Consider the following 57413-nt stretch of genomic DNA (forward strand, 5'->3'; position numbering starts at 1 on the left):
GGTTACATTCCGAACCCGGAAGCTAAGCCTTACAGCGCCGATGGTACTGCAGGGGGGACCCTGTGGGAGAGTAGGACGCCGCCGAACAATTCTTCTAGAGAAGCCCCCGCCGGGTGAACCGGTCGGGGGCTTCTCTGTTGTAGGGTCAACATGCAATTGTCGTCACACGGGACAGGAGGCCCCCCGGGTGGAGGTCCAGGAGACGCGGGTCCAGACCGATCGCGTCCTCACCATCCCCAATATGCTGAGCATGGGCCGGCTGGTCGGTGTTCCGCTCTTCCTCTGGCTCATCCTGTGGCCGGTCTTCGACGGGCCCAACAATGACGGTTGGGCACTGCTGATCCTGATGTTGAGCGGGATCAGCGACTACCTGGACGGGAAGCTCGCCCGCCGGTGGGGGCAGATCAGCCGGGTGGGGCAGCTGCTCGATCCGCTGGCCGACCGGCTGTACGTGCTGTCCACGCTGGTCGGGTTGACGTGGCGTGGGATTCTGCCGTGGTGGCTCACCGCGATCCTGTTGGCCCGTGAGGCATTCATCGCCGGCCTGCTGCCGATTCTGGCCCGGCGCGGTTACGGACCGCTCCAGACGAGTTTCCTGGGGAAGGCCGCGACCTTCAATCTGATGTACGCGTTTCCGCTTCTGCTGCTCGGCAGTGTCGACAGCTGGATCGCCCGGCCGGCCGAGGTGGTGAGCTGGGCGTTCATCTGGTGGGGGACGACCTTGTACTGGTGGGCCGCGATTCTTTACGCGGTCCAGGCGCGGCAGATCGTCCGGGGGAGCACCGCGGGCCCGGCGTCCACAGTCTGAGACGTGATCTGAGAGAAGCCCCACGCCTCCTCGGTGCGTCGGACGATACCTTCCGGGTAGAGAACCTTCTGGAACGCTTTGATGGACCTGCCGGTCCACCACCGCGAAGGAGGACGCACCCGTAATGAAAGCCGTTGTAATGGCAGGGGGCGAGGGCACCCGACTCCGCCCGATGACCTCCAGCATGCCGAAGCCGCTGCTTCCGGTCGCCAATAGGCCGATCATGGAGCACGTGCTTCGGCTGCTGAAGCGGCACGGCCTCTCCGACACCGTCGTCACCGTGCAGTTCCTGGCGTCGCTGGTCAAGAACTATTTCGGTGACGGCGAAGAGCTGGGCATGCATCTGACCTATGCCCACGAGGAGACGCCACTGGGCACTGCGGGGAGTGTCAAGAACGCCGAGGACGCGCTCAAGGACGATTCCTTTCTGGTGATCTCCGGTGACGCGTTGACCGACTTCAATCTCTCGGAATTGATCGACTTTCACCGCAGTAAGAACGCTCTGGTCACCGTCTGTCTCACGAGGGTGCCGAATCCGCTGGAGTTCGGCATCACGATCACGGACGAGGAGGGGAGGGTCGAGCGGTTCCTGGAGAAGCCGACCTGGGGGCAGGTCTTCTCCGACACGGTGAACACCGGTATCTATGTGATGGAACCCGAGGTCTTCGACTACGTCGCGGCGGGCGAGTCCGTCGACTGGTCGAGTGACGTCTTCCCCCAGCTCCTGAAGGAGGGCAAGCGGGTCTACGGGTACGTCGCCGAGGGCTACTGGGAGGACGTGGGCACCCACGAGAGCTACGGCAAGGCCCAGGCGGACGTCCTGGAGGGCAAGGTCGACGTCGAGCTCGACGGGTTCGAGATCTCCCCGGGGGTCTGGGTCGCCGAGGGCGCCGAGGTGGACCCGGAGGCGGTGCTGCGCGGGCCGCTGTACATCGGGGACTACGCCAAGGTCGAGGCCGGCGTGGAGATCCGCGAGCACACCGTGCTGGGCAGCAACGTGGTCGTCAAGCGCGGCGCGTTCCTGCACAGGGCGGTGGTGCACGACAACGTGTACGTCGGGCCGCAGAGCAACCTGCGGGGCTGCGTGGTCGGCAAGAACACCGACGTGATGCGGGCCGCGCGGATCGAGGACGGCGCGGTGATCGGGGACGAGTGCCTGGTCGGCGAGGAGTCGATCATCGGGGCGAACGTCCGGGTCTACCCGTTCAAGACCATCGAGGCCGGCGCCGTCGTCAACACCTCGGTGATCTGGGAGTCGCGCGGCCAGGAGCACCTGTTCGGGGTCCGCGGCGTCTCGGGCATCCTGAACGTCGAGATCACCCCGGAGCTGGCCGTCCGGCTGGCGGGGGCGTATGCGACGACGCTGAAGAAGGGTGCCACCGTCACCATCGCGCGTGACCACTCGCGTGGTGCGCGTGCGCTCAAACGGGCGATGATCTCGGCGCTCCAGACCTCCGCGATCGACGTCCGCGACCTCGAGAACGTGCCCATGCCGGTGGCCCGGCAGCACACGGCGCGGGGGAGCGCGGGCGGGATCTTCCTGCGGACCACACCGGGTGTGCCGGACTCGCTGGACATCCTCTTCTTCGACGAGCGCGGGGCGGACCTCTCGCAGGCCGGCCAGCGCAAGCTCGACCGCGTCTACGCGCGCCAGGAGTTCCGGCGGGCCTTCCCCGGTGAGATCGGGGACCTGACCTTCCCCTCCAGCGTCTTCGACTCCTACGCGGGAAACCTGCTGCGGACGGTGGACACGACCGGAGTCCGGGAGGCCGGGCTGAAGGTGGTCGTGGACACCGCGCACGGCAGCGCGGGCCTCGTCCTGCCGAGCATCCTGGGCCGACTCGGGGTCGAGGCGCTCACCGTCTCCAGCGGGCTGGACGAGGCGCGGCCGACCGAGGACGCGGAAACGCGGCGGGCCGGCCTGGCCAGGCTCGGTGAGCTGGTCGCCTCCTCGCGGGCGGCCTTCGGGGTGCGGTTCGACCCGGTGGGCGAGCGCGTCGCGTTCGTGGACGAGCTCGGGCGGGTGATCGACGACGACCGGGCCCTGCTGGTGCTGCTGGACCTGGTCGCCGCCGAGCGGCGCAGCGGGCAGGTGGCACTGCCGGTGACCACCACCCGGATCGCCGAGCAGGTCGCCGCGTACCACGGCACCCAGGTCATCTGGACCACGACGACGCCGGACGACCTCGCGAAGGCGGCCTCCGCCGAGGGCACGGTGTTCGGCGGGGACGGGCGCGGCGGCTTCGTGGTGCCCGAGTTCAGCGGGGTGCTGGACGGCGCCGCGGCGTTCGTCCGGCTGGTCGGTCTGGTGGCGCGGACCCAGCTCACGCTGAGCCAGATCGACGCCCGGATCCCGCAGGCGCACATCCGACGCCGGGACATCGCGACGCCGTGGGCCGCCAAGGGCATGGTCATGCGCTCGGTGGTGGAGGCGGCCGGCAGCCGTCGGCTGGACACCACCGACGGCGTCCGGGTGGTCGAGGCGGACGGGCGCTGGACGCTGGTGCTCCCGGACCCGGCCGAGGCGGTCACCCACCTCTGGGCGGAGGGCCCCGATGACGAGGCCACCGAGGCGCTGCTGGACGAGTGGGCGGCCGTGGTCGACGGAGCGGGACGGTGACGAACCGGGACTGAGCAGGATCAGGAGCTGAGCTCGGAACCGCCTCGGACGGCGGGGCGCGCGGTGTGACCCGCGCGCCCCTCTGTCCGTTTTCACATCATTCGGAATATTTCGTCACATTCCGTCATGTGTGCAGCGTGTGTGCAGCTCAGGGGCCGTGCACGGGCCCCCTCGACGACATGGGACGATGGTCTCCATGTCAGCGACGCCGACGCCGAGTGCCCCGAACGGACGGTACAACCGTCCGGACGCCTCGATGTCCTTGCTGACCAACGTGATGGACCACAGCCTGGACGAGGGCTACGCGGAGGCGGCCGCCGCGCGCGGCGGTGCCCGCGACAGCCGGATACCCGGGACCCTGCCGGGGCTGCTGACGCTCGGGGCGGGGCTGGCGCTGGTCGGCGCGGTGGTGACGGTGGGCGCGGTGAACGCGCACAAGGCCGAGCCCTCGCTGGCCAAGGAACGGGACGCGCTGATCCACCGGATCAACGACAGCAACACCTCGGCCGACCGGCTGCAGAAGCAGGTGCAGGAGCTGCGGCTCAAGGTCGACAGCACGCAGCAGCAGGCGCTCGCCTCGGGCGACGCCGATCCCGGCGGGGTGAGCGGGGCCGTGGGCCTGGGCCAGGTCACCGGGCCGGGCGTGAAGCTGGTCCTGGAGGACGCCGCGGGCACGGGCAGCGGCGGCAACGTCGACCCGAGGGCCGGGCAGGGCTTCTCCAACAGCGGCCGGCTGCGGGACCGCGACCTGCAGCTGGTGGTGAACGGCCTCTGGGGATCCGGGGCCGAGGCGATCGCGATCAACGGCCAGCGGCTGACCGCGCTGTCCGCGATCCGGGCCGCGGGCGAGGCGGTGCTGGTGGACAACCGGCCGCTGGTGCCGCCGTACAACATCCAGGCGATCGGGGACGGCTCGAAGCTCCTCACCGCCTTCGAGAAGGACATGGCCGGGCAGTACCTGCGGCTGCTCCAGGAGCAGTACGGCATCAAGTCGACGCTCTCCGTGCAGAAGAACCTGACGCTGCCGGCGGCGGTGGGGGTGACGCTGCGGACCGCGCAGCCGGTGACGCCCGAGGCCTCGCCCCCGGCGACCGCGGGCGCAACGCCGCCGGCCGGAGCCGGAACCCAGGAGAGCCCCGGCGCGTCCGTCTCACCGTCGGCCTCGCCTTCCGCTTCCGCCTCGTCGGCCCCGACCAGCGGTGCTTCCACCGCCAAGCGGCGTCCGCCGACCGGAACCACCAAGACCACGACAGGGACAGGAGCAGCCAGACCGTGATTGCCGTACTGGGTCTTGTGATCGGGGTGGTCGTCGGCCTCTTCGTCCAACCCGAGGTGCCGGACGCCGTCGTGCCCTACCTGCCGATCGCGGTGGTGGCGGCGCTGGACGCCGTGTTCGGCGGCGTCCGGGCGATGCTCGACGGGATCTTCAACGACAAGGTGTTCATCGTCTCGTTCCTGTCGAACGTGGTGGTCGCGGCACTGATCGTCTTCCTCGGTGACCAGCTGGGCGTCGGCTCGCAGCTGTCCACCGGCGTGGTCGTCGTCCTCGGCATCCGCATCTTCTCCAACGCGGCCGCGATCCGGCGCCATGTCTTCCGTGCCTGAGTCGGGCCGCGAGCCCGCGGCGGTGGCCGGGCCGGCCGCCGGGAAGCCGGCTGGAGAGCCGGGCGGGAAAGCGGTCGAGAAGGCGGTTTCGAAGCCCGTCCGGGAGGTCGTGGACGCACCTCGGACGGACGGTGCGGCGGACGCGGACGAGGCTGCCGGGACGGCCGGGGAGACCGCCGAGGCCGTGGAGCCCGTCGTCGCCTCGGCGGAGAAGTCTGACGCTAAGGCTGAGCTTGAGGCCGGTTCGGTGCCCGAGCCGACGCTGCGGCTCACGAAGGTCACCGCGCCGGCCCCCGGGGCCGAGCCGAAGACCGGGGCGAAGCCGGAGTCCGCGCCTGCCGCTGAGCCCGAGCCCACGCCCGAGCCCATGTCTGAGCCCGTGCCGGGCCTGGAGCCCGCGGCGGAAGCGGAGTCCGAGCCGGAACCCGAGCCCGAGCCCGTCGCGGACCGGAGCGCCGGCCGGCGGCGCCTGAAGGCGGCGCTCTGGCCGCCGCGGCTGTCGCGCGGGCAGCTGGTGGTGGCGCTGCTGCTGTTCTCGCTCGGCCTGGGGCTGGCGATCCAGGTGCGGTCGACCAACGACCACCACAGTCAGCTCCGCGGGGCCCGCCAGGAGGACCTGGTGCGGATCCTCGATGAACTGGACAGCCGTCAGCAACGTCTTCAGCAGGAGAAGGCGGAGTTGGAGCAGTCCCTGGCGAAGTTGGAGAACAGCTCCAACCAGGCCAAGGAGGCCCAGGAGCAGACCAGGAAGAAGGCGACGGAGCTCGGCGTGCTCGCCGGTACCGTCAAAGCCACTGGTCCGGGCATCGTACTCACGGTCGATGATCCCCAAGGGCAGGTGAAGGCAGATATGCTGCTGGACACCCTGCAAGAACTTCGAGCGGCGGGGGCGGAGGCGATTCAGATCAACGATGTGCGCGTGGTGGTCAACACCTACTTCACCGACCTGTCGGCCGGTGGGGTGCAGATCGACGGGAAGAAGGTCTCGCAGCCCTACCGCTTCACGGTCGTGGGGAACCCGCAGGATCTGACACCCGCGCTGAACATCCCGGGAGGTGTCGTCCGCACGCTGGAGAGCCACCAGGCGCGGGCGACGATCGCCCAGCAGCAGAAGGTGGTCGTCGACGCCCTCGTGGACCCGAAGTCGCCGCAGTACGCCAAGCCGGCTTCGAAGTGACGGGGCGCCCGGCGAACGGCCCGTCAAGGGCGGGCGGCACCCGCTGCGGGGCGCCGCCGTCACATGGGCGAGACTGGTTCGCACCAGTACGCTCCGGAGCAACAACCGCAGTACCAACCGCCGGAGTACCACTCCAGCGGGCCCGAGCCGCAACGACCGGGCCCGCAGCATGTCCGAGGTTCTCACCCTGCCCCGCGGGCGGGTCTGTCACACGCAAGGGGATTCGCCCGTGAGTTTCTTCTCGAAGTTGTTCGGTCGTAACAAGGGCCGTGACGCCGCCGCCGTCGAGGCGCCCACCGCGCGTCACCGCCGACCGGAGGACGAGCCCGCAGTGCCGGGCATGCGCCCGGCCCCCGAGGCCGCGCCGTACGCAGGTCAGCAGCTGTACCGGGACGGCGGCGCCGCCCAGTACGCGGGGAATCAGGCGGGCTACGGCGCGTCGGTTGACCCCTCCGGCGAGCCGCGCATAGGTTTCCCGTCAGGACCCTCAACCTCTGGTGGAGGGTTTGCCCCGGATCCGTACGCCGGGCACAACCCGTCGGGTGTGCCGCGCCAGGAGGCTGTGAACATGGCTGGCCCCACTCCGTGCCCCAGGTGCGGCAACCGGAACCCGGCCGCGGCCCGGTTCTGTTCCAACTGCGGCACGGCGCTGCGCGGCGGCCTGCTTCCGGAGGGGGCGGCGGAGACCACGTCGACCATCTCCATCTCCGGCCTGGAGTCGTACGACCCCACCACCACGACCGGCACCGGCGCCACGCCGGCCCTGTCGGCCGAGGTGCTGTCGGCGATCGACGCGCTGCCGCCGGGCTCGGCCCTGCTGATCGTGCAGCGCGGTCCGAACTCCGGCAGCCGGTTCCTGCTGGACTCGGACGTCACCACGGCGGGTCGCCACCCGCAGGGTGACATCTTCCTCGACGACGTCACGGTCTCGCGCCGCCACGTGGAGTTCCGCCGCACCCCGGCCGGCTTCAGCGTCGCGGACGTGGGCAGCCTCAACGGCACCTACGTGAACCGGGAGCGGATCGACGAGGTGCCGCTGAACAACGGCGACGAGGTGCAGATCGGGAAGTACCGGCTGGTGTTCTTCGCCGGCCACAACCGGGGGTACTGAAAACGACGTCGGCAGGAGCCCGAGTGAATACGAATACCCCTTCCTCTTCTCTCGGGGCGGCCACCCCAACCCCGTCCGGTCCGCAGGCGGACCGCGGCGGACGCGGGGTGGTCGCGGGCCCGCGGCAGCCGGTCCGGGCCGAGCGGCCCGTCGGCCGCCGGCGCGGCGGTGACGAGCTGCTGAGCATCGGCGCGGTGCTGGCCTTCCTGCGCGACGACTTCCCCGAGGTCACCATCTCCAAGATCCGCTTCCTGGAGGCGGAGGGGTTGGTCGAGCCGCAGCGCACGCCCTCGGGGTACCGCAAGTTCAGCCCGGCCGACGTCGAGCGGCTGGCCTACGTCCTGCGCATGCAGCGGGACCACTACCTGCCGCTGCGGGTGATCCGGGAGCACCTGGACGCCATCGAGCGCGGTGAGAACCCGCCCGCGCTGCCCTCCGCCGCCGACACCCGGCCCGGGCCGCTGGAGGAGGCGGACCGGGAGCTGGTGGCCGGCGGAGAGGTGCCCTCCGGCGTCCGGCTGGGGCGCGCCGAACTGCTCGCGGCGGCCGAGGCCGGGGAGCCGGAACTGGCCGAGTGGGAGTCCTACGGGCTCGTCGCACCGGGACCGGACGGCGGCTACGACGGCGAGGCGCTCCAGGTGGCCCGGCTGGTCGCGGAGCTCGGCCGGTACGGGCTGGAGCCCCGGCACCTGCGCGCCATGAAGGCCGCGGCGGACCGCGAGATCGCGCTGGTGGAACAGGTGGTGGCGCCGTTGCGCCGGCACCGGAACCCGCAGACCAGGGCACACGCGGAGGCCACCGCCCGGGAGCTCGCGACGCTGTCCGTACGGCTGCACGCGGCCATGGTCCAGGCCGGGATGCGGACGCGCGGATAGCGCGTGCCGCCCGCGGCGCGCCCTGGCCGCACCGCGCTGACCAGCGGCGTCGGCCCTGCGCTTTCATATCCGGGAGCGGAGCCATAGGGTTGCCTGTGTGAATGAGCTCGACGTCGTGGGTGTCCGAGTGGAGATGCCTTCCAACCAGCCGATCGTGCTGCTGCGGGAGGTCGGGGGAGATCGCTATCTGCCGATCTGGATCGGCCCCGGCGAGGCGACCGCGATCGCCTTCGCCCAGCAGGGCATGACGCCGGTGCGGCCGCTGACGCACGACCTCTTCAAGGACGTCCTGGAGGCGCTCGGCCAGCAGCTCACCGAGGTCCGGATCACCGACCTGCGGGAGGGCGTGTTCTACGCCGAGCTGGTGTTCGCCGGCGGGGTCGAGGTGAGCGCGCGGCCGTCCGACGCCATAGCGCTGGCGCTGCGCACCGGCACGCCGATCTACGGGAGCGAGGAGGTGCTCGCCGAGGCGGGCATCGCGATCCCGGACGAGCAGGAGGACGAGGTCGAGAAGTTCCGCGAGTTCCTCGACCAGGTGTCGCCCGAGGACTTCGGCGGCAGCGGCCCGCAGTAGCGGGGCCCGACCGTGCGGCCTTTCGGCCCATCGTTTTGCCAAAATCCGTCCATCTACCCACACTAGGGGCACGAAAAACCACTCTCCTGAGTGATGTGGTTTGTCTGGCCCGGCGTGGCGATCGTTGACGGGTCATAGGGGACTGCCTACCGTCAGGAGTGGCTGTCCGGGTGGCCGATGCCCGCAGTCGGGTTGCCCGCAGCACAAGTGGACGGAGGCAGGCATGAGCAGCACCGGCGATGACGCGGCCGTGGGAGGCCGGTGCGCCGTGCACATGCCGCGCACCGCTCGCACCGTCACGGATTTCCCCCGGGTCGGCAGGTTCCCGGCCGTACAGGCGGGCCAGCCGGCCATCGAACGGCTGGCCCCGACGTCCGACCTGCTCGGCTTCCGGGGCCCGACGGCCTGCGCGGCGGCCGGTATCACCTACCGTCAGCTGGACTACTGGGCCCGCACCGGACTGCTGGAGCCCAGCGTCCGCACCGCGTACCCGTCGACCAGCCAGCGGCTCTACAGCTTCCGCGACATCCTGCTGCTGAAGATCGTGAAGCGGCTGCTCGACGCGGGTGTCTCGCTGCAGAACATCCGGGTGGCGGTCGCCCACCTCCAGGCCGCCGACCAGGCCGACCTGGCGGGGATGACGCTGATGTGCGACGGCGCGACGGTGTACGAGTGCACGACGCCGCAGCAGGTGGTGGACCTGCTGAAGGGCGGTCAGGGGGTCTTCGGCATCGCGGTCGGAGCGGTCTGGCAGGAGCTGGAGCTCACCCTCGGGCGGCTGCACGCCGAGCGCACCGACACCGGCGAGACGATGGTCGGGCACGACCCGGCCGACGAGCTGGCCCAGCGGCGCAACCGGGCGGTCTGAGCAGGCGTTCGACGGGGCCGCGGGCCCGGACGGGGAACCGTTCGGACCCGCGGCCCCGTCGTGTTCCCCGGTTGACGTGATCGAGGGAGGGCACGTGGGAGTCGGTACCGGTATATCGGGGCTGCTGCGGCGCAGGGCCGGACTGCTGGGGGCCCGGCTGCGGCAGCGGCGGACGCAGCGCAGGGTGTTCCAGGTCGGAACGGTGCTCTGCTCGCTGGCGCTGGCGCCGAGCGCCTGGGTGTGGTTCGCCGCGGGGGACCGGGTGGGCACCGTGGAGAGCGCGCCCGCCGCGCCGGTCGCGGTGGTCTTCGGGGCCGGCCTGTACCAGGGCAGGCCCTCCCCGTACCTGGAGCACCGGCTGGTCGCGGCGGTGGACCTGTACCGGGAGGGGAAGGTGCAGGCGATCCTGGTGACCGGGGACAACGGGCGGGTCGAGTACTCCGAGCCCGACGCGATGTACGACTACCTGACCCGGAACGGTGTTCCCGAGGACCGGGTGGTGCGGGACTACGCGGGCTTCGACACCTGGGACTCCTGCACCCGGGCGCGCCGGATCTTCGGGGTGGACCACGCGGTGCTGGTCAGCCAGGACTTCCACGTCCGCCGGGCGCTGGCGCTGTGCGAGGCGGCGGGGATCCGCTCGTACGCGGTCGGGGTGCCGGAACTGCACGACGCGACCTGGCTGTACGGCGGGCTGCGGGAGGTCGCCGGGGCGGGCAAGGCGGCGGCCAACGCCTGGCTGCGGCCGGACCCGGTGTTCCTCGGGCCCCGGGAGGACGGCATTCCGAAGGCGCTGGCGGAGGCCGCGAAGCAGTAGCGACGGGGGCCGGGAGCGGGGCCTCCGGCCCGGTTCGTACGCACTGTCGGACCCGTACGCGATGATCGGCGGGTGCGATCTCTGCCGAGCATCATCCACCTCGACATGGACGCCTTCTTCGCGGCGGTGGAGCAGGCGGCCAAGCCCAGCCTGCGCGGCAAGCCGGTGGTCGTCGGCGGGCTCGGCGGGCGCGGGGTGGTCTCCACGGCCTCGTACGAGGCGCGCAGGTTCGGGGTGCACTCGGCGATGCCGATGGCGCAGGCGCGCCGGCTCTGCCCCAACGCGGCCTTCCTGGCGGGGCGGTTCGAGGCCTACCGGCAGAACAGCGAGATCGTGATGGGGCTGCTGCGGCAGCTGTCCCCGCTGGTGCAGCCGCTCAGCCTGGACGAGGCCTTCGTGGACCTGGAGGCCGGCCCGTACGGACCGGCGCTGCTGGAGGCGGACCACGAGACCGGCGAGCGGCTGGTCCTCGCGCTCGCGGAGGACCTGCGGGCGGACATCCAGCGGTCGACCGGGCTGACCGGCTCGGTCGGGGCGGCCGGGTCCAAGCTGATGGCCAAGATCGCCTCCGAGCAGGCCAAGCCGGACGGACTGGTCATGATCGAGCCCGGGCAGGAGCGGGCCGTGCTCGGCCCGATGCCGGTGCGGGCGCTGCCCGGGATCGGGCCGGCCACCGAACAGGTGCTGCGCCGGGCCGGGTTGAGCACGGTGGCCGACCTCGCGGAGGCGGGGGAGGCGGAGCTGGTGCAGCTGGTCGGGCGGGCGCACGGCGCCGGGATCTTCCAGATGTCCATAGGGCTGGACGAGCGGCCGGTGATCGCCGACCAGGACGCCAAGTCCGTGTCGGTGGAGGACACCTACGAGGTGGACCTGGCCGACCGGGAACGGGTGCTGCGCGAGGTGGAGGCCCTGGCCGGCCGGTGCGTACGGCGGCTGCGGGCGGCCGGGCGCTCGGGGCGGACGGTGGTGCTCAAGGTCCGGCGGTTCGACTTCTCGACGCTGACCCGCTCGGAGACGCTCGGCGGGCCCACCGACGACGAGGCGGTGATCACCGCGACCGCGCGCCGGCTGGCCGAGCAGGTGGAGATCACCGGCGGGGTCCGGCTGCTCGGCGTGGGCGTCGCCCAACTCGCCGACTACACCCAGGAGGACCTGTTCGCCCAGGCGCTGCGGGAGGAGGCCGCGGAGCACGCGGAGGCGGCGGCCGAGGCCGAGGAGGCCGAGGCGGAGCCGGAGGCCGTCGTGGTGCGGCGGTGGGTGCCCGGACAGGACGTCCGGCACGAGGAGTTCGGTCCGGGCTGGGTGCAGGGCAGTGGCGTCGGGAGGGTCACCGTACGGTTCGAGACGCCGTGGGACGGGCCGGGGCGGGTACGGACCTTCGCGGTGGACGACCCGGCGCTCGAACCGTCCCGGCCGCTGCCGCTGCGCCGGGACGCGGGTGCGGACGAGGGGCCGGACGGTGCGTCGGAGGGGAACGGCGGGCCGGGGGAAGGAGCCTGAAACGCGAAGCGGCCCCACCCGGTGGGGGAGTACCGGGTGGGGCCGATCACCGTGCCGGACCCCGTGCGTTCGTGATGCCCTCACGATGTACGGGGACCGGGCCCCGCGCCCTGTCCCTGAGCGCGGGGGCCGGACGCCTCGTCAGGCGTCGGTCTTGACCAGCTCGGGGCTGGAGTCCTGCTGGGCCGAGCCGCCGACGACCGTCGCGGTGGCGGCCGACGTGGTGCCGCGGATCAGGAACGGGACGATGCCGGCGACGACGCAGACCACGGCCGCGGTCCAGAACGCGTGCTTGTAGGCGTCCAGGGTGGGCAGCGACAGCGGGATCTGCGGCGGCAGCTTCATGGTGTCGCCGGTCAGGATGGCGGCCATGACGGCGGTGCCGATCGCGCCACCGACCGTGCGCAGCACGGAGTTCATGCCGTTGGCGATACCGCTCTGCTCGACCGGGACGGCGCCGTTGATGTAGGCCGGCATCGCGGCGAAGGCGAGGCCCACGCCGAGGCCGAAGATCGCCGAGGCGGTGTAGATGTCGCCCTCGTGCCCGTGGCGCACGGCCAGGTAGGCCATCGCGATGGCGCCGAGGACGCCACCGAGGACCAGCGGCAGGCGCGGGCCGCGACGGGCGATCAGCAGGGCGCCGACCGGGGCGGCGACCATCGAGCCGATCGCGGACGGCAGCAGCAGGAGGCCGGCGTGCAGCACGCTGGCGGTGAAGCCGTAGTGGGTCAGCTTCTCCGGGGTCTGGGCGAAGTTGCTGATGACCATGAAGGAGCCGTACATGCCGAAGCCGATGAGCAGGCCGGCCACGTTGGTGAAGGCGACGGCCGGACGGGCCATCATCTTCATGTCCACCAGCGGGTGCGCGACCTTGGTCTCGATGATCCCCCAGATCAGGGCGACCACGGCGGCGACGGCGAACAGGCCGAGCGTCTTGTTGGAGGTCCAGCCCCAGTGGTTGCCCTGGCTGACCGCGACCAGCAGCGCGGAGAGCCAGCCGGCCAGGGTGAGGGCACCCAGCGGGTCGGCGCCGCCCTCCTTGTCGGTCACCGGGTCGGTCGGGACGCGGAAGGCGACCAGGGCGATCGCGATCAGGCCGAAGACCAGGCCCATCCAGAAGATCGACTTGTAGTTCCAGTGCTCCAGCAGGAGACCGGTCGCGACCAGGCCGAGGCCGGAGCCGACGCCCATCGAGGCGCTGATGGCGGCGACGCCGCCGGTCACCTTCTGCTTGGGCAGCTCGTCACGGACGATGCTGATCGCCAGCGGCAGGACGCCACCGCCGGCGCCCTGGAGGACACGGGCGACGACCAGCCAGGTGAAGGAGTGGGTGCTGACCGCCAGCGCCGAACCGGCGACCAGGCCGGCCAGCGAGATCAGCAGCATCGGCTTGCGGCCCCGGAGGTCGCCGAAGCGGCCCAGGAGGGGAGTCAGCACGGCTGCGGAGAGCAGGTTGGCGGTCATCAGCCAGGTGACGCTGGACGCGGAGACGTGCAGTTCCTTGGCCAGCGAGGGCAGGATCGGGACGACCGCGGTCTGCACCACGCTGAACGACAGCATCGCCAGGATGAGGGCCGGCAGGACCCGGGCGCTGCTCTGCTTCTCGGCCGCGGTGGTGGGCTGTGGTGCCTCACTCACGGTTGCTTCCTCCCGTACATAGTGAATGAACTGAAGTAACCATGCAGGGAGATACTTCAGAGTGTCAAATATCGAGTGGTTAAGTTTTGGCAAAGGTGAACGGTCGGGTACGTGACAAGGGCTGTGGTGGGGGTGGCAGGTATGGGGAGGGTGCCTGCGGTGGGTGTGCGAGAGGGGCCCCGGACGGTGTCCGGGGCCCCTCTTCGCGGGTGGTGTCAGACGAGCGGGCGCAGTGCGGCCGGGCGGGGTGAGTCGGTGGCGGGGGGTGAGGCGGGGGGTGGCGTCGAGCCGGCCGGGGAGGTGTTCTGGGTGGCGGTGGTGTCGTGGACCTCGACGTGCTCGCGGCGGAGCTCCTCCCGGACCACCTCCTCCGTCGTGTAGCGCTCGACGACCAGGCGGACCCGCTCGACGGGCGCGAGGTACTTGCGGACCACCGCGCGCTCCTCGCGGAGGGTGACCTCCTCGACGGCCTCGGCGATGTCCTTCTCGCTGAGCGTGGCGCGCTCGGCGTCGCTGACCGGCATCCGTTCGACCCGGACGCGCTCGTGGACCACGGGGATGCGGCGCTCGACCTGTTCGGTCGTCACGTACTTGCGCAGCTTCGCGGTGCCGAGGGTGTGCCACTCGGTGGTGACCTCCAGCCGCTCCTCGCGGCAGGTGATCTCGACCGGGCCGCTGGGGGCGGACGGGGCGCCGTCGGCGTGCGCGGCGCCGACGGTCGCCGCCGGGGCGGGCGTAGACGCGGGGGCGGGGGCGGGCTGCGACTGCGGCCTCGGCTCCACGGTGGGTGCGACGGGCGCGGCCGCCGGGGTGGCGGTGGTGGCCTCGGGGGTGCTGAGCATCCGCATGTCGGCCTCCGGGGCGGTTCCGGTGCTGTCGGCGACCGCGGCGGTGACGGCGGCGGTGGGCGGGGCAGTGGCGACGGGGGCTCTGGCCGGGGCGGGCTCGGGAACGGGATCGGGGGAGCGCTCGGGGGTGTGGAAGGTGAGCGACTTCGCCGGGGCCGCCGCGGTCGTCGTGGCGGCGGCGGCCGCCGCCGTGGTGCCGAAGTCGAGGTCGGCCTGCTTGGGCCGGCTCCCGTTCTCGTGGCTCGGGCGGCCGTCCATCGGGGTGTCGAGCCCGTAGTAGCGGTACAGCTGGAGCTCCTGGGCGGGGGACAGGTGCTGGCCGACGCCGAAGTCCGGCGACTCCTTCACCAGCGACTTGTCGTACGGCACCCGGAGCTCGTCGCCGGCGAACTCGCTCGTGGTCAGCGGGACGAAGGCGTCCCGGCCGAAGATGCCGGTCCGGACCGCGGCCCACTCGGGCCGGCCGGTGGCGTCGTCCAGGTAGACCTCGTCGACCGTGCCGATCTTGTCTCCGTTGCGGTCGACGGCCTTGTGACCGATGAGGTCCCGGGGGTCGATGTCGGTCTGCACTCTTTCCTCCCGTGCGCTGAGCTTGCGGAACTCCCGCAGGAAGGCGGCCGGAGCACCCGTTCCGTCCGCCACTTCACACCAAAAGCCATGAATCGGACGGACGCGAGCGGGGTGCGCCGGACGGGCTGTGCGCTGGACCGTCCGGGGGACGCGCGTAGACCCCGAACGACCTGACGCACCCGTGATCGGGGGGCCTCCCGCTGGTACCCTGGGCGACGACCGCAGAGCCCGCTCGGGAGAGTCTCCGACTGCGAAAGCCGCTGGTCGGAGCGCCGAAGGAGCAACTCCTCCCCGGAATCTCTCAGGCATCCGTACCGTGTGGGGTAGGTCACTCTGGAAAGCAGGGCAGGAGCGTCGGCGCGGAAGCCGGCGATCACCACCCTCACCGACGGTGCAAGCCGACGGAGCGCCCACAGCGCCCCGTGCGGGTGAAGCTCTCAGGTCCCGATGACAGAGGGGGAGGCCTGTCGGGTCCGCCCGCCCAGGTTCGTCCGCTGTCCGCAGCGGCGAGGCCGGCCGGCGTGCGTACCCCCGCCGGTCCGTGACCAGGAGGCCTCGACCACCATGAACGCCCAGCCGAACGCGGGACGCCCCACCGGCGCCTCGACCCTCACCGAGCTTGAGCTGGCCAGCCCCTTCGAGAACCGCCACATCGGCCCCGACGCCGCCGCGCAGGAGAAGATGCTGGCGTCCGTCGGCTACGGCTCGCTGGACGAGCTCGCCGCCACCGCGGTGCCCGAGGCGATCCGCTCCATCACCGCCCTGGACCTGCCCGCGGGCCGGACCGAGGCCCAGGTCCTCGCCGAGCTGCGCGAGCTGGCCGGCCGCAACCAGGTGCTCCAGCCGATGATCGGCCTGGGCTACTACGGCACCTTCACCCCGCCGGTGATCCTGCGCAACGTCATGGAGAACCCGGCCTGGTACACCGCCTACACCCCGTACCAGCCGGAGATCTCGCAGGGCCGCCTGGAGGCGCTGCTCAACTTCCAGACCCTGGTCTCCGACCTGACCGGCCTGCCGACCTCCGGCTCCTCGCTGCTGGACGAGGGCACCGCGGCCGCCGAGGCGATGGCGCTGGCCCGCCGCGTCACCAAGGTCAAGGGCGGCGTCTTCCTGGTCGACGCCGAGACCCTGCCGCAGACCGTCGCGGTGATCAACACCCGTGCCGTGCCGACCGGTGTCGAGGTCGTCGTCGCCGACCTGTCCGAGGGCATCCCGGCCGAGATCGTCGAGCGCGGCGTCTTCGGCGTGCTGCTCCAGTACCCGGGCGCCACCGGTGTGGTCCGCGACCTCACTGCGGTGATCGAGCAGGCGCACGGCCTGGGCGCGATCGTCGCCGTCGCCGCCGACCTGCTCGCGCTGACCCTGCTCAAGTCCCCGGGTTCGCTGGGCGCCGACATCGCCTGCGGCACCTCGCAGCGCTTCGGCGTGCCGATGGGCTTCGGCGGTCCGCACGCCGGCTACCTGTCGGTGCGCGCCGAGTTCGCCCGCTCGCTGCCCGGCCGCCTGGTCGGCGTCTCCGTCGACGTCGACGGCAACCGCGCCTACCGCCTGGCGCTGCAGACCCGCGAGCAGCACATCCGCCGCGAGAAGGCCACCAGCAACATCTGCACCGCCCAGGTGCTGCTCGCCGTGATGGCCTCGATGTACGCCGTCTACCACGGCCCCGACGGCCTGGCCGACATCGCCCGCCGCACCCACCGCTACGCCGCGGCCCTCGCCGAGGGCCTGCGGGCCGGCGGCGTCGAGCTGCTGCACGGCGAGTTCTTCGACACCGTCACCGCCGTCGTCCCGGGCCGCGCCGCGGAGATCGCCGCCGCCGCCCGCGCCAACGGCATCAACGTCCACCAGGACGGCGCGGACCGGATCTCCGTCTCCACCGACGAGACCACCACCCGCGAGCACCTGGCCGGCGTCTGGGCCGCGTTCGGCGTCCCCGCCGTCGAGGTCGCCGAGGCCGCCGAGACGCTGCCCGCCGCGCTGCTGCGCGAGGACGAGTACCTGACCCACCCGGTCTTCCACAGCCACCGCTCGGAGACCGCCATGCTGCGCTACCTGCGCCGCCTGTCGGACCGGGACTACGCGCTGGACCGCGGCATGATCCCGCTGGGCTCCTGCACCATGAAGCTCAACGCGACCACCGAGATGGAGGCGGTGACCTGGCCGGAGTTCGGCCAGCTGCACCCCTTCGCGCCGATCGACCAGGCCCAGGGCTTCCTGACCCTGATCCGCCAGCTGGAGCAGCAGCTGGTCGAGGTGACCGGCTACGACGCCGTGTCGATCCAGCCGAACGCGGGCTCGCAGGGCGAGCTGGCCGGTCTGCTGGCCGTGCGCGCCTACCACCACGCCAACGGCGACACCCAGCGCGACGTCTGCCTGATCCCGTCCTCGGCGCACGGCACCAACGCGGCCTCCGCGGTGATGGCCGGCATGCGCGTGGTCGTGGTGAAGACCCTGGTCGACGGCGACGTGGACGTCGAGGACCTGAAGGCCAAGATCGAGCAGCACCGCGACAACCTCGCCGTGCTGATGGTCACCTACCCGTCCACCCACGGCGTGTACGAGACCCAGATCACCGACATCTGCGCCCTGGTGCACGAGGCCGGCGGCCAGGTGTACGTGGACGGCGCCAACCTGAACGCCCTGGTCGGCCTGGCCAAGCCGGGCAAGTTCGGCGCGGACGTCTCGCACCTGAACCTGCACAAGACCTTCTGCATCCCGCACGGCGGTGGCGGCCCGGGCGTCGGCCCGGTCGCGGTGCGCGCCCACCTGGCGCCGTACCTGCCGAACCACCCGCTGCAGCCGGAGGCCGGCCCGGCCACCGGCGTGGGCCCGATCTCGGCCGCGCCGTGGGGCTCGGCGGCCATCCTGCCGATCTCCTGGGCGTACGTCCGGCTGATGGGCGGCGAGGGCCTCAAGCACGCGACCCAGGTCGCGGTGCTGAACGCCAACTACATCGCCAAGCGCCTGGCGCCGCACTTCCCGGTGCTCTACACCGGTCCGGGCGGGCTGGTCGCGCACGAGTGCATCATCGACCTGCGCCCGCTGACCAAGGAGACGGGCGTGACGGTGGACGACATCGCCAAGCGCCTGATCGACTACGGCTTCCACGCGCCGACGATGTCCTTCCCGGTGGCCGGCACGCTGATGATCGAGCCGACCGAGTCCGAGGACCTGCACGAGATCGACCGCTTCTGCGACGCGATGATCACCATCCGGGCCGAGGTCGACAAGGTCGGCTCGGGCGAGTGGGCGGCCGACGACAACCCGCTGCGCAACGCCCCGCACACCGCCGCCACGCTGGCCGGCGACTGGGCGCACGGCTACTCGCGGCAGGAGGCGGTCTTCCCGGCGGGCGTGAACCCGGCGGACAAGTACTGGCCGCCGGTGAGCCGGATCGACGGCGCGTACGGCGACCGCAACCTGGTCTGCTCCTGCCCGCCGCTGGACGAGTACGGCGTCTGACCCGACCGGGCCCAGGTGGTCCGGGTCGGACGGCAGGGCCCCGGCGGAGTTCTCCGCCGGGGCCCTGCCCGTCTGCGCTGGTCGGCGGCTGCCCCCGCCGTACGGTCGGACCGGGTGGTCAGGCCGCGTGGGCGACGGGGCGGCGCGGGGCGATCACCCGGCCGTCGGGCAGCAGTTCGCCGGTGTCCTCGAACAGGACGACGCCGTTGCAGAGCAGGCTCCAGCCCTGCTCCGGGTGACGGGCCACCGATACGGCCGCCTCGCGGTCCTCGGACTCGGCCGTCGGGCACTCAGGACGGTGCTGGCACATGCGTACCCTCGCTTCGCTCTGCGATCCTCCCCGTGGTGCGGTCGCCGGAGGTGGTGCCGTCCGGGGCCGCCGCGGTGGTCGGATCCTGTCCGCGCGCCGGCCAAGTGTGGGCCGGCGCCCAAGTGGGTAGGACAGGGGGTCCTTCCACGCTGGTTCCCAGTGTCGGCATCCCGGGAGCCGCGCGCAGGGATTTCGTGACATGCGCCACAACTCCCGGGTAGAGATCACCCGTTCAGGTGGGGCCGACGGGAAAAGGCGCACCGGTGGGTCAGTCGGGACATGGCCCGTTGGGGCCATGTCGAATGGCCCGGACGGGTGGTCACCGTTCGGGTGAGGGTTTGGAAGCGGGCGCGCGGGCGCGGTCGAGGGCCGCCGGGCGGGTGGGCCCGGCGGCCCGTGGGGCGTCGGCGGGTCAGGAGGTGCCGAGCAGCAGTGGCCCGGCGAGCGGGGCGCGGGCGAGCAGCGGCAGCAGTTCGGCGGCGGGCCGGGCGCGGTGCGCGGCGACGCCGAGCGGGGCCGGGGCCAGGGGGATCAGGAGGTCGCCGTCCGGGTCGGTGTCGGGGTTGTGCAGCCAGAGCGCCGTGGCGTACTGGCCGGGGAAGGTCAGCAGCCGGGGCTGCCGGCGGGTCCGGGAGCCCTGGGCGAGCTGCCAGGCCTCGCGCAGCGCCCGGACCGTCGAGTCGAGGTAGGGGCCGGCGGTGAAGTGGGAGAAGCTGTGGCCCTCGGCGCTCTGCACCACCTCGGCGGCGGCGGCCACCTCGGCGCCGTCCTTGATCAGGAAGCGCCAGCCGGTGCGGCGGGCGGCCGGCAGCTCCGGGCGCGGGCCGTTCAGGACGTGCACCGCGAGCGGGTGGGCGGGGAGCAGTGGGCCGGTCGGATGGCGCAGTGCTGCGGCGGCGGGCTGGCGCAGCGCGGTCTCCGAGTCGAGCGCGCCCAGGACGGCGCGCAGGGCGCTCGGCGGGGGCTGGGGGGTTTGCAGAGTCATGGCGGGGTCCGCCTCTCCAAGCGAGATCGGCGTGCGAGTGCGGCATACCGGCGTGGCGGGGCGACGCGTCGTCGGTGACGGGGCCGGGCCGTGTCCGGTTGTGCAGGATCGCGGTGCCGGCGCGGTCGCCGCCTCGACGAGGGCTTTCGGGGCGAGGCGGACCGGCCGGAGCGCTGTGCGAATTCGAACAGGTGCGCAGGGTGATCTGTTTATCACAGGCTGTGGTGTCGGGCAAGTCCACAGTTCGTCTGATTTTCCGTCAGATGCCTTGCATTGCAAGCCAGTACGCACGTTCGGGTATCGATCTTCGCGGTGGGCATCATGCTTGCACGGTCGGTCGACCGGGTGCTCGACGGGGTGGCTCTGGAGGAGGGGACCGTGGGCGAGAAGGTCGTGGCGACTCGGGCGGAACTGGCGGACCGGCAGCTCTACCGGCGCAAGCTCCACACGTGTCTGGACGTGCTCGGACGGATGATCCGGGAGGACCGCTTCGACCGGCCGCGGGCGGTGATGGGCCTGGAGATCGAGCTCAACCTGGCCGACGAGCAGGGCCTGCCGGCCATGAACAACGCGCAGGTGCTGAGCGCGATCGGCTCCAGCGACTTCCAGACCGAACTGGGCCGCTTCAACATCGAGGTCAACATCACGCCGCACCGGCTCTGCGGCCACGTGTTCGAGGAGCTGCGCGAGGAGATCGACACCGGGCTGCGCTACGCCGACCGGCAGGCGGCCGAGGCGGGCGCCCGGATCGTCATGGTGGGCATCCTGCCGACGCTGGAGCACGCCCACACCGGGCTGGACGCGATGAGCCACAACCAGCGGTACAGCCTGCTCAGCGACCAGATCCTGGCCGCCCGCGGGGAGGACATCGCGCTGGACATCGAGGGCGTCGAGCACCTCCAGCTGGAGTCGATCACCATGGTGGCCGAGGCCGCCGCCACCTCGCTCCAACTGCACCTCCAGGTGACCCCGCAGCGGTTCTCCTCGGTGTGGAACGCGGCCCAGGCGATCTGCGGGCCGCAGCTCGCGCTCGGCGCCAACTCGCCCTTCCTGTTCGGGCGGGAGCTGTGGCGGGAGACCCGTCCGGTGCTCTTCCAACAGGCCTGTGACACCCGTACGGCGGAGCTCAAGGCCCAGGGCGTGCGCCCGATCACCTGGTTCGGCGAGCGCTGGGTGGACTCGGCGTACGACCTGTTCGAGGAGAACCTGCGGTACTTCCCCGCGCTGCTGCCGATCTGCGACGACGAGGACCCGATGAAGGTGCTGGCCTCCGGCGGCGCGCCCAGGCTCGCCGAGATGCGGCTGCACAACGGCACCATCTACCGCTGGAACCGCCCGGTGTACGACATCGCGGGCGGGGTGGCGCACCTGAGGGTGGAGAACCGGGCGCTGCCGGCCGGGCCGACGGTCGCCGACACGCTCGCCAACGCCGCCTTCTACTACGGACTGGTGCGGGTGCTGGCCGAGCAGCCCCGGCCGATCTGGACCCGGCTGCCGTTCGAGCGGGCGGACGAGAACTTCCAGCAGGGCGCCCGGTACGGCATCGACGCGGTGTTCCAGTGGCCGCGCTCGGGGCGGGCCGGGCGCGGCGGCGGGCTGCAGACCGTGTCCGCGGTCGACCTGGTGCTCAACGAGCTGCTGCCGATGGCCTACCAGGGGCTGGACGAGTGGGGCGTGGAGCCCGCCGACCGGGACCGCTACCTGGGCATCATCGAGCAGCGCTGCCTGCGCCGCACCAACGGCGCGTCCTGGCAGACCGCCACCTTCCACCGGCTGCGCGAGCAGTACGGGATGGACCGGCCGGCCGCGCTCGCGGCGATGACCAGGCGCTACGCCGAACTCATGCGCGGCGGCGAGCCGGTGCACACCTGGCCGGTGGGCTGAGCCCTCCCCGTCGGGGCGGTCCGGCGGCTGTGTCAGGATGATCGCTCCGGCGGTCGGCCGACGGCCGGAGCGACCGCCCGTCCGCTGGAGCCCCCGTGACCACCGTCCCGACCGCGCCGGAGACCGCGAAGCCCACCCGTCGGCTGTTCGGCGCGGAACTGCTGATCGTCCTCGGCCTCTCGCTCGGGGCCAGCGGGATCAGCGCGCTGATCAGCTTCACCGGCTCGCTCACCGAACCGCTCAAGCTCGGCCAGCAGGTCGCCACGCTGAACGGCTCGCGGGCGCCCGGGCGGCCCTGGCTGGACCTGGTGTGGCAGCTGTACTACATCGGGCGCGGGCTGATGCCGGTGGTGCTGGTCGGGTACCTGCTGGTGCGCGAGGGCGTCGCGCTGCGGGTGCTGGGCTTCGACCTCGGGCAGAAGCTGCGCGACCTGGGGCGGGGCGCCGCCGTCGCGGCCGCGATCGGCGGGTCGGGGCTGGCGCTCTACCTGGCCTCGCAGGCGGCCGGGTACAACCTGACGGTGGCGCCGTCCGGGCTGCCGGACGTGTGGTGGCGGGTGCCGGTGCTGCTGCTGTCGGCCTGGCAGAACGCGATCCTGGAGGAGGTCGTCGTCCTCGGCTACCTGCTGCGCCGGGTGGGGCAGGTCGGGTGGTCCTGGCCGGCGGCGGTGGCCGCGAGTTCGGTGCTGCGCGGCTCCTACCACCTCTACCAGGGGGTCGGCGGGCTGGTCGGCAACATGGTGATGGGCGCGGTGTTCTGCCTGCTGTACCGGCGTTGGGGGCGGGTGATGCCGCTGGTGGTGGCGCACGCGCTGATCGACACGGTGGCCTTTGTCGGGTACGCGCTGCTGGCCGGGCACGTCAGCTGGCTGCCGACCCCTTGAGCGACCGCGCCCGGCCGCGCGGCGGACGGGCGAGCAGCCGGTCGACGTGCCGGCGCTCCAGGCCCTCGCCGGGGTCGACGGGCAGCAGCAGGCGGTCCCGGCGCAACTGGGAGCGGCGGACCAGCCGCGGCGGGATGACGTCGTCCACCCAGGCGAACGGCCGGCCGGCGGCGTAGCGCAGCAGCGGGGCCCACTTGGCGGCGGAGAACAGCTCCATCAGCGGGACGCGCGGGTCGCCGGGCTGCGGGACGTAGCCGGTGAAGGTGACCACCGGGAGCGGGTCCAGGCCGATCGCCGGGGCGATGTGGGTGTTCGCGTTCTCCTCCCACGTCGTCGCCCAGACCAGGTCGTACGTTCCGGCGAGCTCGCGCAGCCAGGCGCCGTGCCGGGCGGACAGCAGGACGGTGTAGCCGAACAGGGTGTGGGTGTCGAACCCGGCGTCCGGGTGGGGGCGGACCGGGTTGAGGACGCCGTCGACGTCCAGGAACAGCAGTGGCTTCGGCACCGGTGGCCCCTCGGAGACGGTGGTGTTTCCTGACACTTCGGACGTCACCCGCGCACCGTCGGTTGCCCACGGGCGGGCGCACGCGGGGCGCACAGGGGGCTCACGAAGCGGGCGCGGGCTCGCTGACGGGCACCGGTGCGTCCGTCGTGCCCCGACGGCTCAGCCGGCGCACCTGCGGGTCCAGCAGGACGACCGCGCTGAGCACCAGACAGGCGGCGGCGCACGCCCACAGCGCGCCCGACAGGCCGAGCGCCACGGCGGCGGGGCCGGCCAGCGCGGTGCCGACCGGGGCCAGCGAGTAGGAGCCGAGCTCGTCGTACGCGGTGACCCGGGAGAACATCTCCTCGGGTATCTCCTGCTGGAGCGCGACCATCCAGTTGACGCCGAAGACGGTGACGCCGACGCCGGACAGGAACATCGCGACGACCAGCAGCGGCAGCGGCACCTCGGCGGCGAGGGCCAGGGCGGGCACGCCGAACAGGAAGACCCCCCAGTTGCCGACCAGCAGGATCCGGCGCGGCCGCCAGCGCGTCATCAGCACGCCGGTGGCCACCAGGCCGACGCCGTAGGCGGCCATCGCCAGGCCCCAGGCGCCCGCCCCGCCGAGCCGCTCCTTGGCGGCGGTCGGCCCGTACACCGACTCCACCGCATTGATGCAGGCGACCAGCACCGAGAACTGGAGCACGATCACCCAGAGCCAGCGGCGGGAGGCGAACTCCCGCCAGCCCTCGCGCAGGTCGCGCAGCATGCTGCTGCCGGAGGACGGGGGGGCCTTCTCCGGCTCCAGGAAGAAGCGGAGGGCGGCGGCGACCAGGAAGCACAGGGCGTCCAGCGCGAGCACCCAGCCCGGGCCGACGAGGGCGGTGAGCGCCCCGCCGAGGGCGGCGCCGCCGATCTGGGAGGCGTTGAGGCCCATCCGGAAGACCGCGAAGGCGCGGGCGGCGTGCTCCTGGGGGACGGCCTGCATGATCATGCCGCCGGAGGCGGGGGAGTAGAGGGCGTAGCCGGCCCCGCCGGCCGCGGAGAGCGCCAGCATCTGCCAGAGCCGGACGTCACCGGTCAGCACCAGGGCGGCCAGGACGGCCTGGGAGACCCCGCTGAACACGTTGGCGGCGACCATGATCAGGTGGCGCGGCAGCCGGTCGGCGAGGGTGCCGCCGACCACCATCAGCAGGACGGTGGGCACCAGCCGGGCGGCGGTGACGTAGCCGACCTCGGTCGTGGTGCCGCCGGTGCCGAGCACGGCGAAGGCGGTGGCGATGGGGGCGCCGGCGTTGCCGAGGCCGCTGACCACGGTGGCGGCGGTCTGGATGCGGAAGTTGCGGCTCGCCCAGGCGAAGCGGCGTGAGGGTGGGGTCGGCACCCGGAGACTATGCCGTGGGGGCGTACGGGTGTCCATCCGGTTGTCGTACCGGGGCGTCGGGAGGGTGGGGTTTCAGCCGAGCTCGCCCCGTCGGCCGAGTTCGCTCCGTCGGCCGAGGTGGCGCCGTACGTCGAGGTCTGCCCCGTCGGCCGTGCCGACCCCGTCAGCCGAGGTGGCCCCAGAGGAAGGTGACGGTGCGGCGCCAGGCGATCCGGGCCTGGAGCGGGTCGTAGGTGCCGATCAGGTTCTCGTCGTTCATGAAGGCGTGCCCGGCCGGGTAGAAGTGGATCTCCGGGCGGACGTCGGTGGCCTCGCCGATCCGGATCGCCGCCTCGTCCACGGCGGCCATCGGGATCGAGCCGTCCAGCTCGCCGAAGTGGCCGAGCACGTGGGCGGTCAGGCCGCGGTAGTCGAAGTCCGGGTCGGGCGGCAGGCCGTAGAACGGGACCACGGCGGCCACCCTGTCGCCGGCCCGGGCGGCCAGCAGCAGGGCGAAGCCGCCGCCCATGCAGAAGCCGACCACGCCGACCGCGTCGCCGACCACGCCGTCCAGCGCGAGCAGGTGGTCGACCGCCCCGGCCAGGTCCTCCACCGCCCGGTCGACCGGCAGCTCGCGCCGGAAGCGGGCCGCCTCGGTGCCGTCGTGGGTGGTGGCGCCGCCGAACAGGTCGGGGGCGAGGACGGTGAAGCCCTCGGCGGCGAAGCGGTCGGCCATGTCGGCGATGTGCGAGGTGAGGCCCCACCACTCCTGCACCACCACCAGGCCCGGTCCGACGCCCTGCGGCGGGCGGGCCAGGTAGCCGTGCGCGGTACGGCCGTTGCTCGGGAAGGTGACGTTCTGCCGGGAGCCGCCCTGGTCAGGCATGGCTTCCTCTCGGTGGGTCGGGCCGCGAGCGGCGGGAGTTCGGCGGGGCGGTCCGGGTCAGCCCATCTCCTCCAGGGCGCGTCCCTTGGTCTCCTTGATGCAGAAGGCCACGAACGGGATGGAGAGCAGCGCGAAGGCCGCGTAGATGACGTACGTCGCGGAGAGGTTCCAGTCGGCGAGGTCCGGGAAGCTGACGGTGATCGCCCAGTTGGCGATCCACTGCGCCGAGGCGGCGACGGACAGCGCCAGCGCGCGGATCCGGTTGGGGAACATCTCGCCGAGCAGGACCCAGACCACCACGCCCCAGGAGAAGGCGAAGCAGAGCACGAAGACGTGCGCGGCGACCAGGGCGACGGTGGCGTGGGTGTTGTCCAGGGTGGCGGTGTCGCCGGTGCCCTCCCGGTAGGAGAACGCCCAGGCGGCGGTGCCCAGCGCGGCCGCCATGCCGATCGAGCCGGCCAGGGCGAGCGGCTTGCGGCCGATCCGGTCCACCAGGGCCATCGCGATCACCGTGCCGATCACGTTGATGATCGAGGTGGAGAGGCTGATCAGCAGCGAGTTGGACTCGTTGATGCCGACCGACTGCCACAGCAGGGACGAGTAGTAGAAGATCACGTTGATGCCGACGAACTGCTGGAACACCGAGGCGCCGATGCCGACCCAGACGATCGGCAGCAGGCCGAAGCGGCCGCCCATCAGGTCCTTCATCCGGGGCTTGTGGCTGGACTCCAGTACCGAGCGGATCTCCGCGACCCGGGCGTCCAGGTCCACGCCCTCGCCCTCGACCTCGACCAGCACCTTGCGGGCCTGCTCCTCGCGGTGGTCGGCGATCAGGAAGCGCGGCGACTCCGGGATGGCGAGCGCCATCAGCCCGTACACCAGGGCCGGGATGGCCTCGACGCCGAGCATCCACTGCCAGGCCTGGATGCCGCCGAGGTGGTTGGTGGACTCGCCGCCGGCGGCCTGGTTGAGGGCCCAGTTGGCGAGCTGGGAGACGGTGATGCCGAGCACGATCGCCATCTGCTGGAAGGAGGCGAGCCGGCCGCGGTACGCGGTCGGGGCGACCTCGGCGATGTAGGTCGGGGCGATCACCGAGGCGATGCCGATCGCGATGCCGCCGACCACGCGCCAGGTGGCGAGGGTCTCGATGTTCGGCGGGAACATCGAGCCGATGCCGCTGGCCGCGAACAGGGCGGCGGCCAGCAGCATCGTGCGGACCCGGCCGAGGCGGTCGGCGAGCCGGCCGGCGATCACCGCGCCCACCGCCGAGCCGAGCAGCGCGATCGCCACCACGAAGGCGGTGGTGCCGTGGCCGACCCCGAAGTGCTTCTGGATGCCCGTCACGGCGCCGTTGATCACCGCGCTGTCGTAGCCGAACAGGAAGCCGCCCATGGCGGCGGCCGCCGAGATGAACACCACGTGGCCGAGGTGGGCCTCGCCGGCCGCCCGTTGGCTGTTGACTGAGGACACGCGCGCTCCCGGGGGTGGACGGGCCCGCTCTGACGCCGAGTGGGCAGGGCTCGTCTCACATTCGAGCAGCGCGGCGGCCGACCTGCCCGAGGGGGCGGCCGACCGGGTGATCCGGGGTCAGTCGGCGGCGCGCGGCCGCTCGGTGCGCCGGTCGACGGTGCGCGGGAGGTCGGCGCGCGGGGTGTCGCCCACGGGGCCGGCCGCGCCCCGCGGCTCGGCGGTGCGCCGCCGGTGACGGCGGAGCAACTGGGCCCGGGCGGCGGCGTACTGGTCGCGGCCGCGCCCCCGGCCGTCGGCGCGTTCGGCGAGCCGGTCGGCGATCGCGTACTGCGCCTCGGCGGGCTTCTTGTCGTCGTACTTGAACTTGGCCCGCACCTCGTCGACGGTCAGCCGGAGCCCGCGCAGGCCGGGCAGCTGCCGGGCCAGCTCGCCCTCGCCGGGCACCACCCGGACCTCCGGCGTCTCGGGCTGGAAGTGCGCCAGCTGGCGGTTGAGGATCTCGGCCTTGCCGGCCGCGGACTCCACCACCTCGGCGGTGCAGTGGAAGTGGACGGAGGCGTAGTAGCTGGTGGGCGTGCCCGGTGCGCCGCGCCAGTGGCCCGGGGCGAAGGCGTAGCCGTCGGTGACCGCGAGGGTGACCTTCGGGTCGGCCCGGACGGCGGCCAGCAGCGGGTTGGGCGCGGCGAGGTGGAGCAGGATCTCGCCGCGGTCGGCGTCCAGCAGGAAGTGCGTCGGGACCAGCACCGGCCCCTCGCCGGGGCCACCGTTGGCGGCGAGCAGGCCGAAGTCGCGGCCCTCGGCCAGCCAGGCGCGCCACTCGGCCTCGTCGCCGCGGTCCCAGGATCTGATCAGCACGGGTGGGCCTCCCGTCAGCGGGGGTAGCCGCGCAGGTGCGCGGGGAGCGGGACGGCGGTGCCGGGGTGCGGCTCGGGGGTGCCGTGCACGGTGGTGACCGGGATCAGCCCGGACCAGTACGGCAGGCCGGTGTCCTCCGGGTCGTCGGCGGCGCCGTCCTCCCGGGTCTTGGCCGAGACCTCGTCCAGCTCCAGCCGGACGACGGCGGTGGCAGAGAGCTCCTTGGCGTTGGCCGGACGGACCTCGGCGGAGCGCCCCGGTATCGCGTGGTCGACCAGGGCGGCGAGCGCGACGTCCAGCTCCTCGGGGTCGGTGACCTGGTGCGCGGTGCCGTGGGCGACCACCGAGCGGAAGTTCACCGAGTGGTTGAACGCGGACTTGGTCAGCACCAGCGCGTCGACCTGGGTGACGGTGACGCACACCGGCATGCCCTGCTCGCCGGAGGCGTTGCGCATCGGGCGGCTTCCGGTGGAGCCGTGGACGTAGAGCCGGCTGCCGACCCGGGCGAAGATCGTCGGCAGGACCACGGGGGCGCCGTCGACGACGAAGCCGAGGTGGCAGATGTAGGCGCTGTCGAGGATGGCGTGGATCGCCTCCTGCTCCCAGGTGGCCCGGTCCCGGTAGCGGGTGGGGGTGGTCCTGGGGGTGCGGGAGTAGCTGGGCGAGTCTTCCGGGTTGGCCGACATGACATCCTCTATGTACTAGTGCATACTTAGCTTTGTGCTAGGAGACTATCCGCTGAAAGGGCGACGCGCCAGCGAAATCGCGGCCCACGTCGAGCAGGGCGTGAGCAGCGGGCAGCTCGCCCCGGGAACCGCGCTGCCCCCGCTGCGCGACCTCGCCGCCGAACTGGGCGTCAACCCCAACACCGTCGCCGCCGCCTACCGGCTGCTGCGCGACCGCGGCGTGATCGAGACCGCCGGCCGCAAGGGCAGCCGCATCCTGCCCAGGCCCGCGCTCACCCCGCGCGACCAGATCCGCATCCCCGTCCCGCCGCACGCCCGCGACCTGTCCACCGGCAACCCCGACCCGGCCCTGCTGCCCGACCTCGCCCAGGCCCTCGCGGCCGCCGCCGAGGCCGCGCGCACCGACCCCGTGCTGTACGGGCACGCCGGCGTCGACCCGCGGCTGCTCGCGCTCGCCCGCGCCTCCTTCGAGGCCGACGGCCTGCCCGGCGGCCCGATCGCCGTCGCCTCCGGCTCGCTGGACACCGTCGAACGGATCCTCGGCGCCCGGCTGCGCCCCGGCGACGCGGTGGCCGTCGAGGACCCGGGCTGGGGCAGCCTGCTCGACCTGCTGCCCGCGCTGGGGCTGAAGCAGGTGCCCGTCCGGCTGGACGACGAGGGCCCGCTGCCGGGGTCGCTGGCCGCCGCGCTGGCCGAGGGCGTCCGGGCCGTGGTGGTCACCAGCCGGGCGCAGAACCCGACCGGTGCGGCGCTCACCGCGCGGCGGGCCGAGGCGCTCAAGGCCGTCCTGGCCGAGCACCCCGGGGTGCTGCTGATCGAGGACGACCACGGGCACGGCATGGTCGACCAGCCGTACCACCCGCTGGTCGGGGCGGGCACCCGGCACTGGGCGGTGGTGCGCTCGGCGGCCAAGGCGTACGGGCCGGACCTGCGGGTCTCGGTGGCGGTCGGGGACGAGGAGACGATCGGACGGGTGACCGGCCGGCTGCGGCTGGGCGCCGGCTGGGTCAGCCACCTGCTGCAGCGCACCGTCGCGGAGCTGTGGAGCGGCGACGCCGCGCCGGCCGACCGGGTGGCCGCCGCGTACCGGGCCCGGCGGGACGCGCTGCTGGACGAGCTGGCGGCGCGCGGGATCGCGGCGCACGGGCGGAGCGGACTGAACGTCTGGGTGCCGGTGCCGGACGAGACCTCGGTGCTGGCGGCGCTGGTGCAGCGCGGCTGGGTCGCGGCGCCCGGCGCGCGGTACCGGATCCAGTCGCCGCCCGGGCTGCGGTTCACCACGGCGCGGCTGGAGGCGGCCCACGCGCGGGAGCTGGCGGAGGACCTGGCGGCGGTGCTGGGGGCGGGCGGAGGCGGGTCGCGGCTGGTGTGAGTCGTGGTCGGGCCCTGGGGTGCGGGGCGGGTGGGGCAGGTGTGGCGGGTGTGAACCGCGGGCGGCGTCCGGGCGTTGCCCGCCCGGTTGGTCTGAACCCGGCGGTAACAAAAGCGGAAACCTCCCGCAGACGCCTAGCGGTGGTGGGCGCGCGCATGTCATCTTCATCGCGCCACCGGCCGGCGGCCCACCCTCACCCAGGCGTCCTCCCGTTCCCCGTTTCCCCGGGAGGACCGAGCCGCAGGAGTTCCGCAGTGCCCGAGAACTGTTCGAGCAGCGCCCGCAGCACCCGCAGTGTCCGCAGCACCGGCAGCGCCCCTCGCCCCGGCCGACGGCTGCTCGCCGCGGCCCTGGCCCTCCCGATCGCCGTCGCGGGCCTGGCCGTCGCCTCGCCGGCCTCCGCCGCTCCGTCCACCCCGGCCGCACCGGCCGTCGTGCCGTCCGGGCCCACCGCCAGCGTCACCCTCGGCGACAGCTACATCTCCGGCGAGGCCGGCCGCTGGAAGGGCAACGCGGCCGGCACCGGCGGCGGCCGCAACGGCACCGACCGGGCCTGGACCGGCAGTTCGTACGACCCCTCGCGGGTCTACGGCGCCACCGCCGCGAGCGGGTGCGACCGCTCGGACGTCGCCGAGGTGCTCAGCGCCTCGACCGGGGCCCAGAACGAGATCGACCTGGCCTGCTCCGGCGCCGTCAGCGCCAACGTCTTCCGTGCCGCCAACGGCGGGCAGTCGCTCAAGGGCGAGGCCCCGCAGGCCGACCAACTCGCCACCGTGGCACGGCAGAACAACGTCAAGCTGATCACCCTGTCGATCGGCGGCAACGACCTGGGCTTCTCGGACGTCATCTCCACCTGCGTGCAGGACTACCTGATCTGGTACTCCTACTGCCACGACTCCGCGCAGTCCGGGATCGACGCCAAGATGCCCGCCGCGATGGCCGGGGTCGGCAAGGCGATCGACGAGATCCGCGCGGTGATGACCGGCGCCGGCTACGCGCAGTCGGACTACCGCCTGGTGCTGCAGTCCTACCCGTCGCCGATCCCGCGCGGCGCCGAGATGCGGTACCCGGAGAGCGGCTGGACCCGCTCCAACACCGGCGGCTGCCCGTTCTGGGACGGCGACGCCGACTGGGCCCGCGACTCGATGGTGCCGCAGATCTCCCAGGCGCTGGCGGGCGTCGCCGCCGCCAAGGGCGCGCAGTTCCTGGACCTGTCGGACATGCTGCAGGGCCGCGAGGTCTGCTCGACGGCCACCCGGCAGCCGACCGCGAGCTCCGGCCCGTCCGCGACCACCAGCGAGTGGGCGCGCTTCCTGGACGGCGGCCTCAACTCCACGCAGGGCGTGCTGCAGGAGTCGATGCACCCCAACTACTACGGCCAGCAGGCGGTCGGGCGCTGCCTGACGCTGCTGTGGGCGCGCCCGAGCGGTGACTACGCGTGCCGCAACACGGCCGGGCAGGACGCGAGCGGGATGTACCTCACCGCACGGTGAGCACACGGTTCGGCGCCCCCGCGGCCTCGGCCGTGGGGGCGCCGTTCCGCCGTTCCGCCGTGCTCAGCCCTTGGCGAGCAGGGACTGGGCGTGCGCGATGACCTGATCCTTCGTCAGGTACGCGTCGGTGTACTCGAAGTCCTGCAGCCGGGCGGGCTGGCGGGCGAGGAAGCCGGTCCGGACGAAGTCGTCGCCGGCGGTCGCGTTGAGCAGCCAGTTGGCGCCCACCCGGAACTTGGCCGCGTTGGTGCGCATCGCCATCAGGTGGTAGCCGCGCGCCACCAGCTGGGCGGGCACCCCGCGCAGCTCGATGCCGAGCGGCTTGGAGACCGCGTCCTTGCCGCCGAGGTCGACCACCAGGCCCAAGTCCTTGTGGTAGTACGGCTCCAGGGGCTGGTTGCGGAGCGAGGCGATCACGTTGTTCGCGACCGCGCGGCCCTGGCGGGCGGAGTGCTGGGCGGTCGGCGGGCAGACCGCGCCGTCGCCCTTGGCGAGGTCGGGGACGGCGGCGGCGTCGCCGAGCGCGAACACGCCCTCGAACTGCGGCACCCGCATCTCCGCCGTCACGGCGAGCCGGCCGCGGACCGTCTCGGCGTCCAGGGTGCCGATCAGCGGGCTCGCGGCCACCCCGGCCGTCCAGATCAGGGTGCGGCAGGGGAGCACCCGGCCGTCGGTGAACTTGACCGTCTCGGCGCCGACTTCGGCCACCGAGACGCCCAACGACACCTCGATGCCGCGGTCGCGCAGCACCTCCAGGGCGGCCTCGCCGAGCGGGTCGCCGAGCTCCGGCATCAGCTTCGGGGCGATGTCGATCAGGTGCCACTTGATCTGCCGGGCGTCCAGACGCGGGTAGCGGTGGGCGGCGGCGGTGGTCAGGCGCTGGAGGCAGGCGGCCGTCTCGGTGCCCGCGTAGCCGCCGCCGACCACCACGAACTGGAGCCGGGACTCGCGCTCCTTCTGGTCCAAGGTGGCCGAGGCGAGGTCGAGTTGGGCGATCACGTGGTCGCGGACGTAGGCCGCCTCGGCGAGCGTCTTCATGCCGCGGGCGTAGTCGGTGAGGCCGGGGATGTCGAAGGTGCGGGTGACGCTGCCGGGGGCGAGCACCAGGACGTCGTACTTCTGCGCCACCACCTCGTCGGTGATCTTGCGGACGACGCACACCTTGGAGGCCGGATCCACACCGATGGCGCCGCCGGGGACGATGTGGGTGCGGCGCAGCGTACGGCGCAGCGAGACAGCCACGGACTGCGGGGTGAGGACGCCGGCCGCGACATGGGGGAGGAGGGGGAGGTAGAGCTGGTAGCTGAACGGCGTGACCAGCGAGATCTCGGCCTCCGACGGTGACAGCTTGTGTTCGAGGCGGCGGGCGCACTCCAGGCCGGCGAAGCCACCGCCCACGATCAGGATCCGAGGTCGTTCCATCGCTCATCCCTTTGCCGTGAAGGTCCCCATTACTGTCCGCCACACTCGCACGGAGCAGCGGGGGCTGCCACCGGGGTGGGGCCGTGGGGGTGGGGTGGAGGAGGGCAGGGAGAAAAGGGAGAAGAGGGAGAACGGGGTGGCGGCGGGAGGGGGAGAGAGGAAAGGGCGGCGACACCGATAGGCTGTCGGCCGTGCTACCCGAGGTGACGGCGATCCGGTACGTGACGCCACTGCGAGAAGGCGGCTCGATGCCGGGCCTGGTCGAGGCCGACGATCGGCGGCTGTACGCGCTGAAATGGGTCGGTGCGGCGCAGGGCCGCAAGGCGTTGGTCGCGGAGGTGCTGGCCGGGGAGCTCGGCCGGCGGCTCGGGCTGCCGGTGCCGGAGCTGGTGACGGTCGACCTGGACCCGGTGCTCGCGCGCAGCGAGCCGGACCACCAGATCCAGGACCAGATGAGGGCCAGCGGCGGGACCAACCTCGGGATGGCCTTCGTCAGCGGCGCGCTCAACTTCGACCCGCTCTGCTTCGAGGTGGATCCGGAGCTCGCCGGGCAGGTGCTCTGGTTCGACGCGCTGATCGGCAACGTCGACCGCTCCTGGCGCAACCCCAACCTGCTGGTGGCGACCGGCGGGCTGCGGCTGATCGACCACGGCGCGAGCCTGATCTTCCACCACAACTGGCCGGGTGCCGCCGCCTGGATCCGCCGTCCGTACGACGCCTCCGACCACGCGCTGCTGGGGGCCCGGCCGGACCTGGCGGCGGCCGACAAGGCGCTCGCGCCGCTCGCCGAGGCGGCGATCGAGGGCGCGGTGGCGCAGATCCCCGAGGTCTGGCTGGTGGACGAGTTCGGCTTCGACTCGCCCGACGAGGTGCGCGCCGCGTACCGGACCCAGCTGACCGAGCGACTGGCCGGTCCGCGCGACTGGCTGCCGGAGGTGCCCGCATGACCGAGTTCACGCTGTCCGTGCTGCCGGCCACCGTCGAGCTGCACGACTACGAGTACGCCGTGATCCGCGCGGTGCCGAGGGTCGAGCGCGGCGAGTGCGTCAACGTCGGGGTGCTGCTGTACTGCCGACAGGAATCGCACCTGGCCGCCCGGACCCACCTGGACCAGGCCCGGCTGCTGGCGCTGGACCCGGTGGCGGACGTGCAGGGCGTGCGGCGGGCGCTGCAGGGGATCGAGGCGGTCTGCCACGGCGGCCCGCAGGCCGGTCCGGCGGCGGGGGACAGCGCCGGGCAGCGGTTCCGCTGGCTGACCGCGCCGCGCAGCGCGATCGTCCAGCCGGGGCCGGTGCACACCGGGCTGACCGCGGACCCGGAGGCGGAGCTCCGGCGGCTGTTCGACCAGCTGGTGCTCTGACACCGGAGGGTTCCGGGGCGGCTCGCGGACGGTTGCCGTGGTCAAAGCTTGAGTTGCTGAAGCACCTGGTCGTACTCTGGCCCCATGGGTTCGACAGCGACGACGACCGTACCGACCAACGCCGAGTTGATGGAGGCGCTGGCCTCCGTCGGTGCCGCGTACTTCCAGGACTTCGCGGCCGCCGCGGCCCGGCACGGGCTCTCCTCCTCGCAGGCCAAGGCGCTGGGCGCGGTGCAGGAGCCGGTGCCGATGCGCGCGCTGGCCGGGAGGCTCGGCTGCGACGCCTCGAACGTCACCGGGATCGTGGACCGGCTGGAGTCGCTGGGCCTGGCCAACCGGGAGGCGGCGGCCGGTGACCGCCGGGTGAAGATCGTGGTGATCACGGCCGAGGGCCGGGAGATCCTGAACCGCATCCGCGGCGAGATGGCCCGGACCCACCAGGCCTTCGAGGCGATGACCGACGAGCAGCGGATCGCCCTGCACTCGATCTGCTCCCAGGTGCTGCCGGTGCTGGCCGGTCGTACGGGCGGCGCGCAGTAGGACCCCGCGCCGCCCGTACGCCACCAGTGCTTCGTCCCGGTCAGAGCAGCCCGGCGAGTTCCGGTGGCAGCGGCCGGTGGTGGAGCAGGGTGAGTGAGCGGGTGGTCCGGGTCAGGGCGACGTAGAGGTCGCGCGGGGCGAGCGCGGCCGGCTCGACCACCACGACCGCGTCGAATTCCAGCCCCTTGGCGTCCGTGACCGTGAGCGCGTCCAGCTCCCCGGCCAGGGCGTCCGGTGCGATCACGCCGAGGGTGCCCGGGCCGACGGGCAGCCGGGCGAGCGCGGCGGCGAAGCCGCCCGCCGGGACGCGGACCGCGCGGGGCCGCTCGGTGCCCGGTCGGATGGACTCGGGCGGCCGGTGGCCGGGTACGGCGGTGCGCAGCACGGCGGCGGCGAGGGCCATGACGGGCTCCGGCGTGCGGTAGTTGACGGTGAGCCGTTCTTCGCGCCAGCGGCCGGGCAGGTGCGGGTCGAGCGTCTCGGCCCAGCTGCGGGCGCCGGCGGGCGAGCCGGTCTGGGCGAGGTCGCCGACGATGGTGAGCGAGGTGGTCGGGACGCGCCGCAGGACGGCGCGCCAGGCCATCGCGGACAGCTCCTGCGCCTCGTCCACGACGACGTGGCCGTACGCCCAGGTGCGGTCGGCGGCGGCACGTTCGGCGGTGGAGCGGTACGGGCCGTCGTCGCGGAAGCGCTCGGCCAGGGCAGCGGAGTCCAGCAGGGCGTCGTCGGTCTGCCCGGTGATGGTCAACACGCCCTGGGCGAAGGCCAGTTCGTCCGGGTCTTGACCAGTGGGGGCCGAGGGCCCCTCGATACCCAGGAGTTCGGCGGCCTCGTCGAGCAGCGGGACGTCCTCGGCCGTCCACTCGGAGCCGGGCGGGCGGAGCAGGGCGGTTGCGTGCTCGGGGGCCGCTGCGGCGAGCAACTCCCGGTCGGTGAGCAGGCGTTCGAGCAGCTGTTGCGGGGTGAGCCGGGGCCAGAGCGGGTCGAGCGCGGCGCGGACGTCCGGCCGCTCCCACAACTCGCGCGGGGCGTAGTGCGCCTCCTCGTCGTCGTACGGTCGGCCGAGGGTGAGCGCCTGGCCGATCGCGAGGGCGTCGAGCAGGGTGCCCAGGTAGAAGGCGCGGGCCCGGTTGTGCGGCAGTCGCAGGCCGCGGGCGGCGTCCCGGGCCTCGGCGCAGGCCCGGGCGGAGACCCGCAGCCCCTCGCCGAGGTCCAGGCCCTCGGCGGGGGCCGTCTGGTGGGCGGCCACGGCGGCGCGGAGCACCCCGGCCATCCAGGGGCCGCCCTTGGCGAAGGCGGCGGCGGGGTCGTCGGTGCCGGTGGCGGCGAGGCCGGGGAGGAGTTCGGCGACGGTGCGGAGCACCACCTCGGTCTCGCCGAGGGCGGGCAGCACCTCCTCGATGTACCGCAGGAAGCCGGGGTTGGGGCCGATCACCAGGACGCCCCGGCGCTCCAGCGCGGCGCGGTGGGTGAACAGCAGGTAGGCGGCGCGGTGCAGGGCGGCCAGTGTCTTCCCGGTGCCGGGGCCGCCCTGGACCACCAGGGCGCCGCGCAGCGGGGAGCGGATCACCCGGTCCTGCTCGGCCTGGATGGTGGCGACGGCGGTGCCCATCCGGCCGGTGCGCTCGCGGTCGAGGGCGGCGAGCAGGGCGGCCTCGCCGACCAGGGCGCGGCGGCCGGAGTCGTCCAGCCCGGCGAGGTCGAGCGCCTCGTCGTCGAGGCCGGTGACGGTGCGGCCCCGGGTGTGCAGGTGGCGGCGGCGCACCACCGGGCCGGGGTGGACGGGGGTCGCGGTGTAGAAGGGGCGGGCGGCCGGGGCGCGCCAGTCGAGCAGCAGCGGTTCGTACGTCTCGTCGGTCAGGCCGGTGCGGCCGATGTAGCGGACGGTGCCGTCGCGCTCGTCGAGCCGGCCGAAGCAGAGGCCGCGCTCGACCGCCTCCAGCCGGGCGGCGTGGCGGGCGGCTTCGCGGGCGCGCACCTCGCGCTCCAGCCGGGCCTGGTGGGTGCCGCCGGATCCGGCGCCGTCGTGGGCGCCGTCGGCGGTGCGGCGGGCCCGTTCGCGCTCGGCGTCCAGCCGGGCGTAGAGCCGGGTGAGGTGGGCCTGCTCGGTGCGCAGGGCCGCGGCGAGGGCGCTGGAGTCCCGCGTGGTCACTGGCGGTTCGCTCATCGGTGTGGTATCCTTGCGGTGAGAAGGCTGTGAAGCGTCATCTGAAAGGCGCTCAATTGACCCAGCCTACCCCACTCCGCCGACGTCCGGCGTGACCTCGGCTGTTACTCTTGCGAAGCGTGAGCGCGAAGCCCCAGATCCCCAATGTCCTGGCCTCCCGGTACGCCTCGGCGACCCTGGCCCAGCTGTGGTCCCCCGAGCACAAGGTGGTCCTCGAGCGCCACCTGTGGCTCGCCGTCCTGAAGGCCCAGCAGGACCTCGGCGTCGAGGTTCCGGCGACCGCCGTCGCCGACTACGAGCGGGTGATCGACCAGGTCGACCTCGGCTCGATCGCCGCCCGTGAGCGGGTCACCCGCCACGACGTGAAGGCCCGGATCGAGGAGTTCAGCGAGCTCGCCGGGCACGAGCAGATCCACAAGGGAATGACCTCCCGGGACCTGACCGAGAACGTCGAGCAGCTGCAGATCCGCCAGTCTCTGGAGCACGTGCGGGACCGCACGGTGGCCGTGCTGGTGCGCCTGGCCAAGCTGTCCGCCCAGCATGCCGAGCTGGTCATGGCCGGCCGCTCGCACAACGTGGCCGCGCAGGCCACCACCCTGGGCAAGCGGTTCGCGTCGATCACCGACGAGCTGCTGGTCGCCTTCCGCCGCCTGGAGGAGCTGATCGCCCGCTACCCGCTGCGCGGGATCAAGGGCCCGGTCGGCACCGCCCAGGACATGCTCGACCTCCTCGGTGGCGACACCGACAAGCTGGCCGAGCTGGAGCGCCGGGTCGCCGGGCACCTCGGCTTCGAGAACGTGCTGACCAGCGTCGGCCAGGTCTACCCGCGCTCGCTGGACTTCGAGGTGCTCACCGCCCTCGTCCAGCTGGCCGCCGCGCCGTCCAGCCTGGCCAAGACCATCCGCCTGATGGCCGGCCACGAGCTGGTCACGGAGGGCTTCAAGGAGGGCCAGGTCGGCTCCTCCGCGATGCCCCACAAGATGAACACCCGCTCCTGCGAGCGCGTCAACGGCCTGGCCGTCATCCTGCGCGGCTACGCCTCGATGACCGGCGAGCTGGCCGGCGACCAGTGGAACGAGGGCGACGTCTCCTGCTCGGTGGTGCGCCGGGTCGCGCTGCCGGACGCGTTCTTCGCCTTCGACGGCCTGCTGGAGACCTTCCTGACCGTCCTCGACGAGTTCGGCGCCTTCCCCGCGGTGATCGAGGCTGAGCTGGACCGCTACCTGCCGTTCCTCGCCACCACCAAGGTGCTGATGGGCGCGGTGCGCGCGGGCGTCGGCCGGGAGACCGGGCACGAGGTCATCAAGGAGCACGCCGTCGCCTCCGCGCTGGCGATGCGCGCGGGCGCCCGGGAGAACGAGCTGCTGGACCGGCTGGCCGCCGACGAGCGGATCCCGCTGGACCGGGCCGCGCTGGACGCGCTGCTCGCCGACCGGCTGTCCTTCACCGGCGCGGCCGGCGCCCAGGTCGCCGAGGTGGTCCGCCAGGTGGAGGCCGTCGCGGCCGCCTACCCGGAGGCCGCCAAGTACGCGCCCGGCGACATCCTCTGACGTCTCGTCAGCCCTGAGTCGAGGGCCCCGCCGCCGGACCGGTGGCGGGGCCCTCGCGCGTCGTGGGGACGTGGCCCGGGTCCAGCGGCGGGGTGGTGGTGCCGCACGGCCAGTCGCAGTTCGGCTCGGCCACCTGCTGGTCGTCGGCGGCGAGCACGTTGCCCCGTACGGTCGCGAGGGCGATCAGCCCGCCGGCGGCCAGCAGGCCCGCGCAGATCAGCATCGCGGTGTGGAAGGCGGAGTCGACCGAGGAGGGCACCCGGTAGGCGTCGCCGCTCAGCCCGGCCAGCGCCGGCAGGGCGGCGACCGCGAGCAGGCCGGCCGCGCGGGCGGCGGCGTTGTTGACCCCGCTGGCGATGCCCGCGTGCCGGACCTCGACGGCGGCCAGCACGGTCGCCGTCAGCGGTGCGACCAGCAGCGTCATGCCGCAGCCCATCACCGTGACGGAGGGCAGCACGTCCACCCAGTAGGAGGAGTCCGGGCCGACGCGCAGCATCAGCAGCACCCCGGCGGCGCACAGCAGGGGGCCGACGGTCAGCGGGATGCGCGGGCCGATCCGCTTGCCGAGGCGCCCGGCGCGCGCGGACAGCAGCAGCATCAGCACGGTGATCGGCACCAGCGCGAAGCCCGAGACCAGCGGCGAGAAGCCGGACACGATCTGGAGCTGCACCACCAGCAGGAAGAAGACGCCGCTGAACGCCGCGTACACGCACAGGGTGACCAGGTTCACGGCGGTGAACAGCCGGGAGGAGAACAGTCCGAGCGGCAGCATCGGATCGGGCGCGCGGCGCTCGACCGCCACGAAGGCGACGCCGAGCGCCACTCCGAGCACCCCGCTGACCCAGACGGCGGGGGACAGGCCCTCGCCGGCCGCCGTCAGCGCGTAGGTGATCGCGCCGAGGGCGAGGGCGGCGAGCACGGCGCCGAGGACGTCGAAGCGGCCGGAGGCGCCCTCGTCCCGGCTCTCCGGCACCGACCGGGTGGTGACCGCGATCACGGCGGCGGCGAGCGGCAGGTTCAGCAGGAAGATCCAGCGCCAGCCGGGGCCGTCCACCAGCCAGCCGCCGAGGAAGGGGCCGACCGCCGCCGACACCCCGCCGAGGCCGGACCAGAGCCCGACCGCCGCCGAGCGGTCGTCAGGGTGGAAGACGGCCTGGAGCATGGCGAGCGAGCCGGGGGTGAGCAGCGCCCCGCCGATGCCCTGGACGGCGCGGGCGGCGATCAGCACGTGGATGTTCGGCGCGGCGGCGCAGGCCGCGGAGGCGACGGCGAACCAGACCACGCCGATCAGGAAGACCTTGCGCCGCCCGTAGCGGTCGCCGAGCGCGCCGCCGAGCAGGATCAGGCCCGCCAGGGTGAGCAGATAGGCGTTCAGGGTCCATTGCAGGGACGCGAGGGAGGCGCCGAGGTCGGCGCCGATCCGGGGCAGCGCGACGTTCACCACGGTGCCGTCCAGCATCGCCATGCTGGAGCCGAGCACCGTCGCCATTAGTACCCAGCGACCCTGCGCGGTGCCCAGGCGCAGGGTGCCGGCCTCGGAGGTGGCCACGGGCGAATCCTGCGCTGCCGAGGCGCACGTGACAAGGGTCACCGGTGGGTGTGTTGGCGGCTGGCGGTGCGTGAGCGGACGGGTGCGCGGCGTGGCCGATCTCGGCGCAGGGTCGTGGATCAGTGGCGGGGGGTGAATGGGTTGTGTACGCACCGTGGGCCCGGGCCTGCGGAGGGTCACTGGGACAGGGGCGATCGTTGCCGTTTCAAGAGATCGACATTGCTTCACCCGAACGGATGGGTTTTAGTTCAGCGACCGCCCGGCCAGTCCGGACGGATCCGCCGGGTGGAACGCCGAGTCCTGCCGCTGCCCGGTGGTTCGAAACGAACTCTGTACGGCAGGAGCGGGGGACCCACAGGTAAGTCGCCGGACCGGAGTTCGTGCCTCAGGGCGCGGGCGTCCAGGACCGGCTTGGGGTGAAGCCGCGCAAGCGGCCGGGCAACTCCAGCCCGAACCCGACAGCTCACCTCGCAGGCGTCGGAGAGGAAAATTCCATGCCTGCACAGGCTCGTCGTATCGCCCTGCCCCGCGCCGCCCGCATCGGCATCGCCACCGCCGTCACCGGTGTGTCCTTCGCCCTCCCGCTCGTCACCGCGATGAGCGCCCAGGCCCACACCCCGGCCGCTCCGGCCGCCGCCTCCACCGAGGTCAAGCAGGCCGCGCAGGCCGCCGCTCCGGCCGCCCAGGCCGCGCAGGAGAGCTACCGCGTCGTCAGCGGTGACACCCTGTCCAAGATCGCCGACGCCAGGAACGTCGAGGGCGGCTGGCACGCGCTGTACGAGCAGAACCGCTCGGTCGTCGGCGCCGACCCGAACCTGATCTTCCCGGGCCAGCAGCTCGCGCTGTCCGGCCACGCCGCCGCGCCGGCCGCCGACGCCGCCCCGGCGAAGCCCGCCGCTCCGGCCAAGCCCGCCAAGCCGTCCGCTCCGGCGACCCAGGCCGCCAAGCCGCAGGCCCAGGTCCAGGTGCAGACCGAGGCCGCCAAGCCCTCCGCGCAGCTCGAGACCCAGCTCCAGGTCGCCGTTCCGGCCCAGGCCGTGACCGCCACTCCGGTCGCCGCCGCCACCTCCGGCTTCGTCGCCCCGCTGGCCGGCCCGCGGCTCGGCACCGCCTACGGCGTGGCCGGCTCGATGTGGGCTTCCGGCCACCACACCGGCCAGGACTTCGTCGCCTCCACCGGCACCCCGCTGCGCGCCGTCGCCAACGGTGTCGTGGTCAAGGCCGGCAACGGCGGCGCCTACGGCAACGAGGTCGAGATCAGGCTCGCCGACGGCCACTACGCCGAGTACGCGCACCTCTCCTCGATCGGCGTGAGGATCGGTCAGACCGTCACCGCCGGCCAGCAGATCGGCCTCTCCGGCGCCACCGGCAACGTGACCGGCCCGCACCTGCACTTCGAGATCCGCAACGGCTCGGAGTACGGCTCGGACATCAACCCGGTCGCCTACCTGCGCGCGCACGGCGTCGCGCTCTGACCCCGAGAGCTCCGGGGTACCAGGAACCACCGCCGCTGCGGGCGAACCGATCGCCCGGGATGGTCATGTCGGGTGACCGCTCGACCGGGTGATCGCCGCACGGCGGACATGGGCGCGGGACACGCCCAGGCCGGCCCGGCCGCATGAGGACCTCCTCGTGCGGCCGGGCCGGCCGCTTTCGTTCCCGGGCCCGCCCGGGGTGTTCGATCGATCGAACGAAGCGTCAACTCCGGTGTCCCGCAGGGGGTTCGCCGGGATCTCCGGGCGCCTGCGGGCGCCATGCTGGCGGACGGTCAGCGCCCGGCCGGTCCGGCGGTCGGGCGGGCCGGGAGGCGAGGAGGCCGGATGGCGGTCCGCAGCGGGGGCGTGGCGGGGGAGACGGCCGGGCGGGAGCGGCCCGGGGCGGGCGGGGTCGACCGGCTGAAGGCGGACTCGGTCGGCCTGGTCGGCGTGGTGTTCATGGCGCTCGCCACCGCCGCCCCGATCACCGCGATGACCGGCAACCTGCCGATCATCGTCGGTCAGGGCAACGGCGCGGGCGCGCCCGCCGCGTACATCGTGGCGACCGTGGTGCTGACGGTGTTCTCGGTCGGCTACGTGGCGATGGCCCGGCACATCACCGCGGCCGGCGCGTTCTACGGCTACGTCTCGCACGGGCTGGGGCGGGTGGCGGGGATGGCCTCGGGGCTGCTCGCGGTGCTCGCGTACGTCGTCACCGAGGCCGCGGCCCTCGGCTTCTTCGCGTACTCGCTGCGCGGGCTGGTCCGTTCGCAGCTGGGGGTGGACGTCGGCTGGGGCTGGTACGCGCTGTTCGGGGCGGCGGTGATCGGGGTGATGGGCTGGTTCGACCTGCATCTGACGGCCAGGGTGCTCGGGGTCGCGCTGGTGCTGGAGATCGGTGTCCTGTCGGCGGTCTCACTGGCGGTGCTGCTCTCCGGCGGCGGGCCGGACGGGCTCGCGGCCGGGACCCTGAACCCGCTGAACGCGCTGAAGGGGATGGGGAGTTCGGGAACCTCGGCGGCCGGGCTCGGACTGTTCTTCGCGTTCTGGTCCTGGGTGGGCTTCGAGTCCACCGCGATGTACGGCGAGGAGTCCCGCGACCCGAAGCGGGTGGTGCCGCGGGCCACGCTGATCTCCGTGATCGGGGTCGGGCTGCTCTACGTGTTCGTGTCCTGGATGATCGTGTCCGGCAACGGGGTCGAGCGGGCGGTCGCGGTGGCGGGCGGCGCGGTGCCGGGCAAGGACGGCAACAGCCTGTTCTTCGACCAGCTCGCCGCGCATCTTGGGGCCTGGGCGGTGAAGGTCTTCCAATGGCTGGTCGTCACCGGCTCGTTCGCCTGCGCGATGGCCTTCCACCAGTGCGCGGCCCGGTACCTGTACGCGATCGGGCGGGAGGGGCTGCTGCACCCGGCGCTCGGCCGCACCCATCCGCGGCACGGCTCGCCGCACGTCGCCTCGGTGACGCAGTCGGTCATCGCGGTGGGGCTGGTGGCGGGGTTCCTGGCGGCCGGCATGGACCCGTACGCGCACCTGTACACGCTGTTGGCGCTGCTCGGGACGATGGCGATCCTGGTCGTGCAGACGCTCTGCTCCTTCGCCGTGGTCGGGTACTTCCACGTGCGCGGACGGCACCCGGAGACGGCGCACTGGTTCCGGACGCTGGCCGCGCCGCTGGCGGGCGGGGTGGCGATGGCCGGGGTGGTGGTGCTGCTGGTGCTCAACCGGGACGCCGCGGCGGGGGAGGCGGCGCACACGCTGCTGTTCCGGCTGATCCCGTACCTGGTGATCGGGGTGTTCGCGGGCGGGATCGGGCTGGCGCTCGCGGTGCGCCGGTGGCGGCCCGGGCTGTACGCGCGGATCGGGCGGGTGGTGCTGGAGGACGCGGTCGAGCGGTGACCGGGCCGGGGCCGCGGTGGCCGGCGGGCCCGGGCGTTCGCGCCGGGCGGGCCCGGGCGTTTGTGCCGGGCGGGCCCGGGTTCAGCGCCGGTGGACCGGCAGGCCGTACTGGGCGGCGGCCAGCAGCTCGTGCATCCGATGGCCGAAGTCGTCGGTGTCCCGGGCGGGTTCGGGGAAGACCAGGCGGACGTCGCGGTGGCCGTGCGAGTGGTCCAGGCGCAGCACCAGGCCGTGGCGGTCCAGGGCGAGCGGGCGGACCTCCGGGGCGTGGGCGAGCACGGCCGGGTCGAGCAGCCGGGTCAGGACGTCGAGCGCCTCGGCGTGGTCGTCGGCGAGGTGGGTGAGCAGCATGGCCTCGTACCGGGCCAGCGGGTCGGGGGTGGCGAGGGCGAGGTCGGCGGCGGTGATCGCGCCGGTGGCGTACGGGGTGGCGAGGACGGCGTGGGCGACGTCCACCCGCAGGTGCACGCCGAGGCCGTCGTCGGTGAGGTGGGCCGGCCACAGCCGGCCGGCCAGGGTGAGGCGGGCGCGGACGCGGTCGCGGACGGCGACGGGGGCGATGTCGGTGACGTCGAGGACGACGGCGAGGCCCTCGGCGGCGCCGACGGCGGCCGTGGTCAGCGGGTCGTCCAGGGCGGCGCGCAGCCGCAGCCGGGAGCCGTGCACGGAGACCTGGGTGTCCAGGTGGTGGTGCTCGCCCAGGGCGCGGACGGTGAGCGAGGAGGTCGTGCTGAGCAGGCTGTGGATCCGGTCGGCGGTGCTGGGCTCGGGGACCTCGGTGTCGCCGGTGGGCAGGCTCATGGACGGACCTCCAGTTAGTTAGGTGAGCCTAACCTAATGTGCGACTGGGGGTGTGGCAAGCAGGCGGTGGGGCGAGCGGGCGGGCCCGGGCAGGCGGAAGGGCCCGGACGCGCGGGTGGCGTCCGGGCCCTTCCGTCGGGCGGGGCCGGGTCAGCCGATGACGGCCTGGGCGTCGATCTCGACCAGCATCGGCTCCTGCGGCAGCTCGACGAAGACGGTGGTGCGGCACGGCTTCACGCCGCCGGGCTTGATGTTCTCGTCGATGAACTCGGCGTAGACCTCGTTCATCAGCGGGAAGTCGGCGCGCTTGGTGAGGTAGACGCGGAACATCACCACGTCCTCGATGGTGGCGCCGCCGGCCTCGACGATGGCCTTGACGTTCTCCAGGGTGCGGCGGGTCTGCGCCTTCACGTCGCCGTGGTGCAGGTACTCGCCGGTGGCCGGGTCCTGCGGGCCCTGGCCGGAGACCTGGAGGAACGGGCCCTTGCGGACGCCCTGGGAGAACATCCAGGCGGGGGCGGGGGCGCCGTCGGTGCGGATCTCGGTCTTCTCGAAGGTCTGGGGGTGCTCGGCGGACATCGGGTTCCTTATGTTGTGTGACGGTGCGTCAGTTGTGGTCGGGGCGGCCGCAGTCGGCCGAGACGGCGCGGGTGGTGGCGAGCAGCTGCGGGAGCAGGTCCAGCACCTGCTCGTACGGCAGGACGACGTCCGGGACGGAGATCGAGGCGGCGGCGACCACCCGCCCGCTGGCGTCCCGGACGGGCGCGGCCACGCAGTTGATGAAGGACTCGTGCTCGGCGTGGTCCTGCGCCCAGCCCTGGGCGGCGACCCTCTCCAGCTCGGCGAGCAGCGCCTCGGGGGAGGTCAGGGTGCGTTCGGTGTGCCGGACGAAGTCGATCCCGGCCACCACCCGGCGCCGCTCCGGCAGCGGCAGGTCGGCCAGCAGCACCTTGGAGACGGCGGCGCTGTGCAGGGCGGCGCGCAGGCCGATCCGGGAGTACATCCGCACCGGGTGGCGGGAGTCGAACTTGTCGATGTAGACCACCTCACCGCCCTCGTACGCGGCCAGGTGCACGGTCTGGCCGGTGGCGGCGTTCAGCTCGGCCAGGTGCGGGGCGGCGATCCGGCGCACGCCGCGCTGCTCCAGGGCCAGGCCGGAGAGCGCGAAGAGGCCGGCGCCCAGGTGGTAGCGGTAGGCCGCGTCGCGATAGACGAACCGTTCCTCTTCGAGGCTCTGCAGCAGTCGGAGCACGGTCGTCTTGTGGACGCCGAGCACCTCGGCGAGCTGGTCGAGGGAGCGCTCGCCCTCGCCGAGCTCGGCGAGGATGCGCAGGGCGCGGGTGACGGTCTGACTCATCGTGCTCCGCTTCGAGGGCTGGGGTTCCCGCTCATTGTGCCCGGGCCCGGTCGGCGGACGACGACCGGTCGGCGCACGGCGTCCGGTCGGCCGGACGCGCGACGCCGGCGGGCAGGGACGGGCCGGTGATGCCCTCCGGGGTGACCCGGGTGGCGGCCCACTGGGCGGGGGAGGCGTCGAGCAGGGCGGCCACCACGGCGGCGTCCGGCAGCTCGGCCTGGTCGCCGGGGGCGGTCAGCGCGCAGGCGGCGCTCAGGTGGCCGAGCCGCAGCCGGCGCCGCTGGTCCAGGCCCCGGACGGTGCCGGCCAGGTAGCCGGCCGCGAAGGCGTCGCCGGCGCCGGTGGCCTCGACCACCTCGACCGCGAGCGCCGGCTCGGTGACCGCCGTACCGTCCTGCTCCAGGGCGGTGACCTGCCGGGCCGCGTCCTTGACCACGACGGTGGCCGGGGCGGGGAAGCGGCGGCGGAGCTCGGCCGGGTCGCCGGTGCCGAAGGCGGCCTCGGCCTCGTCGGCGCCGAGCAGCAGCAGGTCGGCGGCGTCCAGCAGCGGCGGCAGGACGGCCGGGTCGCGGTCGAGCCAGAGCGAGGGGCGCCAGTTGAGGTCGAAGCTGACCAGGCGGCCCGGACGGCGGTCGGCGAGCAGGGCGCGCAGCAGGGCCAGGCAGTCGTCGGAGAGCGCGGCGGTGATGCCGGACAGGTGCAGCAGCCGGGCGCCGGCCAGCAGCGCGGCGGCGGCCGGGTCGGCGAGCAGGCCGGGGGAGAGTGCGGCGGCCGCGGAGCCGCGCCGGTGGTAGTGCAGCCGGCTGCGGCCGGGCCCGAGGTCGTGGCGGTCGCCGGTGGTGCCGCCGACCTCCTTCAGGTAGAGGCCGGTCGGGCGGTGCGGGTCGACCGCGACCGCCGAGACGTCCACGCCGCGGGCGGCGACCTCGGCGAGCAGCCGGCGGCCGAAGCCGTCGTCGCCGACCCGGCTGATCCAGGCGGTCGGCACGCCGTGCGCGGCCAGCGCGCCCGCCACGTTGGACTCCGCGCCGCCGACCGAGAGCCGGAAGCTCTCCACCGACTCCAGCGGGCCCGGGCGGTCCGGCAGCAGGACGGCCATCGACTCGCCCACGCACACGGCCGTCGGGGGAGCGCCGGGGCGGGTCGGGCCCTGGGTGTCCTGTCGCGGCATGTGCGGGGCTCCTCGTCTGCGGCCGTTCCGTCGAGAGCGGGCCCACCGGGCCGACTCCGTGGCGCGTGAACGCCGCGTTCGTCCGTGAGCACCGCGTTTCTCCGCGAGCACCGCACGTGAGCCGACCCCGTCGACCGGGAGCCCGGTCCGTTGACCGTGATCCGGCGCCGATGCTAGAACCGTGTTGCCAGCATGTGCAACCCTCGTTGCGCATGTTGCAACCTGTGCGGATGGAGGAACACGGTGGAGCAGACCTTCGCAAGCAGCGGTACCGGGCCGGGGATCGCCCGGGGAGCGGTGGCGGCCCTGGCCGACGAACCGCTCGACTGGCGGTTCAAAGCCGCTCCGCCGCAGTCGTGGGGCCGCAGCACGCGGGAGTGGCTCGCCACCGGCCCCACCCTCTCCTCGCTCGGCACCCCGCTGCTCACCCTCGACGGCGCCGCCCTCGACCACAACGTCCGCACCATGGCCGACTGGTGCGCCAAGGCGGGCGTCGCGCTCGCCCCGCACGGCAAGACCACCATGGCGCCCGCCCTCTGGCAGGCGCAGCTCGACGCCGGAAGCCACGGCATCACCCTCGCCAACCTGCCGCAGGTGCGGATCGCCCGGGCCTTCGGGGTCCAGCGCATCCTGCTCGCCAACGCCCTGCTCGACCCGGCCGGACTGGCCTGGCTCGCCGACGAACTCGCCGCCGACCCGGACTTCGCCTTCCTCTCCTGGGTCGACTCCGTCGAGAGCGTGCGGCTGATGGACGAGGCGCTGCGCGCCGCCGGAGCCGAACGGCCGGTCGAGGTGCTGGTCGAGCTCGGCGGCCCCGGCGGGCGGACCGGCGCCCGCGGCGCGGACGCCGCCGTCGAGGTCGCCGCCGCGGTGCTGCGCGCCCCCACCCTGCGCCTGGCGGGCATCGGCGGCTACGAGGGCGCGATCGCGCACGACGCCTCGACCGAGGGACTGGCCGCCGTCCGCGGCTACCTGCGGGAGCTCGGCGAGCTGCACGGCCGGCTGGCGAGCGCCTACCCGGACGGCACCCCGCCGGTGGTCTCGGCCGGCGGCAGCGCCTACTTCGACCTGGTGGTCGAGGAGTTGGCGAACCTGCCGGAGTCGTTCACAGTGCTGCGCTCGGGCGCGTACATCGCCCACGACGACGGCTTCTACCGGGGCATCTCGCCGCTGGCCCGGGACGGCGGGCGGACGCCGTTCCGCGGTGCGCTGCACGGCTGGGCCCGGGTCGTCTCCCGGCCCGAGCCGCAGCTCGCGCTGCTGGACGCCGGCAAGCGCGACCTGCCCTTCGACGAGGGCCTGCCAGAGCCGCAACGGGTGCGCGGCGGCGCCGAGTTGACCGGAACGGCGGCCCGGATCACGGCACTCAACGACCAGCACGCCTTCCTGCGGGACGCGGGCGACCTCGCGCCGATCGGCGCCGTGCTGCGGCTGGGCGTCTCGCACCCCTGCACCGCCTTCGACAAGTGGACGGCGATCCCGGTGCTGGACTCCGCGGACGCGGCCGAGCCGAAGGTCACCGGCCTGGTCAGGACGTTCTTCTGATGCCCGGGGAGAGAGCGGCCCGCGGGGGCGCGACGGTCTTCCGGGGCGCCACCGTGGTGGACGGCACCGGCGCGGAGCGCTACCGGGCGGACGTCCGCATCGCCGACGGCCTGATCGTCGAGATCGCGGAGATCGCCGAGTCCGGTGAGAGCGGCGGGACCGGCGGGATCGGCAAGGGCCCCGGTGCGGCCGAGGTGGTCGACGCCGACGGGCTGGTACTGGCCCCCGGCTTCATCGACATGCACGCCCACTCCGACCTCGCCCTGCTGCGCGAACCCGAGCACCCGGCCAAGGTCACCCAGGGTGTCACCTGCGAGGTCCTCGGCCAGGACGGCCTGTCCTACGCCCCGGTGGACGATGCCACGCTGCCCGCGCTGCGCCGCCAACTCGCGGGCTGGAACGGCGATCCGGACGGCTTCGACTGGGACTGGCGGGACGTCGCCGGCTACCTCGACCGGATCGACCGCAGCGGCGTCGCCGTCAACGCCTGCTACCTCGTCCCGCACGGCACGCTGCGGATGCTCGTCATGGGCTGGGCCAACCGTCCGCCGACCCCCGGCGAACTCGACCGGATGCGGCAGGTGCTGGCGAAGAGCCTGCTGGACGGCGCGGTCGGCATGTCCAGCGGCCTCAGCTACACCCCCGGGATGTACGCGGACACCGCCGAGCTGGTCGAGCTGTGCACCGTCGTCGCGGCCTACGGCGGCTTCCACGCCCCGCACCAACGCTCGTACGGCGAAGGGGCGTTGGAGGGCTACGCGGAGATGGTGGAGATCGCCCGGCGGAGCGGCTGCGCGCTGCACCTGACCCACGCCACGATGAACTTCGGGGTCAACCGGGGCCGGGCCGGCGAGCTGCTGGAGCTCCTCGACCGGGCGCTCGCCGACGGCGTCGACCTCACCCTGGACAGCTACCCCTACCTGCCCGGCTCCACCACCCTGGCCGCCCTGCTGCCGAGTTGGGCCACCGAGGGCGGCCCGGCCGCGACGCTGGCGCGGCTCGACGACCCCGCGCAGTGCGCGAGGATCCGGTACGAGGTGGAGGAGAAGGGCAGCGACGGCTGCCACGGAGTGGTCACCGACTGGGCGACGATCCAGATCTCCGGCGTCGGCTCGGCCCCGCTCGCCGGGACGGTCGGCCGCACCGTCGCCGAACTGGCCGTCGAGGAGCGGCGGACCGGCACCGAGGTCTTCCTGGACCTGCTGCGCCGGGACGGGCTGGCCACCACCATCCTCCAGCACGTCGGGCACGAGGAGAACGTCCGGGCGATCATGCGCCACCGCGCGCACACCGTCGGCAGCGACGGACTGCTGGTCGGCGCCCGGCCGCACCCGCGCGCCTGGGGCACCTTCCCGCGCTACCTCGGCCACTACAGCCGGGAGTTGGGAGTTCTCACGCTGGAGGAGACGATCGCCCGGATGACCGGCCGCCCCGCCGCCCGGCTGGGGCTGGACCGGCGGGGCCGGATCGCCCCCGGCCACCACGCCGACCTGGTGCTCCTCGACCCCGGGAAGGTCCGGGACGCCGCCACCTTCGAGGACCCCCGGCTGCCCGCCGAGGGCATCGAGTACGTGTACGTCAACGGCAGCGCCGTCGTCCGGGAGGGCCGCACCACCGGCGCCCGACCCGGGCGTGCCCTGCGCCGAACCGACCGAGGAACCCTGGCCACATGACCGAGCTGTCCGCTCCGACCGACCCCACCTCCGACCCTTCCGTTCCGACCGGGCTTTCCGGACTGCGCGACGAACCGGTGATCGCGGTGGTCCGCGCACCCCGGATCCCGGACGCCGCCGCGCTCTGCGCCGCCCTCGCCGAGGGCGGCATCAACCTGACCGAATTCACCTACACCACACCGGATGTGACGGGCCATCTGCTCCGGGCCTCGAAGGCCGGCTGGCGGGTCGGCGTCGGAACGGTGCTGACCGCCGAGCAGGCGCGGCGCGGGGTCGAGGCGGGGGCGTCCTTCCTGGTCACCCCCGGCTGCCGACCCGAGGTCGCCGGCGCGGCGGCCGCCGCCGGGGTGCCGGTGGTGCTCGGGGCGCTCACCCCGACCGAGGTGGCGCACGCGGTGGACCTCGGGGCCGCCGCCGTCAAGATCTTCCCGGCCCGGGCGTTCGGCCCCGGCTACTTCAAGGACCTGCGCGGCCCGTACCCCGACGTGCCGCTGGTGGCCTCCGGCGGGGTGAACGCGGGCAACGCCGCCGAGTTCCTGGCGCACGGCGCGCTCGCGGTCTGCGCGGGGACGGACGTGGTGCCGCCGGACGTGGTCGCGGCGGGGGACTGGGCGGAGATCACCCGGCGGGCCCGGGCGTTCACGGCGGCCTGCGCCGGGGCGGCGGGGGCGTAGCGGGTCGTCGGTGTCGGCGGCGGGGGCGCAGTCGGGCCGTCGGTGTTCGCGGCGGGGCATCGGCGTCTGCGGCGTGGCGAGGCGGGCTGTCGGGACGGCCGGGATTGGACGAGAATCGGGGGCACCCGTCCCGGCCCCGGCCGAGCCCGTCCCGGCCCAGCCCCCTCCCCGCCCGGCCAGCCCCGGGCCCCGGACCCGGCAGGAGGAACCGCCCATGACCTCGACCCGCCCCGGCCCCGACTGGCTCGCCGACGCCGTGCTGTACCAGATCTACCCGCAGAGCTTCGCCGACTCCGACGGCGACGGCATCGGCGACTTCGCAGGCATCGCCGAGCACCTGGACCACCTCGCCTGGCTCGGCGTCGACACCGTCTGGCTCAACCCCTGCTTCGCCTCGCCGTTCCGCGACGCCGGGTACGACGTCGCCGACTACCTCACCCCGGCCCCGCGCTACGGCAGCACCGAGGACCTGGCGGCCCTGGTGGAGGCCGCCCGCGGCAAGGGCATCCGGGTCCTGCTGGACCTGGTGGCCGGGCACACCTCCGACCGCCACCCCTGGTTCCTGGCCTCCGCCGAGGACCCGTCCGACCACCGGTACATCTGGTCCGACCGCCCGGTGGACGGCTTCGTCGCCTCGCCCGGCAGCCGCCCCGGCTGGTACCTGCCGAACTTCTTCGACTGCCAGCCCGCGCTGAACTTCGGCTACGCGCGCGGCAGTTCCGAGGAACCCTGGCGGCAGTCGGTGGACGCGGACGGCCCGCGCGCCAACCGGGCGGCGCTGCGCGCGATCATGGCGCACTGGCTCGGCCTCGGGGTGTCCGGCTTCCGGGTGGACATGGCCTACTCGCTGGTCAAGGACGACCCGGGCAAGGTGGAGACCGCCAAGCTCTGGACCGAGCTGCGCGACTGGCTGGACCGCGCCCACCCCGAGGCCGTCCTGCTCGCCGAGTGGGGCGACCCGGCCGCCGCCGTCACGGCCGGCTTCCACGCCGACTTCTTCCTGCACTTCGGCGGCGCGGACCACGGCCTGCCGCTGCGCTCGCTCTGGAACAACAACGGCGGGACGGTCGAGGAGTTCTGGCACCAGGAGGCCTGCTACTTCGAGGCCGAGGGCCGGGGCACCCCGCAGCCCTTCCTGGACGCCTGGCGCTCCGCCGCCGAACTCACCGAGGGCGGCGGGCAGATCGTACTGCCGACCGCCAACCACGACTTCTCCCGGTTGGCCACCGGTCCGCGCACCGCGGAGCAGCTCGCCCCCGCCTTCGCCTTCCTGCTCACCTGGCCCACCCTCCCGGCGGTCTACTACGGCGACGAGATCGGCATGCGCTACCTGCCGGGCCTGCCCGACACCGAGGGCAGCGTCCTCGGGCCGCGGTTCAACCGGGCCGGCTCGCGCACCCCGATGCAGTGGACGCCCGGCCCCACCGCCGGTTTCTCCAGCGCCCCGCCCGAGCGGCTGTACCTGCCGGTGGACCCGGACCCGCACCGTCCGGACGTGCTCTCCCAGCGCGCCGACCCGACCTCGCTGCTGCACACCGTCCGGCGGCTGATCGCGCTGCGCCGGGCGCACCCGGGGCTGGGCGCGGCCGGCGGGGTGGAGGTCCGGCACGCCGGCTACCCGCTGGTGTACACCCGGGCCGGGCGGTACCTGGTGGCGGTCAATCCCCGCCGGGAGCCGGCGTCCGTCCGGCTGCCGGGCCTGCCGGAGGGCGTCCCGTCGGCGCCGGGCGTCCGGCCGCTGGAGGTGCAGGGCGTGCGGGTCGCGGACGGGGAGCTGCGGGCGGACGGGTTCTCGTACGGGGTGTTCGAGCTGGGCTGAGCGCGGGCGGGCTAGTCGGGCTGCGTACGGGTGCGGCGGGGAGCCGGGTCCTGTTCGGGGCCCGGCTTCCGATCGGTGTCGGATAGTTGTAAGCTGCATCGATAGATGGTTGCATTTACCACCCTCATTGGTTGCATTTGCCACCTTCATGATCAAGCTGACAGACACGCCACCGGAGGACGGTACGAACGCCATGAGCACACCCCGGAACCCCGCCGCAGCGCCCACCCTGGGGCACTCGCTCAAGTACCTGGCCATCCACCTGATCACCCCGCTGCTGATGTGCCTGGGCATGGCGCTCGCCTACCAGGGCGCCTTCCACCAGCCCGAGCCCCACCACCTCAAGGTGGCGGTGGTCGGCACCACGCCGCAGGCGCAGGGCCTGGCGCAGGCCATCCAGGGCAAGGCCGGGAGCGCGCTCGACGTCCGCACCGTGGACGACCGGGCCGCCGCCGAGCAGCAGCTGCGCGACCGGGACCTGGTGGGCGCCTTCGTGCCGGACGCCAAGAGCCCCGAGCTGATCGTCGCCAAGGGGAACTCGGACACCTCGGTGGTGGCCGCCACGGCGGTGTTCACCAACGTCACCGACCAGCAAGGCGTGCCGCTGCACGTCACCGACCTGACCACCCCGGCCGCGGGCGACCCGACCGGACAGGGCCTGTTCTTCCTGCTGGTCGCACTGAGCATCGGCTCCTACGCCAGCGTCGCGGTGATCGGTGCCGCCGGCGCGGGGCTGAGCATGGCGGTCCGGGCGCTGGTCGGGGTGGCGGTCTCGCTCGCGGTCAGCGTGATCGGCATCGTCACCGCCGGGCCGGTCTTCCACGTGGTCGACCACGACTACGCGGCGATCTGGGCGCTGGGCTGGCTCTACTCGGCGGGCATCGTGCTGATCGGCATCGGCCTGCACAGCTTCCTGAAGAAGTGGACCACGCTGGCCCTGATGGTGCTGTTCGTGATGCTGAACTTCACCTCCTCCGGCGGCATCTACCGGCCCGAGCTGCAGAACGGGTTCTTCGGCGGCCTGCACGGCTTCTGGACCGGCGCCGGCTTCCTGGAGGGCGCGCGCAGCATCATGTACTTCGACGGCGGCGCGGGCCTCGGCGGGCACGTCGTGACCCTGCTGGTCTGGCTGCTGCTCGGCGGTGCGGCGCTGGTGGCCGCGGCGATGTACGAGGGCCGCGGGCGCCGTCCGGTCGAGACGCCGGCGGAGGCCGAGGAGGAGATGGAGGAGGCGGTCGCGGTCTGACCGCGCCCCTCGGAAGGCTTCACCGGGTGCCGCGGGCATCGGCACCGGGTGGGGATCGGCGGCCCGCGCCCGGCCCTGGACAAGCCGGACGCGGGCCTCGGCGTCCCCCCGTACGCGCCTGGCGGTACGCCGCCTGCCCGATGAGGGCCTGGCCGACCACCAGGGTGTGGATCTCGCCGGTGCCCGTCGGGGTCACCCTGGCGTGCGGGTGCGGTGCGGGGTGCTCATGGGCGGTCCTTGGGGTCCTTGTCGGGCGGGTCGGTCGGGGCGGTCGGGGCGTCCTGGTCGTGCGGGGCGTGTCGGTCGTACGGGCGCTCGTCGTACGGGGCGTCCAGCCAGGCGGTGAGCTCGGCGGTGTGCTCGCCGAGCCGGGGCGGGGGCAGGTGGTAGCGGGGCGGGGTGCGGGAGAGGCCGATCGGGTTGGCGACCAGCTCCAGCGGGCGGCCGTCCGGGCCGGGCAGCGGCGCCCGCGGGTGCAGGCCGAGCGAGTCGGCGAGGGCGAAGGCCCCGGCCAGGTCGTTGACCGGTCCGCAGGGCACGCCGAGCGGGGTGAGGACCGCGAACCACTCGGCGGCGGTGCGGCGTTCGAGCCGGGCGGTGAGCTCGCGGGCCAGCGCGCCCACGTGCGCGACCCGGTCGGCGTTGGTGGCGAAGCGCGGGTCGGCGGCCAGTTCGGGGGCGCCCACGCCCCGGCAGAGCGCGGCGAACTGCCGGTCGTTGCCGACCGCGACGACCAGCGGGCGGTCGGCGGAGGCGAACACCTCGTACGGGGCGATGGAGGGGTGGCGGTTGCCGAGGATGCCGGGCACGGCGCCGGCCAGGGTGTAGCCGGCGGACTGGTTGACCAGGCCGGAGAGCAGGGTGGAGAGCAGGTTCAGCTCCACCAGCTGGCCCCGGCCGGTGGCCTCGCGCTCGCGCAGCGCGGCCAGCACGCCGACCGCCGCGTGCAGTCCGGTCAGCACGTCCACCAGTGCGACGCCGGTCTTCATCGGTTCGCCGGGGGCCGGGCCGGTGACGGACATCAGGCCGCCGACGGCCTGCACCAGCAGGTCGTAGCCGGGCAGTCCGGCGCCCTCGCCGGAGCCGAAGCCGGTGATCGAGCAGTAGACCAGCCGCGGGTTGAGCGCCTCGGCGCGGTCCGGGCCGAGGCCGTGGCGGGCCATCGTGCCGGGGCGGAAGTTCTCCACCAGCACGTCGGCGCGGCGGACGAGTGCGACGGCGCGGGCGTGGTCGGCCGGGTCGCGCAGGTCGAGGGTGAGGGAGCGCTTGTTGCGGTTGACGGAGAGGAAGTAGGTGGCCTCGCCCTGGGCGTGCGGCGGGCCCCAGGCGCGGGTGTCGTCGCCGGTACCGGGCTGCTCGACCTTGATCACGTCGGCGCCGAGGTCGGCCAGCAGCATGGTCAGGTAGGGCGCGGCGAGGACCCGGCCGAAGCCGGCGACCAGGACGCCGTCCAGCGGGAGCCCGGTCACGACCGCCCCCTGGCCGCCCCGGCCGCGGTCGTCGCGCCGCCGGTCGCCGCGCCACCGGCCGTCGCGTCGCCCGAGGGGGCGTCGCCGCGCAGGTGCGGGCGGGCCAGCAGGAGGTAGAGGCCGCCGGCCGCGAGCACGACCACCGCCGAGAGCAGCACCAGGTAGTTGTCGTACCAGGCGGCGTCCGGGGTGCGGCCCCAGCAGATGTTGACGATCGCGGCGACGCCGTAGACCAGCGCGCCGATGTTCACCGCCAGGCCCCAGCGGCCGAGCCGGAAGTCCCCGCTCGGGCGCCAGCCGCGCAGCCGGGCCCGCAGGGCGGCCAGCACCACCATCTGGAAGGCCAGGTAGATGCCGATGCTGGAGAAGGAGATGATCTTCGTGAGGGCGCCCTCGGAGAGCGCCGAGGCGCCCACGATGATCACGCCGGGCAGCGCCGCGGCGAGCAGCAGCGCGTACGGCGGCACCCGCAGCCGGCCCGAGACGGTGGCCAGCAGCCGGCTGCCCGCGATCATCCGGTCCCGGGCGAAGGAGTACGCGAGCCGGCTCGCCGCCGCCTGGAGGCTCAGCACGCAGGACAGGAAGGAGATCAACACCACGCCGATCACCACCCGGGCGCCGGCCGCGCCGAAGGCGTCGTGCAGCACCTTGGCCACCGGGTCCTTGTCGTCGCCGGAGACCACCGCGCCGATGTCCTGGATCGACATCACCAGGGCCAGGCTGACCCCGATCGCCGCCGCGCCGCCGACGTAGATGGTGCGCCGCATCGACTTGGGGATCTGTCGACCCGGGTCGGCCACCTCCTCGGCGACGTCGCCGCAGGCCTCGAAGCCGAAGAACAGGAAGACCGCGATCAGCCCGGCGGCCAGGAAGGCGTCGGCGTAGTTCCCGTCGCCGCCCGCGCCGAAGCGGTCGAAGACCACGCCGAGGCCGTGGTAGCGGTGCGTCAGCAGCAGCCAGGCGCCGACCGCCAGGGCGCCGAGCAGCTCGGCGGCGAAGCCGAACATGGCCGCCGCCGACAGGACCCGGGTGCCACCGAGGTTGATCACGGTGGCGAGCGCCAGCAGGCCGAGTGCGCACCAGACGGTCGTCGCGGTGCTCGGCTCGACGCCCAGGAGGGCGGCCACGTACGGACCGGCGCCGTAGGAGACGGCCGCGATGGTGGACATCAGCGCCAGCAGGTAGACCCAGCCGGTCAGCCAGCCCCAGGTGCGGCCCCAGAGCCGGCGCGCCCACGGGTACACCCCGCCGGCCACCGGGAACTGGGCGACCACCTCGCTGAACACCAGGGCCACCAGCAGCTGGCCGAGGCCCGCGATCAGGAAGCTCCAGACCATCGGCGGCCCGGCGGTCTGGAGCGAGGTGGCGAAGAGTGTGTACACGCCGACCACGGGGGAGAGATAGGTGAAGCCGAGCGAGAAGTTCGCCCAGAGGCTCATGTCGCGCTTGAACTCGGAGGTGTAGCCGAGGGCGGCCAGCCGTTCGGCGTCCGGGTCGGGGGAGTGGGCGGTGGCACGGGCACTGGCATCGGTCATGACCTGCTCCTGGGAACGTGTCGTGATGCGTCGTCAGGACGCGTCGTCGTGACGCGTCGTCGTGATGCGTCGTCGTGATGCGTGGGGGAGTGCTGCGGGGTGCTGTTCGGGCCGAGGCTGCGGGAAAACATACGAGGTTGAGTTTCTAGCGGCAAGGGTGCGCGCTCGACCGGGAGGTACCCTGCGGGAAACATCCGGTCGGACGGTGATCCGGCGACGGCGGTTCGGAGACGCTCATCCGGCGGCGGGTGACCCGGCGACGGGCGACCCGGCGACGGTGATCGAGGAGGGGGCGGTGTGACGACCATCGGCAGTGCGACCCCGCTGCTCAGCGCCGTCCTCGCGCCGCTCGCCGACCTCGGGCGCGCCGACGCGGTGGCCCGCCGGATCACCGAGGCGATCGCCCTCGGGCTGGTCGCGGACGGGGACCAACTGCCCAGCGAGAACGACCTCGCCGACCAGCTCGGCGTCGCCAACGGCACCGTCCGCGAGGCCCTCGCCCTGCTCCGCGAGGCCGGGCTGATCGAGACCCGGCGCGGCCGCAACGGCGGCAGCTTCGTCCGCACCCCCGCCGAGGGCTCCCAACACCTCCAGCTCGCCCGGCTGCGCGACCTCGCCACCGTCGACCTGCGCGACCTCGGCGACGAGGAGCTGGCCGTCTTCGGCACCGCCGCCCGGCTCGCCGCCGAACGCGCCCCGGCCGACCTCGGCCCGAGGCTCACCCGGCTGGTGCACGACCTGCGCGACGCCGCAGGGCCCGCCGAGCGGTGCCGCGCCGACGCCCGCTTCCACATCGAACTCGCCGTCGCCGCCCAGTCGGTGCGGCTCACCCAGCTCGCCGTCCGGCTCCAGGCCGAACTCGGCCCGCTGCTCTGGCTGCCCGCCCCGCACGGGCCGGACCAGGAGCGCTTCGCCGAGCAGCACCGGGAGATCCTGGTCGCGGTGCTGGCCGGCGACGCGGCCGGCGCCCGGGCCGCGGCCGAGGCGCACGCGGTGGCCTGCGTCCACCATCTGGT

The 57413-nt window shown here is 73.5% G+C and carries 47 protein-coding genes, 1 rRNA gene and 2 riboswitches (1 of these 50 running past the window's edge); of the genes, 29 read left to right on the plus strand and 19 right to left on the minus strand.

The annotated features are described in order from the left end of the window. The 12 genes from rrf to ACFVXH_RS29220 all read left to right on the plus strand — a co-directional run. Positions 1-87 (plus strand): 5S ribosomal RNA (rrf, locus tag ACFVXH_RS29165); the annotation flags it as partial. A 100-nt stretch (positions 88-187) separates the two neighbouring features. Continuing rightward, positions 188-808, plus strand: coding sequence for a CDP-alcohol phosphatidyltransferase family protein (locus ACFVXH_RS29170; RefSeq protein WP_049653270.1), 621 nt, complete (start codon positions 188-190; stop codon positions 806-808). A gap of 124 nt (positions 809-932) precedes the next feature. Next, entirely contained in the window at positions 933-3428 is a 2496-nt protein-coding gene (locus ACFVXH_RS29175; RefSeq protein WP_049653268.1) for a mannose-1-phosphate guanyltransferase, read from the plus strand. A 196-nt stretch (positions 3429-3624) separates the two neighbouring features. After that, positions 3625-4704 (plus strand): DUF881 domain-containing protein, encoded by a 1080-nt coding sequence (locus tag ACFVXH_RS29180; RefSeq protein WP_387828703.1) that lies wholly within the window; start codon positions 3625-3627, stop codon positions 4702-4704. Further along, the gene (locus ACFVXH_RS29185; protein WP_030062488.1) at positions 4701-5033 is read left to right on the plus strand and encodes a small basic family protein; all 333 of its coding nucleotides are present in this window, start codon (positions 4701-4703) and stop codon (positions 5031-5033) included. Before ACFVXH_RS29180 ends, ACFVXH_RS29185 begins: the two co-directional genes overlap by 4 nt. A gap of 262 nt (positions 5034-5295) precedes the next feature. Then, the gene (locus ACFVXH_RS29190; protein WP_387828836.1) at positions 5296-6210 is read left to right on the plus strand and encodes a DUF881 domain-containing protein; all 915 of its coding nucleotides are present in this window, start codon (positions 5296-5298) and stop codon (positions 6208-6210) included. A gap of 568 nt (positions 6211-6778) precedes the next feature. Continuing rightward, positions 6779-7321: an FHA domain-containing protein gene (locus ACFVXH_RS29195; protein WP_049653265.1), complete on the plus strand. Its 543-nt coding sequence runs from the start codon at positions 6779-6781 to the stop codon at positions 7319-7321. A gap of 179 nt (positions 7322-7500) precedes the next feature. Beyond that, positions 7501-8196 carry a MerR family transcriptional regulator gene (locus tag ACFVXH_RS29200; protein ID WP_198959445.1) on the plus strand — a complete coding sequence of 232 codons (696 nt, stop codon included), beginning with the start codon at positions 7501-7503 and terminating at the stop codon, positions 8194-8196. A gap of 97 nt (positions 8197-8293) precedes the next feature. Next, a complete protein-coding gene (locus ACFVXH_RS29205) occupies positions 8294-8770 on the plus strand; it encodes a bifunctional nuclease family protein (protein WP_030303568.1) in 477 nt (158 codons plus the stop codon). A 223-nt stretch (positions 8771-8993) separates the two neighbouring features. Further along, on the plus strand, positions 8994-9638 hold the full coding sequence (locus tag ACFVXH_RS29210) for a MerR family transcriptional regulator (RefSeq protein ID WP_049653260.1): 645 nt from the start codon (positions 8994-8996) through the stop codon (positions 9636-9638). Positions 9639-9762: 124 nt separating this feature from the next. Next, on the plus strand, positions 9763-10455 hold the full coding sequence (locus ACFVXH_RS29215; RefSeq protein ID WP_387828837.1) for a vancomycin high temperature exclusion protein: 693 nt from the start codon (positions 9763-9765) through the stop codon (positions 10453-10455). Positions 10456-10527: 72 nt separating this feature from the next. After that, positions 10528-11955 (plus strand): DNA polymerase IV, encoded by a 1428-nt coding sequence (locus tag ACFVXH_RS29220; protein ID WP_387828706.1) that lies wholly within the window; start codon positions 10528-10530, stop codon positions 11953-11955. Positions 11956-12096: 141 nt separating this feature from the next. Here the strand turns inward: ACFVXH_RS29220 and ACFVXH_RS29225 are convergent, their stop codons facing one another. Then, positions 12097-13593 (minus strand): MFS transporter, encoded by a 1497-nt coding sequence (locus ACFVXH_RS29225; RefSeq protein WP_387828708.1) that lies wholly within the window; start codon positions 13591-13593, stop codon positions 12097-12099. 215 nt (positions 13594-13808) lie between these two features. Further along, entirely contained in the window at positions 13809-15011 is a 1203-nt protein-coding gene (locus ACFVXH_RS29230) for a PRC and DUF2382 domain-containing protein (RefSeq protein WP_387828710.1), read from the minus strand. Between the two features lie 223 nt (positions 15012-15234). Continuing rightward, positions 15235-15338, plus strand: a riboswitch (glycine riboswitch). Positions 15339-15575: 237 nt separating this feature from the next. Here ACFVXH_RS29230 and gcvP point away from each other — a divergent pair. Beyond that, positions 15576-18476: an aminomethyl-transferring glycine dehydrogenase gene (gcvP, locus tag ACFVXH_RS29235; RefSeq protein WP_387828712.1), complete on the plus strand. Its 2901-nt coding sequence runs from the start codon at positions 15576-15578 to the stop codon at positions 18474-18476. Positions 18477-18594: 118 nt separating this feature from the next. Here the strand turns inward: gcvP and ACFVXH_RS29240 are convergent, their stop codons facing one another. Next, positions 18595-18786 (minus strand): DUF5999 family protein, encoded by a 192-nt coding sequence (locus ACFVXH_RS29240; RefSeq protein WP_049659119.1) that lies wholly within the window; start codon positions 18784-18786, stop codon positions 18595-18597. A gap of 412 nt (positions 18787-19198) precedes the next feature. Then, complete coding sequence (locus tag ACFVXH_RS29245; protein ID WP_387828714.1) at positions 19199-19771, minus strand: hypothetical protein; 573 nt, start codon at positions 19769-19771, stop codon at positions 19199-19201. Between the two features lie 378 nt (positions 19772-20149). On the opposite strand from ACFVXH_RS29245, the gene ACFVXH_RS29250 reads away from it, so the two are divergent. Then, the gene (locus ACFVXH_RS29250) at positions 20150-21655 is read left to right on the plus strand and encodes a glutamate--cysteine ligase (protein WP_049655516.1); all 1506 of its coding nucleotides are present in this window, start codon (positions 20150-20152) and stop codon (positions 21653-21655) included. Between the two features lie 95 nt (positions 21656-21750). Then, positions 21751-22539 carry a CPBP family intramembrane glutamic endopeptidase gene (locus ACFVXH_RS29255; RefSeq protein ID WP_049655508.1) on the plus strand — a complete coding sequence of 263 codons (789 nt, stop codon included), beginning with the start codon at positions 21751-21753 and terminating at the stop codon, positions 22537-22539. Here ACFVXH_RS29255 and ACFVXH_RS29260 read toward each other — a convergent pair. The 6 genes from ACFVXH_RS29260 to ACFVXH_RS29285 form a co-directional block, all read right to left on the minus strand. Next, positions 22517-23044, minus strand: a complete 528-nt coding sequence (locus tag ACFVXH_RS29260) for an HAD domain-containing protein (protein WP_074004469.1) — start codon at positions 23042-23044, stop codon at positions 22517-22519. The genes ACFVXH_RS29255 and ACFVXH_RS29260 overlap by 23 nt on opposite strands. Positions 23045-23144: 100 nt before the next feature. Continuing rightward, positions 23145-24407: an MFS transporter gene (locus tag ACFVXH_RS29265; RefSeq protein ID WP_387828717.1), complete on the minus strand. Its 1263-nt coding sequence runs from the start codon at positions 24405-24407 to the stop codon at positions 23145-23147. A 163-nt stretch (positions 24408-24570) separates the two neighbouring features. Further along, positions 24571-25272, minus strand: a complete 702-nt coding sequence (locus ACFVXH_RS29270) for a dienelactone hydrolase family protein (RefSeq protein ID WP_049655503.1) — start codon at positions 25270-25272, stop codon at positions 24571-24573. A 57-nt stretch (positions 25273-25329) separates the two neighbouring features. Continuing rightward, a complete protein-coding gene (locus tag ACFVXH_RS29275; protein WP_074004470.1) occupies positions 25330-26742 on the minus strand; it encodes a sugar porter family MFS transporter in 1413 nt (470 codons plus the stop codon). A 117-nt stretch (positions 26743-26859) separates the two neighbouring features. Continuing rightward, positions 26860-27597, minus strand: coding sequence for an FMN-binding negative transcriptional regulator (locus ACFVXH_RS29280; RefSeq protein ID WP_380742344.1), 738 nt, complete (start codon positions 27595-27597; stop codon positions 26860-26862). Positions 27598-27611: 14 nt separating this feature from the next. Next, positions 27612-28283: a pyridoxamine 5'-phosphate oxidase family protein gene (locus ACFVXH_RS29285; protein ID WP_387828720.1), complete on the minus strand. Its 672-nt coding sequence runs from the start codon at positions 28281-28283 to the stop codon at positions 27612-27614. A gap of 34 nt (positions 28284-28317) precedes the next feature. Here ACFVXH_RS29285 and ACFVXH_RS29290 point away from each other — a divergent pair, with 34 nt between their 5' ends. Further along, positions 28318-29655: an aminotransferase class I/II-fold pyridoxal phosphate-dependent enzyme gene (locus ACFVXH_RS29290; protein ID WP_380777891.1), complete on the plus strand. Its 1338-nt coding sequence runs from the start codon at positions 28318-28320 to the stop codon at positions 29653-29655. A gap of 254 nt (positions 29656-29909) precedes the next feature. After that, positions 29910-31148, plus strand: a complete 1239-nt coding sequence (locus ACFVXH_RS29295) for a GDSL-type esterase/lipase family protein (protein WP_387828722.1) — start codon at positions 29910-29912, stop codon at positions 31146-31148. A gap of 63 nt (positions 31149-31211) precedes the next feature. Here ACFVXH_RS29295 and ACFVXH_RS29300 read toward each other — a convergent pair whose 3' ends face one another. Then, a complete protein-coding gene (locus tag ACFVXH_RS29300) occupies positions 31212-32570 on the minus strand; it encodes an NAD(P)/FAD-dependent oxidoreductase (protein ID WP_049652402.1) in 1359 nt (452 codons plus the stop codon). 191 nt (positions 32571-32761) lie between these two features. Here ACFVXH_RS29300 and ACFVXH_RS29305 point away from each other — a divergent pair, with 191 nt between their 5' ends. The 3 genes from ACFVXH_RS29305 to ACFVXH_RS29315 all read left to right on the plus strand — a co-directional run bounded on the left by ACFVXH_RS29305 (position 32762) and on the right by ACFVXH_RS29315 (position 34470). After that, complete coding sequence (locus tag ACFVXH_RS29305) at positions 32762-33517, plus strand: HipA family kinase (protein ID WP_049652400.1); 756 nt, start codon at positions 32762-32764, stop codon at positions 33515-33517. Beyond that, the gene (locus ACFVXH_RS29310) at positions 33514-33930 is read left to right on the plus strand and encodes a DUF3037 domain-containing protein (RefSeq protein WP_049652398.1); all 417 of its coding nucleotides are present in this window, start codon (positions 33514-33516) and stop codon (positions 33928-33930) included. Before ACFVXH_RS29305 ends, ACFVXH_RS29310 begins: the two co-directional genes overlap by 4 nt. A gap of 84 nt (positions 33931-34014) precedes the next feature. Beyond that, positions 34015-34470 carry a MarR family winged helix-turn-helix transcriptional regulator gene (locus ACFVXH_RS29315; RefSeq protein WP_049652396.1) on the plus strand — a complete coding sequence of 152 codons (456 nt, stop codon included), beginning with the start codon at positions 34015-34017 and terminating at the stop codon, positions 34468-34470. Positions 34471-34510: 40 nt separating this feature from the next. Here ACFVXH_RS29315 and ACFVXH_RS29320 read toward each other — a convergent pair whose 3' ends face one another. After that, positions 34511-36637, minus strand: coding sequence for a HelD family protein (locus tag ACFVXH_RS29320; protein ID WP_387828725.1), 2127 nt, complete (start codon positions 36635-36637; stop codon positions 34511-34513). Between the two features lie 119 nt (positions 36638-36756). Here ACFVXH_RS29320 and purB point away from each other — a divergent pair, with 119 nt between their 5' ends. Beyond that, positions 36757-38187 (plus strand): adenylosuccinate lyase, encoded by a 1431-nt coding sequence (purB, locus tag ACFVXH_RS29325; protein ID WP_049652391.1) that lies wholly within the window; start codon positions 36757-36759, stop codon positions 38185-38187. 7 nt (positions 38188-38194) lie between these two features. Here purB and ACFVXH_RS29330 read toward each other — a convergent pair whose 3' ends face one another. After that, a complete protein-coding gene (locus ACFVXH_RS29330; RefSeq protein ID WP_387828839.1) occupies positions 38195-39676 on the minus strand; it encodes an MFS transporter in 1482 nt (493 codons plus the stop codon). 351 nt (positions 39677-40027) lie between these two features. Continuing rightward, positions 40028-40228, plus strand: a riboswitch (cyclic di-AMP (ydaO/yuaA leader). A 2-nt stretch (positions 40229-40230) separates the two neighbouring features. Here ACFVXH_RS29330 and ACFVXH_RS29335 point away from each other — a divergent pair. Next, entirely contained in the window at positions 40231-41211 is a 981-nt protein-coding gene (locus ACFVXH_RS29335) for a peptidoglycan DD-metalloendopeptidase family protein (RefSeq protein ID WP_387828727.1), read from the plus strand. A gap of 345 nt (positions 41212-41556) precedes the next feature. Further along, positions 41557-43107 carry an APC family permease gene (locus ACFVXH_RS29340; protein ID WP_387828729.1) on the plus strand — a complete coding sequence of 517 codons (1551 nt, stop codon included), beginning with the start codon at positions 41557-41559 and terminating at the stop codon, positions 43105-43107. An 81-nt stretch (positions 43108-43188) separates the two neighbouring features. On the opposite strand, the gene ACFVXH_RS29345 is transcribed toward ACFVXH_RS29340, so the two are convergent. The 4 genes from ACFVXH_RS29345 to ACFVXH_RS29360 form a co-directional block, all read right to left on the minus strand. Next, entirely contained in the window at positions 43189-43908 is a 720-nt protein-coding gene (locus tag ACFVXH_RS29345) for a DUF2470 domain-containing protein (protein ID WP_387828731.1), read from the minus strand. A gap of 150 nt (positions 43909-44058) precedes the next feature. Beyond that, positions 44059-44487: a RidA family protein gene (locus ACFVXH_RS29350; RefSeq protein ID WP_049652385.1), complete on the minus strand. Its 429-nt coding sequence runs from the start codon at positions 44485-44487 to the stop codon at positions 44059-44061. A 28-nt stretch (positions 44488-44515) separates the two neighbouring features. After that, positions 44516-45265 carry an IclR family transcriptional regulator gene (locus ACFVXH_RS29355; protein WP_049652384.1) on the minus strand — a complete coding sequence of 250 codons (750 nt, stop codon included), beginning with the start codon at positions 45263-45265 and terminating at the stop codon, positions 44516-44518. A gap of 31 nt (positions 45266-45296) precedes the next feature. Then, a complete protein-coding gene (locus ACFVXH_RS29360) occupies positions 45297-46436 on the minus strand; it encodes a sugar kinase (protein ID WP_387828734.1) in 1140 nt (379 codons plus the stop codon). A 243-nt stretch (positions 46437-46679) separates the two neighbouring features. On the opposite strand from ACFVXH_RS29360, the gene ACFVXH_RS29365 reads away from it, so the two are divergent. The 5 genes from ACFVXH_RS29365 to ACFVXH_RS29385 all read left to right on the plus strand — a co-directional run bounded on the left by ACFVXH_RS29365 (position 46680) and on the right by ACFVXH_RS29385 (position 53393). Continuing rightward, complete coding sequence (locus ACFVXH_RS29365; RefSeq protein WP_241853052.1) at positions 46680-47981, plus strand: alanine racemase; 1302 nt, start codon at positions 46680-46682, stop codon at positions 47979-47981. Beyond that, positions 47981-49654 (plus strand): amidohydrolase family protein, encoded by a 1674-nt coding sequence (locus ACFVXH_RS29370; protein ID WP_387828736.1) that lies wholly within the window; start codon positions 47981-47983, stop codon positions 49652-49654. The genes ACFVXH_RS29365 and ACFVXH_RS29370 overlap by 1 nt, the downstream gene beginning before the upstream one ends. Continuing rightward, positions 49651-50328 (plus strand): bifunctional 4-hydroxy-2-oxoglutarate aldolase/2-dehydro-3-deoxy-phosphogluconate aldolase, encoded by a 678-nt coding sequence (locus ACFVXH_RS29375; protein ID WP_387828738.1) that lies wholly within the window; start codon positions 49651-49653, stop codon positions 50326-50328. The genes ACFVXH_RS29370 and ACFVXH_RS29375 overlap by 4 nt, the downstream gene beginning before the upstream one ends. Before the next feature lie 214 nt (positions 50329-50542). Further along, entirely contained in the window at positions 50543-52147 is a 1605-nt protein-coding gene (locus ACFVXH_RS29380) for an alpha-amylase family glycosyl hydrolase (protein ID WP_387828740.1), read from the plus strand. 193 nt (positions 52148-52340) lie between these two features. Then, positions 52341-53393, plus strand: a complete 1053-nt coding sequence (locus ACFVXH_RS29385; RefSeq protein WP_387828742.1) for a hypothetical protein — start codon at positions 52341-52343, stop codon at positions 53391-53393. 224 nt (positions 53394-53617) lie between these two features. On the opposite strand, the gene ACFVXH_RS29390 is transcribed toward ACFVXH_RS29385, so the two are convergent. Together ACFVXH_RS29390 and ACFVXH_RS29395 are read right to left on the minus strand one after the other, a co-directional pair. Further along, complete coding sequence (locus ACFVXH_RS29390) at positions 53618-54790, minus strand: CaiB/BaiF CoA transferase family protein (RefSeq protein ID WP_387828841.1); 1173 nt, start codon at positions 54788-54790, stop codon at positions 53618-53620. Positions 54791-54858: 68 nt separating this feature from the next. Beyond that, positions 54859-56397 (minus strand): APC family permease, encoded by a 1539-nt coding sequence (locus ACFVXH_RS29395; RefSeq protein WP_380775521.1) that lies wholly within the window; start codon positions 56395-56397, stop codon positions 54859-54861. Positions 56398-56694: 297 nt separating this feature from the next. Here ACFVXH_RS29395 and ACFVXH_RS29400 point away from each other — a divergent pair, with 297 nt between their 5' ends. Further along, positions 56695-57413, plus strand: partial view of a FadR/GntR family transcriptional regulator gene (locus ACFVXH_RS29400; RefSeq protein ID WP_234348498.1) — the 5' portion only. The gene runs 34 nt beyond the window's last position; 719 of the gene's 753 nt are visible here — the first part of the coding sequence; it begins with the start codon at positions 56695-56697; its stop codon lies beyond the right edge, outside the window.

It is taken from the genome of Kitasatospora sp. NPDC058184 (genome assembly GCF_042883725.1).
Taxonomy (GTDB): domain Bacteria; phylum Actinomycetota; class Actinomycetes; order Streptomycetales; family Streptomycetaceae; genus Kitasatospora.

Coding starts and splice junctions, on each gene's coding strand:
- ACFVXH_RS29180 (WP_387828703.1), top strand. CDS start 3,625: ATGTCAGCGACGCCGACGCCGAGTGCCCCGAACGGACGGTACAACCGT.
- ACFVXH_RS29315 (WP_049652396.1), top strand. CDS start 34,015: ATGGGTTCGACAGCGACGACGACCGTACCGACCAACGCCGAGTTGATG.
- ACFVXH_RS29335 (WP_387828727.1), top strand. CDS start 40,231: ATGCCTGCACAGGCTCGTCGTATCGCCCTGCCCCGCGCCGCCCGCATC.
- ACFVXH_RS29390 (WP_387828841.1), bottom strand. CDS start 54,790: ATGCTGCTGGCCGACCTCGGCGCCGACGTGATCAAGGTCGAGCAGCCC.
- ACFVXH_RS29340 (WP_387828729.1), top strand. CDS start 41,557: ATGGCGGTCCGCAGCGGGGGCGTGGCGGGGGAGACGGCCGGGCGGGAG.
- ACFVXH_RS29285 (WP_387828720.1), bottom strand. CDS start 28,283: ATGTCGGCCAACCCGGAAGACTCGCCCAGCTACTCCCGCACCCCCAGG.
- ACFVXH_RS29385 (WP_387828742.1), top strand. CDS start 52,341: ATGAGCACACCCCGGAACCCCGCCGCAGCGCCCACCCTGGGGCACTCG.
- ACFVXH_RS29380 (WP_387828740.1), top strand. CDS start 50,543: ATGACCTCGACCCGCCCCGGCCCCGACTGGCTCGCCGACGCCGTGCTG.
- ACFVXH_RS29370 (WP_387828736.1), top strand. CDS start 47,981: ATGCCCGGGGAGAGAGCGGCCCGCGGGGGCGCGACGGTCTTCCGGGGC.
- gcvP (WP_387828712.1), top strand. CDS start 15,576: ATGAACGCCCAGCCGAACGCGGGACGCCCCACCGGCGCCTCGACCCTC.
- ACFVXH_RS29345 (WP_387828731.1), bottom strand. CDS start 43,908: ATGAGCCTGCCCACCGGCGACACCGAGGTCCCCGAGCCCAGCACCGCC.
- ACFVXH_RS29360 (WP_387828734.1), bottom strand. CDS start 46,436: ATGCCGCGACAGGACACCCAGGGCCCGACCCGCCCCGGCGCTCCCCCG.
- ACFVXH_RS29175 (WP_049653268.1), top strand. CDS start 933: ATGAAAGCCGTTGTAATGGCAGGGGGCGAGGGCACCCGACTCCGCCCG.
- ACFVXH_RS29320 (WP_387828725.1), bottom strand. CDS start 36,637: ATGAGCGAACCGCCAGTGACCACGCGGGACTCCAGCGCCCTCGCCGCG.
- ACFVXH_RS29330 (WP_387828839.1), bottom strand. CDS start 39,676: ATGGCGACGGTGCTCGGCTCCAGCATGGCGATGCTGGACGGCACCGTG.
- ACFVXH_RS29245 (WP_387828714.1), bottom strand. CDS start 19,771: ATGACTCTGCAAACCCCCCAGCCCCCGCCGAGCGCCCTGCGCGCCGTC.
- ACFVXH_RS29350 (WP_049652385.1), bottom strand. CDS start 44,487: ATGTCCGCCGAGCACCCCCAGACCTTCGAGAAGACCGAGATCCGCACC.
- ACFVXH_RS29210 (WP_049653260.1), top strand. CDS start 8,994: ATGAGCAGCACCGGCGATGACGCGGCCGTGGGAGGCCGGTGCGCCGTG.
- ACFVXH_RS29300 (WP_049652402.1), bottom strand. CDS start 32,570: ATGGAACGACCTCGGATCCTGATCGTGGGCGGTGGCTTCGCCGGCCTG.
- ACFVXH_RS29395 (WP_380775521.1), bottom strand. CDS start 56,397: ATGACCGATGCCAGTGCCCGTGCCACCGCCCACTCCCCCGACCCGGAC.
- ACFVXH_RS29195 (WP_049653265.1), top strand. CDS start 6,779: ATGGCTGGCCCCACTCCGTGCCCCAGGTGCGGCAACCGGAACCCGGCC.
- ACFVXH_RS29310 (WP_049652398.1), top strand. CDS start 33,514: ATGACCGAGTTCACGCTGTCCGTGCTGCCGGCCACCGTCGAGCTGCAC.
- ACFVXH_RS29375 (WP_387828738.1), top strand. CDS start 49,651: ATGACCGAGCTGTCCGCTCCGACCGACCCCACCTCCGACCCTTCCGTT.
- ACFVXH_RS29240 (WP_049659119.1), bottom strand. CDS start 18,786: ATGTGCCAGCACCGTCCTGAGTGCCCGACGGCCGAGTCCGAGGACCGC.
- ACFVXH_RS29355 (WP_049652384.1), bottom strand. CDS start 45,265: ATGAGTCAGACCGTCACCCGCGCCCTGCGCATCCTCGCCGAGCTCGGC.
- ACFVXH_RS29270 (WP_049655503.1), bottom strand. CDS start 25,272: ATGCCTGACCAGGGCGGCTCCCGGCAGAACGTCACCTTCCCGAGCAAC.